This window comes from Azospirillum sp. (assembly GCF_035628975.1).
Classification (GTDB): Bacteria; Pseudomonadota; Alphaproteobacteria; order Azospirillales; family Azospirillaceae; genus Azospirillum.
Genome location: NZ_DASPIS010000035.1, coordinates 1 through 55,175, shown reverse-complemented (window position 1 = coordinate 55,175; position 55,175 = coordinate 1). Strand labels below are relative to the sequence as shown.

Below are 55,175 nucleotides of genomic sequence, written 5' to 3'. Positions count from 1 at the left end.
CGCGATGGGATCGTAGCGCCAGACCGCCGCGCGCGGTCCCCAGCGCTCGCGCACCCGTGCCATATGGCCGACTGCCGTCTCCCAATCGGGAACCGAACGCTCCAGCGCGGTCGGCAGGCCGGTGACGCTGTACTGCACGACGAAGGGAAAGCCCCGCTCCGCCACGCTGTCGAGCGCGCCGAGAAACGGCCCCAGATTCTTGGTCCAGAAGATGAAGCCATCGACCGCCGGCCGGGTCAGGTCGATGCGGTAGGTCTGGCCGCCATAGGGATTGACCATCCGGCAAAAGCCGGCATCCAGGCGGTTCAGGAACCAGCGCCCGTAAAAGGCGGGAATGTCGGTCTTGTAGCTGGCGGAGATGATCATGCAGCCAGCATGGGAACGCCGGCCCGCCGCATCAAGGGCGGGCCGGAATCATCCACAAGCCGGCCTTACTGAACGGCGCGGACTTCGACCACTTCGGGGATGTAGTGGCGCAGCATGTTCTCGATGCCGTGCTTCAGCGTGGCGGTGGAGCTGGGGCAGCCGGAGCAGGCCCCCTTCATCGCCAGATAGACCACGCCCTTCTCGAAGCCCTGGAAGGTGATGTCGCCGCCGTCCTGGGCGACCGACGGGCGGACGCGGGTGTCCAGCAACTCCTTGATCTGCTCGACGATCTCCTCGTCGTCGGCGTTCGACGCCGCGGCATGGCCGTCGCCGCCATCCTCCAGCAGGACCGGGCGGTCGGCGGTGAAATGCTCCATGATGACGCCGAGGATCGACGGCTTCAGCAGGAACCAGTCGCGCGCGTCGGTCTTGGTGATGGTGATGAAGTCGGCGCCCAGGAACACGCCGACGATGCCCTCGATCTCGAACAGGCGTTGGGCGAGCGGCGAACGGGCGGCATCCTCGCGGCTGGTGAAGTCGGCGGTGCCGCGTCCGAGCACGTCACGCCCCGGCAGGAACTTGAGAGTCGCCGGGTTGGGCGTCTGCTCGGTCTGAATGAACATGGTCTGGTCCTCCATCGGCGGCGGAATGGAACCGCCGGCGCGCCCGGGATTGGGCCGCGGCACGATTGGGGGAAATTTGGGCCGAAACGCCGGGCGGATCAAGGACCCGGACTGTGTGGGTATTGGGCATCCGGCATGCGCCCCTATCCTTACTTACATGCTCCTGCTTCACGTGCCCCGGTCAGGTGATCGCGTCCAGCGCCTCGTTGCTGAGGCCGCCGGGGACGATGGTCAGCGGGATGCGCAGGCGCCCGAGCCCGCGGCCGGTGTAGTAGGAGATCAGCGGGCCGGGGCCTTCCGGGTCGGTGCCCGCGGCCAGGACGAGGATGGAGATGCTGGGCTCCTCCGCGATCAGGGACAGCACCTCCTCCAGCCGGTTGCCCTCGCGGACATAGAGCGCCGGCAGGGTGCCGGTCAGCTGGTTGACCTCGCGCGCCAGCTTCTGCAGCTTCTGCTCCGCCTCGGCGCGCTGTTCCTCGCGGATCAGGTTCTCCACCGCCAGCCAGTGCTGCATCTCGCCCTGTTCCAGCACGGTCAGCAGCGCCACCTTGCCGCCCGACTTGCGGGCGCGCAGGCAGGCATAGCGCAAGGCCACCTTCAGTTCGGGACTGTCGTCGACCACCACCAGGAAGATGCGCACGGGCGTGGGAGTCTGCGTCGCGTCGGTCATCTCGATATCCCTCTCGGCTTAGACCCGGCGGAATGCGGCGCCGGCCGCCCAGCCGGCCGCGATGGCGCCGATGACGGCGGCCACCCCGTAGGTGACCGGGCGGTTGCGGGCGAAGTCCGACACTTCGGCGCTGAACCCGATCTTGGACACCACCAGCGGCGTGGTCTGGGCGCTGACCACGTCGCCGTCACGAATCAGCAGGGCTTCGACATTGTACAGCCCGGTCGGGACATTGGCCGGAAAATAGATGTTGGTGCGGAACAGCCGCTCGCCCAGGAAGGCGACCTGCCCCATGGAGATGGCGTACAGCCCCTGGCGCTGCTTGTTGCGGATCAGCGCGCTGCGGTAGGCGGCAAGCTGTTCCGGCGGCAGGGTGGCGTCCGCCGGCAGCTGCAGCTGCGGCAGGCCCAGCTGGTGGCGCTCCAGCACCGGGCGGCCGACCAGCTGGTCGAGCGGGCGGCTGACCGCCACCGTGTAGAAGCTGGGCACCTGGTCGAAGCGCAGGCTGTCGGTGTTCATCCACATGCCGGCCACGCGCTCCTTCCGGCGGACGGTGGCGGGCGCCCGCGGGCCGGTGACGACGATGGCGACGTCGCCCGCCCCGTCGGTGGTGCCGAACAGCACGACCTCCGTTCCGGTGAAGCCGGTGGTGATGGCGATCAGGTGGCTGGACAGGTCGGCGACCAGCTGCTGCGCCCACACCGTTGCCGCAACCGTGCCGCCCAGCAGCAGCCCGGCCAGCGCCGCCACCCCCTGCACCAGCCGACGTTTGGTTGGACGGAGTTTGGCAAGGAGACCCATCACCGCACCCCCATGGTCAGGGTGAACAGGTCGTCGGGGCGCGAGAACAGGTCGAAGGCCAGCTTCAGCGCCACCGCCACCACGATCGTCGCCAGCGCCAGCCGGGCGTTCTCGCCGCGCAGGCGGCTGCCGGCCTTGGTGCCGAACTGCGCGCCGACCACGCCGCCGATCAGCAGCAGAAGCGCCAGCATGGCGTCCACCGTCTGGTTGGTGGCGGCCTGCAGCAGGGTCGCCGCCGCGGTGGTGAAGATGATCTGGAACAGCGAGGTGCCGGCGACCAGACCGGCGGGCATGTTCAGCAGATAGATCATCGCCGGCACCAGGAGGAAGCCGCCGCCGATGCCCATGATCGCCACCAGCATGCCGCCGACCGCCCCGATCCCCGCCGGCAGCAGGGCGGAGATGTAGAGCTTGGAGCGCTGGAACCGCATCTTGAACGGCAGGCCGTGCAGCCAGATGTGGCGGTGCAGCTTGCCGCGCCTGGCCGTGGGCGCGCGGCGGCGCAGGATGGCGCGGCTGCTTTCCACCAGCATCATCCCGCCGATGGTGCCCAGGAAGAAGACGTAGGACAGGGTGATGGCGATGTCGATCTGGCCCAGCCGCTGCAGGATGCCGAAGATCCACACCCCCACCGCGGTGCCGACCACGCCGCCGCCCAGCATCACGACGCCCAGCTTCACATCGACATTGCCGCGCCGCCAGTGGGCGAGCACGCCCGACACGCTGGCGGCCACCAGCTGGTTGGCCTGGGTGCCGACGGCGATGGCGGGGGGAACGCCGATGAAGATCAGCAGCGGCGTCATCAGGAATCCGCCGCCCACCCCGAACATGCCCGACAGGAAGCCCACCAGCCAGCCCATGCCGAGCACCAGCAGCGCGTTGACCGACATCTCGGCAATCGGCAGGTAGACTTGCATGGGTGGACGTGTCTGTCGGCAGCGGCGGGAGCGGCAGCTTACCCGAGCCGGCGCGGTGGCGGAAGACCGCAGCGCCGGCCTTCGGGGCTAGACCTCAGGACACGACCTCAGGACACCGCGGCGTGGAAGAAGACCTGATAGCCCCCCTTGTGCGGGAAGACATGCTCCGCCTCGCGCCGGGCGGACTGCATGTCCAGCGCATGCACCACGATCCGGTTGCCATAGCGCCAGGCCGGGTTCACCGGCTTCCCGGCGGCGCGGGCGGCGGCCGCGACGGTGGTGTCGTACTGCACCTCCGCCCGGAAACCGCGCCGGTTGGCGGCGGGAGTGCCGAGGACATGCAGGAAAACCGGCGGCTCCTTGTCCAGCGTGTCGATCTGGCGCTGGAGATGGTTGACCCGCTGTTCGGCGGCGGACAGGCGGCCCTTCGCCTCCTCCAGCCGGCAGGTCAGGTCGGCCAGCGCCTCCGTCTCCGCGCGCTGGCGTTCCTTCAGCGGCAGGACCGAACGCCGCATCCGCTCCAGCCCGGCCGCCCGTTCCCAGCCGCGGCGGAAGCCGATCCAGCTCAGGTGGCACAGCACAGCCAGCGCCGCCACCAGCGGGACCACCGAGTCGAGGATCGTCCGCACCGCCTCCATCACCGCACCATCCCCTTGCCTTCATGCTTGCCCTTGGCACGTCCATTGCTGAACCGCCGACAAGCACGCAGCAAGGAGCGTGCCGGAGGGACGGATGGGCAAACGGTTGCGTGCGGACGGCACGACACGGGGGACGGGGCGATGACGTCGGACGCGCCGCTGCTTCTTGTCCTGGAGATGGTGATCCTGCTGGCCTGCCTCAGCTGGATCACCGTGTCGATCATCCGGATCGGCCACCGGATCGCCGCCGTCCAGCGCCGCAAGTCGCAGCTGCGCCAGGGACGGACCGAACTGACGCAGACCACCGAGGCGCTGCGCCGCGACATGCGCCGCAACGAGGCCGAACTGCGCCAGACAGAAGAGGCGATCGCCGTGCGCGCCGCCCAGGCGGCGGAACTGCAAAGCCGGCTGAACGACCTTCGCCGCCACGGCCCCAGGGAATACACGCTGCTGAACGAACGGTTCGGCGACAAGGACCGGCTGTGGCTGCTCACCGTCCCGCGGCCGGACCGTCCGGAACGCTGGGCGGTGGCCGCCCCCGACAGCGGGACGGCGATGGCGCTGCTGTGCGCCAGGATCACCGTGCCGGAACGGCCGGTGGTGGACGACCAACTGAATTAGCGCAAAAAACGGAACCGGCCGCAGTTGCAGAATGCAACGCGGCCGGCAACGTGGTCGCGAAATGACGCGCAATTCGCGCTTACAGGACGCCCTTGGAAGCGATGAGGTCGCGCAGGTTCACTTCCGGCCGGGCGCCGACATGGCTGATGATCTCCGCCGCGGCGATGGCGCCCAGACGGCCGCAGACCGCCGGCGACAGGCCGCGGGTGTAGCCGAACAGGAAGCCGGAGGCATAGAGGTCGCCGGCGCCGGTGGTGTCGACCACGCGCTCCACAGGCTCCGCCGCCACCTCGACCACCTCGCCGCCGGAGACGATGACGGCGCCCTTCTCGCTGCGGGTCAGCGCCGCGGTCTTGCCCAGCCGCTTCACCGCGGCCAGCGCATCCTCGAACCGGTCGGTGCCGTAGAGGGCGCCGATCTCATGCTCGTTGGCGAACAGAATGTCGACATGGCGCTCGACCAGATCGACGAACTCGGCATGGTGGCGGTGGACGCAGAAGCTGTCGGACAGCGACAGCGACACCTTGCGGCCGGCGGCATGGGCGATCTCGGCCGCCTTGCGGAAGGCCTCCTTGGCGCGGGGCGGGTCCCACAGATAGCCTTCCAGATAGGTCACCTGCGAGCCGGCGATCAGCGCCTCGTCGATGTCCTCCGGCCCCAGCTCCACGCAGGCGCCGAGATAAGTGTTCATGGAGCGCTGGGCGTCCGGCGTCACCAGGATCAGGCAGCGCGCGGTCGGCGCCCCGGCAACCAGCGGCGCGCTGTCGAAGGCGACGCCCGACGCGCGGATGTCGTGCCGGAACACGTCGCCCAGCTGGTCCTTGGCGACCTTGCCGATATAGGCGCCGCGGCCGCCGAGCATGGCGATGCCGGCCATGGTGTTGCCCGCCGAGCCGCCGGAGACCTCCACGCCCGGCCCCATGCGGCCGTACAGCTCCTCCGCACGAGCGGCGTCGATCAGCGTCATCGCCCCCTTCTCGATGGTGTTGGCGGCGAGAAAGGCGTCGTCGGCGTGGGCGATCACGTCCACGATGGCGTTGCCGATGCCGGTGACGTCGTAGGCAGACGCGGCCATGGGCTCTCCTGACAGGTCAAGCGGTGAAGGCGATGTTGCGGCGCGAGTATAACCGCGGGCGCTCACATCACAAGTGCGGCTCCTGGAAGCACTCCCGATGTTTCCCGGTTGCGCCCGTCCCGGCAGTAGCTTGCATGATGAAAGTGACTATGCCACTGTCGCCGCCATGCGACGCACCCGGCTGACCGATGTCCCCTGCCCCATCGCCCGTGGCCTCGACGAGGTCGGGGAATGGTGGTCTCTGCTGATCCTGCGCGACGCGATGCGCGGCCTGACACGCTTCGACGAGTTCCAGCGCAGCATCGGGCTTGCCACCAACATGCTGACCCGCCGCCTGCAGGCCCTGGTCGAGGCCGGGCTGCTGGAGAAGCGGCCCTACCAGGAACGTCCGCTGCGCCACGGCTATCATCTGACCGACAAGGGACGGGATTTCCTGCCGGTGCTGGTCGCCATGGCCGACTGGGGCAGCCGTTGGCTGCTGCCCGGCGGGGCATTCCGCCTGGTCGACAGCGAGACCGGGCAGCCCGTCGACCCGGTGCTGGTCGACCGGAACAGCGGCGAAGCGGTCCGGCCGGAGCGGCTGCGTCCGGAATTGACGATCCCTGCAAAGGACGAAACGCAATGAGACGAGTCGTGGTCACCGGTCTGGGGGCGGTCACACCGCTCGGTGCCGGCGTGATGCCGAGTTGGCGCGCCGTTCTGGACGGGCGGAGCGGCATACGGGCGATAACCGGGATCGATGTCGCCGACCTGCCCTGCCGCATCGCCGGCCAGGTGCCGGAAAGCGGCGATGCGGCCCCGGATGCCGTCTTCAATGCCGATGCGGTGGTGCCGCCGAAGGACCAGCGCAAGATGGACCGCTTCATCCTGCTGGCGCTCGCCGCCGCGGAAGAGGCGGTGTCCGATGCCGGCTGGCGCCCGGCAGGCGCGGAGGCGCAGGAGCGCACCGGCGTGCTGATCGGCTCCGGCATCGGCGGCCTGCCGGGGCTGGCCGAGACGGCGCTGACCCTGCACGAGAAGGGGCCGCGCCGCATCTCGCCCTTCTTCGTGCCGTCGATGCTGATCAACCTCGCATCTGGCCACGTGTCGATCCGCTACGGCTTCCGCGGGCCGAACCACGCGGTCGTGACCGCCTGCGCGACGGGGGCGCACGCCATCGGCGACGCGGCCCGGCTGATTGCCATGGACGACGCCGACGTCATGCTGGCCGGCGGCAGCGAGGCGGCGCTCTGCCGGCTCGGTCTGGCGGGCTTCTGCGCCGCCCGCGCCATGTCCACGGGCTTCAACGACGACCCGGCCCGCGCGTCCCGCCCCTGGGACCGCGACCGCGACGGCTTCGTGATGGGCGAAGGAGCCGGCGTGCTGGTGCTGGAGGAGCTGGAGCATGCCCGACGGCGCGGGGCCAGGATCTATGCCGAGGTCACCGGCTACGGCCTGTCGGGCGACGCCTACCACATCACCTCCCCGGCGGAGGACGGCAACGGCGCTTTCCGCGCCATGCGCGCCGCGCTGAAGCGGGCCGGGCTGGCGCCGGAGGAGGTCGATTACGTCAACGCCCACGCCACCTCCACCCCGGCCGGCGACCCGGTGGAGATCGCGGCGGTCAAGCGCCTGTTCGGTCCGGCGGCGGCCGGCCTTTCCATGTCCTCGACCAAATCGGCGACCGGCCATCTGCTGGGGGCGGCGGGTGCCGTGGAGGCGATCTTCGCCATCCTGGCCCTGCGCGACCAGGTGGCCCCGCCCACCATCAACCTGGACGCGCCGTCGGAGGGCTGCGACCTGGACCTCGTGCCGCTGCGGCCGAAGGAGCGGCGTATCCGTCATGTCCTGTCCAACAGCTTCGGCTTCGGCGGGACCAACGCAGCGCTGGTGTTCAGCCCCTTGGCGTGACGGGGATGATGGAAGGGGGACTGGAACCCGAGGCCCGGCCGCCGTAGATATGCGGGCGGCCGCGCGCCCTTCCCCCACCGCCTCACGGACCGCCGATGATCCGCGCCCTTCTGCTCGCCTTCTCCCAGCTGACCGATCCCCGCGTGCGCCGGGTGGTGTGGACCGGCATGTTCGTCTCGGCGCTCGCCTATGCGCTGCTGGCCGGCGGAACGTGGTGGGCACTGTCGGTGACGCCGCTCAGCGGCTATGTCTGGCTCGACACCATCATCGACCTGCTGGGCGGGCTGGGGGTTCTGGTGGTGGCGTGGCTGCTGTTCCCGGCCACCGTCGGCATGGTGTCGAGCTTCTTCCTGGACGAGGTGGTCGAACGGGTGGAGGCGCGCCACTATCCGGCCCTGCCCGCCCCGCGCCAGGCCGGCTGGCTGGAGGAGCTGGCGACGGCGTTGCGTTTCCTGATCCTGGTTCTGGCGATCAACCTGGTGGCGTTGCCGATCTACATCTTCGCGCCGGGCCTGAACCTGATCGTCTTCTACACCGTCAACGGCTATCTGATCGGGCGGGAGTATTTCGAGATGGTCGCCCACCGGCGGCTGGACCGGACGTCGGCGCGGATGCTGCGGCGGGCCCGGCCGCTGAAACCTTTTTTGGCCGGGGTCGCCATCGCCTTTCTTTCGACCATCCCCTTCGTCAATTTGCTGGTCCCGGTCGTCGCCAGCGCCTTCATGGTTCATGTCCTACAGTCCATGTCGGCTCCCCTTGCGGCGGGCCGGACGACCGTGATACGCCGCTAGGCGGCACGGCCGCACACCGTCGCCTGCCCGGCGGCGCCCTTCCGGCACCGGGCCTCCAGCCCTCCGGCCCATCCCGCCACCCGTAGTCCAGATTGGGGGAACCGCTCATGCTGTTCGGACGAAAGACTCCGCCCGCCGCTCCCAAGGCCGACAGCCCCGCCCCACCGCAGCCGGGTGCCCGTCCGTACGCACCGGGCGAGGCCGGCGCCGTCTCGTCGCCGCTCGCCTCGCTGAACAATCCGGTTCCCGGCCAAATCCCTGGGCACATGCCCGGACAGATGCAGGGCGGCGACCCGACGTCCGCCGTCGCGGCCGGCGCCGCCGCACCCAGCATGGCCCACGCGCTGGCCGATGCGCAGCACGCCGCACCGGCTTATCCCGATATGCCTTCCGCCTCGAAGGGACCCGACATGAACAGCATTCCCAAGCCCCCGACCGCGCCGTCCGTGCCCGGCGCCGGTTTCAAGACCGATGTGCCGCGCCGCGTCGTCGACATGCCGGGCTCGGCCCCGCGCCAGCCGTCGATGCCCGTCGGCACCCCGGCGGCCCCGGTCGCCGCCGCTCCGGTTCCGCCCGCCCCGGTCGCCCCGGCCATGCCGGAGCAGCGCCGCCTGACCGTCGGCCGCGACATCTCCCTGACCGGCGAGATCGGGTCCTGCGACGTGCTGGTGGTCGAGGGCACGGTGGAGGCCAAGCTGCGCGAGGGCCGTCTGGTCGAGATCGCGGAGTCGGGCCTGTTCAGGGGCTCGGTCGACATCGAGGAGGCAGACATCGCCGGCCGGTTCGAGGGTGACATTGCCGTCCGCGGCCGTCTGACCGTGCGCTCCACCGGCAAGATCACCGGGTCGATCCGCTTCGGCGAGCTGGCGGTTGATGCCGGCGGCCAGCTGATCGGCGACATCCAGATCTACGGCGCGGGCACCAAGCCGGCCGCCGCCCCGGTCACGGCCACGGCGCCGGTCGAGCAGGCCCCGACGGCCGAAGCGGTCTGAACCGCTCCAGACGCAAAAAAGCCCGGCTGGCTCCCGCCATGCCGGGCTTTTTCGTGCCTCGACTTCGTTTATGGGGCACGGGTCAGGCGATGACCTTGTCCTTGAAGGCGCAGAGGTCGGCCACGGGGCAGATCGGGCAATCGGGCTTGCGGGCCTTGCAGACATAGCGGCCGTGCAGGATCAGCCAATGGTGGGCATGGCGGCGGTAGAGCTTCGGCACCGCCTTCAGCAGCTTGGCCTCCACCGCGTCCGGCGTCTTGCCGGGTGCGAGCCCGGTGCGGTTGCCGACGCGGAAGATGTGGGTGTCGACGGCGATGGTCTCCTCGCCGAAGGCGACGTTCAGGACGACGTTGGCGGTCTTGCGACCGACGCCGGGAAGCTGTTCCAGCGCCTCGCGGTCGCGCGGCACCTCGCCGCCATGGCGTTCGATCAGCAATTCCGACAGGCGGATGACGTTCTTCGCCTTGGTGTTGAACAGGCCGATCGTCTTAATGTAGTTGCGCAGCCCTTCCTCGCCCAGCACCACCATCTGTTCGGGCGTGGTGACGATTTTGAACAGCGGGCCGGTGGCCTTGTTCACGCCGACATCGGTCGCCTGGGCCGACAGGACGACGGCGACCAGCAGCGTGTAAGGATTGACGTATTCCAGCTCGCTCCGGGGTTCCGGGTTGGCGGCGGACAGGCGGCGGAAGAATTCCTGGACGGCGGCGGGCTTCATGGCAGCCACCATAGCCGCAACGGCCGGGGTTGCGCCAGAGCCGGGGAAGCAGGTGCCGGGATGCGGCGAACCGATCCAAACTGCAGCGCTGCATCGCAGATTGCGACAGAAATGGAGAGAAATCACGCCAATCCAACAGAATTCGTCGCAGGAATGGCGCTTCTCCCCGGATCCGGCGGTGGCGTATGATTTGCTGATCGGCAAGACACCGGCCGAACGCCTGTGCTTGAACCATGGATCTTCCTGGTTGTATTGCGCGGTCCGGATAAGGGTATATGGATATGACCGCTTCTTATCTTGTGGAAGTCAGGGACTGGGGACTGCACGTCCGGTTGCAGGGCCCGCTGTCGATCGACCAGCGCGATGCCGTCGCCCGCCAGGTGGAGGTGCAGTGCGCCAACCTGGGCAGCCGCGGAACGCCATGGAGCAGCCTGATCGAGTTCGACCGTTTCGAAATCGACGACTTCCGGCCCGAGATCGTCGTCGCCCTGATGAAGCTGGCTCGGCGCTGCGGCCAGCTGCGCTGTGCGGTGGTGATGACCGACTGGCATTGGGCCTCGGTGATGGCCGATGCGATGATCGCCGCCGGCACCGACGATCAGGCACGGATCTTCGTTCAGGCGGCAGGCGACACCGCAGATGCGTTGGAGGAGGCTCCCGCCGACGGGATGCCGGCCGGCGATTTCGCCAAGATGGACAGCGCCATGGCCTGGGTGCTGCACGGCGGCGTGGTGCCGATGGTGTCGAAAGCGGCATAACCCCGCCGTTCCAACACTTAATCGGCACTTAATCGGCGGATCGCTTTTCAACGGGCGGTTTTCAGCAGCGCGCCGGTCGTCTAATATTGCCGCCATGCCCATCGACATCTCCGACTCCCGGCCCGGCGACCAGCCCCACGGCCGGCCGGACGGTCAGGCCGGCGACGCTCCCCAGGGGGATCACGCCGGCAGCGGTCCCGTGCGCGTGTTCTTCGACGCCATCCTCCACCCTCACCGCAGCCTGGGCCGCAACGGCTACCGGACGCTGATGGCGGTGGTGATCCTGCTGAATCTGGTCGTCGCCGGCATCTTCATCGCCAACGGCGCCTGGCCGGTGGTTCCCTTCTGCGGGCTGGACGTTCTGGCGCTGTGGCTGGCCTTCCGCGTCAGCTACCGCTCCGCCCGCCAGTACGAGCGGGTGCGGCTGACCGAAACTTCCCTGACGGTGCAGCGGGTTCACTGGAAGGCGCCGGAGCGGCGCTGGTCCTTCCATCCCTATTGGCTGCGGATCACCCACAACGAGCGCGCCGACCACGACAGCCGCGGTCCGGCCGGTCAGGTCACGCTGAGTTCGCACGGCCAATCGGTGGGCGTCGGCAGCTTCCTGTCGCCGGCCGAGCGGTCCAGCTTCGCCCGCGCGCTGGACGACGCACTGCGCAGCTGGCGCCGCCCGCCCTGCCCGCCGGCACCGGCGGAGTAAGGATGGCACCACGGCGAAGACGGCAATGAGAACGCCCGGCAGAGCCGGGCGCTTTCCTCTCCATACAGTCGGAGCCTTGCCCCTCACGACCCCTGGCTGAGCGCCTCCGCCAGCGCGCGGTCGTGCGGGTTCTGGCCGACGACCAGCTGCATCGACTGGGTCGGCATGGCGATGCCAAGCTCGTCGAACTTCTTCTTCAGCAGGCGGTTGAACTCGCGGCTCACCCCCCACTGGCGGGTCGGGCGGGTCTTGAACTGGGCCAGGATGTTGATGCCGGTGTCGGACAGCTTGTCGACGCCCAGCACCTCCAGCGGGTTCAGGATGTCGGCGGCGAACTGCGGCTGGGCCTGCACCTCGGCACCCGTCTCCTTCAGCACGGAGATGATGCGGTCGGGGTCCTCGCGGTTGGACACCGTGACGGTGAACAGCGTGACCGAGAAGTCCTTGCTCATGTTCTTCACGGTGGTCACGGCGCTGAAGGGCACGGAGTGGACGGCGCCGGCGCCATCGCGCAGGCGGATGGAGCGGATGGAGATCGCCTCCACCGTGCCGGAATGGCCGCCGCCGACATCGACCACGTCGCCGACCGACACCGTGTCCTCGAACAGGATGAACAGGCCGGTGATGATGTCCTTGACCAGCGTCTGCGATCCGAAACCGATGGCCAGACCGACGACACCGGCGCCGGCCAGCAGCGGCGCGATGTTCACACCCAGTTCCGACAGGGTGATCAGCGACACCATCGTCACCAGCAGGATCAGAAAGGCGTTGCGCAGCAGCGGCAGCAGCGTGCGCATGCGGGCGCTGCGTTCGATCCGGGTGCCGTTCTTGTCGGTGGCACGCAGCAGATGCTCGATCAGCGCGCTCACCACCTCCCAAGCGACGATGGCGCCGGCCAGCAGCAGGCCGATGGAGATGGTGCTGCCGACGATGCGGCGGCCGGCGGCGGATTCGACCAGCTTCAGCGTGTCGACGCCCCAGCCGTTCAGCGCAACGCCCAGCGCCACCAGCCAGATGATGATCTTGCCGATGCGCTGGACGATGGGGAGATAGTGGAAGGCGCGGGTGTGCAGCTGCGGCAGGTTGCCGGCCAGATCGCGGTTCATGGTCAGGCCGCGGCGCAGCGCCCGGTTCAGCCCGCCCACCAGCAGCCGGGCCACCACCACCGCCACCACCGTCACAACGGTGCCGCGGGCCAGATACTCGAAGCCGCCATAGACGTTTAGCACCCACACGCCCAGCGTCACCACGACATAGAGGATGGCAAGGACGTGCCAGATCTCGGCGAAGCGGCGGCGCGCGGTGCGCAGGACCGCCCCCTGCCCTTCCGCCTCGCGCCGGGCGGTGGCCAGCGGGTCGCCGTCCCCCGACAGCGGGTTGCCGCGCATCCAGTCGGCCACGGCGACGCGGTTCTGCAGGATCAGCAAGATCGTCATAGCGGCGAGCACCACGCCCAGCAGCTTCAGCAGCGCGCCGTAGGCACCCAGCGGCAGGCCGAGCACATAGGCGCCCTCCGCCAGGAAATAGCCATAGACGGCAACCGCGATCAGGCGGCGCGACCAGACGTAACAGCGGCGCGCCCCGACGTCGCTGGTCTGGACGATCCGCAGATTGGGGGCGTCGGGGGCGAAGGTCATCCGCACCAGGATCAGCAGCGCCTGGGTGATGACCGTGGCGTTCACCACCGCCAGCGCCACCAGCCGCACGCGCGGCGCCGGTTCGGTCACCGACAGGATGGCATAGGCGACGATAATGAAGCCGACGATCGGCGCCAGTTCCAGCACGGCGCGGCCGAGCAGCATGGGAATGCGCAGCAGGGCGGAACCGACATGGCGGGCGGCCAGCGCATTGCGCGGCCGGGCGAGCAGCCAGGCGATGCTGCGGGCGGCCACCGCGCCGAGTCCGAGGATCATCGCCAGTTGGAAGGCGATCTGCACCCAGCGCTCACGCGCCATGTCGTCCTGCACCTGCCGCTGCACCCAGGACAGGGCGCCCGGCAGGTCGGCGAAGACGTTGGCGACCTGCACCAGCTGGCGGCTGACCACGTCCATCCGCGCCGCCAGGAAGGCCAGCGCCCGGGCGCCGATGGTCTGCGGCAGCGCCGATTCGCCCTCCGCCTCCTTGGCCTGGGCCAGCCCGCGCTGGGCGGTGATCAGGTTGCGCAGCTGCGTGACCAGCTGGGACCGGGCGTCCTGGTTCTCCAGCGTGCCGACCAGCGCCTCCAACTGCTGCACGGTCGCCTCGTCCACCACCACCGGGGCCGCGGCGGCGGACGCGGCGGGTGCCGGAGCGGTGGGTGCAGCGCCGGGCACGGGGGAAGCCGCCAGCGCGGCCGTCCCCGCTCCGGAAAGCAGGGATGCAAGCAGCAGAACGGCGAGGCCACGTGACAGGAATAGACGCCAAGCGCGTGCGAAGGGAGATGCGGCGGGCGCTGCGAACCGGATCATCGGCAAATCACTCGGGTGGTCTCGGATATGGGCGGCAGAGAACGGCAGCGGGACACGGCCGGCCGGCACCCTGGCGTGGAACTGTGGCTCCAATATGCCGGGTTTCGGGAAGTTAGTTCTCCCGCTTCCGCTTGCCAACCCGACTGTCTGTTCCTTTTTTAAGCGGGACCCATGCCGGACAAACCGAACACGTGGAAGAGGACGAGCCATGAGCGATACACCCCCCAAACCGGACGTGAGCACCGGATTGGAACCGGGCCGGGAGGTCGAACAGGAGGGTGCCGTCCGCGACAAGCTGGTCGCCGTCAAGGAGCAATGGGCCCGCGACGGCCGTGCGCTGACCGGCCATGCCGCCGACCCGGCGCGCGACCGGCTGCCGCCCGGCCAGCGGCTGGTCACGGACTGGCCGGTGCTTGACCTCGGCATCACGCCCAAGGTGACCACGGCAAACTGGACGCTCGCGGTCGACGGGCTGGTGGAGAACCCGTTGTCCTGGACGTGGGAGGATTTCCAGGCCCAGCCGCAGGAGAGTTTCGTCTCCGACATCCACTGCGTCACCACCTGGTCGCGCTACGACAACCGGTGGGAGGGCGTCAGCGCCCGCCGCCTGCTGGAACTGGCACGGCCCAAGCCGGAGGCGCGCTTCGTCGTCTTCCATTCCTTCGACGGCTACACCACCAATGTCGCCCTGTCCGACTTCGACGACGACGGCGTGCTGCTCGCCACGACCTGGGAAGGACAGCCGATCAGCCGCGACCATGGCGGGCCGGTGCGCATCGTGCTGCCCAAGCTGTATTTCTGGAAGAGTGCGAAGTGGGTGAAGCGGATCGAGCTGCTGGCCGGCGACCGCAAGGGCTATTGGGAGGTCCGCGGCTACAACAACCACGCCGACCCGTGGCTGGAGGAACGCTATTCCGACTGACGCCGTGACGCGGCTCTTCCCCCAAAAGCCACTTTCACCTTGGCAACGAAACCGTTAAGGTGCGGCGCAAGTGGCCCCGTAGCTCATCAGGATAGAGCGCGAGTTTCCTAAACTTGAGGCAGCAGGTTCGAGTCCTGCCGGGGTCACCACCGCCATTCCGGTTTCAGTCACTCCGGATTCAGTGCGCGGCGATCAATGCGCGACGATGGCGCAGACCGTCGCCTTCGTCGCCTTCGCCAGATCGGCGGGGGCCAGCACGATCTGCAGGCCGCGCCGGCCGCCATTCACCACCATTTCCGGCAGCGCTTCGGCGCTCGCGTCGATGAAGGTCGGCAGCGCCTTCTTCTGGCCCAGCGGGCTGATGCCGCCGACCAGGAAGCCGGTGGTCTTTTCCGCCAGCGCCGGGTCGGCAAGATCGGCCTTCTTCGCCTTGGCCGCCGTGGCGATGGCCTTCAAATCCAGCTTGGCCGCCACCGGAATGACGGCGCAGGCCAGTGCCTTGGGCTCCAGCTGGACGATCAGGGTCTTGTAGACGATGGCGGGGTCGAGCCCGAGCGATTCGGCGGCGTGCAGGCCGATGGCGTCGGCCGACGGGTCGTACTCGTACTCCATCAGCCGGAAGGCGACACCCGCCGCCTTCGCCGCATTGACCGCCGGTGTCACCTTCGCCGCCATGCCCAACACCCCGTATACAGCACCGCTCACTGACAGATAGCGGCGGGAGCTTGGCAGGCGGCGTTATGGGTGTAAAGGCCTCTGGAACTCACTCCATCCCGCGCGAGGTCGGGTTGCCGATCATCGTCAGGAATTCGCGGCGGGTGGAGGGATCGGTGCGGAAGGCGCCCAGCATGCGGCTGGTCACCATGGTCACGCCGGTCTTGTGCACGCCGCGGGTCGTCATGCACTGGTGCTGCGCCTCGACCACCACGGCGACGCCCTCGGGCTGAAGGACCTCGTCGATGGTGTTGGCGATCTGGGCGGTCATCTTCTCCTGGATCTGCAGGCGCTTGCCATAGGCCTCGACCAGGCGGGCCAGCTTGGAGATGCCGACGACGCGGCGGCGCGGCAGATAGGCGACATGCGCCTTGCCGATGATCGGCACCATGTGGTGCTCGCAATAGGACTCCACCCGGATGTCGCGCAGCACGACCATCTCGTCGTAGCCGTCGGTCTCCTCGAAGGTGCGCGACAGGATTTCCACCGGATCGATGCCGTAGCCGGCGAAGAACTCCTCGTAGGAGCGGACGACGCGGTCGGGCGTGCCGACCAGACCCTCGCGCGCCGGATCGTCGCCGGCCCAGCGGATCAGGGTCCGCACGGCTTCCTCCGCTTCCGCGCGCGACGGACGGGCAACCGCCTCCGGCAGGGGACGGCCAGGGCCGCGAAGCACGTTGTCCACGCCCTGGGGCTTGGCGAGCGGGGTCTTGGAAGCCGTCACGGGAACATCCTTTCCGTTACTGGGTAGCGCACTTGCGCAGACCGGCGGCGACAGCCGGGGCCGGGATCGCGCAACGCGCCCATCATGTCTAGCTCGATACGGAACCTGAGCCTCGGCGGATCAACCGAATGGCTGACAGGACGAAAGGACCCATTCTGCGAACGGAGTGGCCGCACCTGCCCCGCTTCGGTCGCCTGTGCCCTTCGGAAGCCCCAAGATGGGACGGGTCCTATGGCCTTCAAGCAGGATGCAAGGTACGGGCAGCCATGCGGCTTGTCAAAGCCAAGTGTTGAAAGCCTCGAAATCCACACGCATTCTATTGTATTATTTGCCTGCTTTTGATTTCCGGGATCGGCCTTGCTCACTCAGCCCTGCCTAATCCCCCTTGCCCGGATCAGTTCAGCTGCATCGGCTGGTGCGGGCTGTCGAGCGAGAAGGCCGGGATCGTCACGTCGAAGGCGCGGCCGTCCGCTCCTTCCATGCCGTAGGTGCCGGCCATGATGCCGGACGGCGTGCCGAGCGGCGTGCCGCTGGTGTATTCGAAATGGTCGCCCGGCTCCAGGACCGGCTGCTCGCCGACCACACCGGGCCCCCGCACCTCCTGCACGCGGCCCATGGCGTCGGTGATGCGCCAGTGGCGGGTGCGCAGCTGCACCGTCTCGCTGCCCTCGTTCTCGATGCGGACATGATAGGCCCAGACGAAGCGGCCCTCGGCCGGGGCCGACTGGTCTTCCAGGAACACGGGCTGGACGGTGACGCGGATGTCGTTGGTGACGGCGGTGTACATGTCTGGCGATCCTGGCAGACGATCCGAAGACGGCGCCGGCCGAGAAAGGGCCGGCGGCTGGGGAGTCCGGGTGGCTGGGCGGCGGTTCAGCGCAGAATAAAGTCGCCCTTCCCCACTGTCCAGAACCCGGCCGGACAATCCTCCGACATCCCTGTCCCCGTCCCGCACCGTGCCCGCACTGTGATGGATACAGTCATGCATCATCGCCGGGTCTCCACGGTCTTGCGACAGGGGGGCGACGATGATATATGCGCAAGTCCCAGCAACGGCCGAAGAGCCTTGTCCATGTCTCGTTCGCACGCCCTTCGCATCCGACGACGGAGCCTCGCACCGCGCATAGCGGTTGCGGCCGTCCTTGGGTCGCGTGCGAACGCCAAAGGCACAACGGGGACCTGACACCCCCGGCCTTCCGGCGGCGGCGCGATCCGCCCTTCAGAAGCCTTCTGAGAAGACCTTCTTCCCGCCGGGAGCCCCACGCATGATCATCACCGTCGAAGAGCCGAAGCACGCCGCCGCCATCGAAGCCCTGCTGGACGCGTCGTTCGGCCCGGACCGCTTCACCAAGACCGCCTACCGGCTGCGCGACGGCGTCGACTCGATCCCCGCCCTGAACCTCGTCGCCATCGAGCATGACGAGCATGGGCGCGAGGTGGTGGTGGGCACGATCCGCTACTGGCCGATCCTGGTCGGCGGCGCCACCCCGTCCATCCTGCTCGGCCCCATCGCGGTCGCCGCCCATCTGCAGGGCAGCGGGCTGGGCAGCAAGCTGATCCGGATGAGCCTGAACAAGGCGGTGGCGCTGGACCACCAGTCGGTGATCCTGGTCGGCGACGCCCCCTATTACGAGCGGTTCGGCTTCTCCCGCGCTTTGACGCTTGGCATGGAGATGCCGGGTCCGGTCGACATGAACCGGCTGCTGGGACTGGAATTGGTCGAAGGGGCGCTGTCGGGTGCCGCCGGCATGATCGGCAAGCCGGAACCGGCCGATGCACAGGACTCCGCCATCGGCGCCACTCCGGTTCTGGTGCAGGCCCTCGACATGCCGGCCGGCATCCAGACGGGAGACACCCCCGTCCCTTTCAGCGCCCTGTTCAACCGGACGGCGGCGGAGCGAATCTGGACTGATCGCGTGCGGCGGACCGACTGGTTCTGGCGCGGCGGGCTGCAGGCCGGGGCGGCGTGAACATTCGGGCCCTTGGTTCGGATTGCGGAAACGCCCTGTTTGCAAATAGGGGTGGGGTGAAGCGGGATTGACTCGATTCGCCCCACACGCGATACCATCTTTTCAGGAGCGACGCCGGACGGACGGCGCGCCGCGCGCCACGCAGCATCGTGAGCGCGCTATTCGTTTTTGTTCTGAGCGGAAGGGTGCGGGTTGACCAAGAAGCTGTTCATCAAGACCTGGGGCTGCCAGATGAACGTGTACGACTCCGCCCGGATGGCGGATGTCCTGGCACCGCTGGGCTACCAACCGGTCGATGAGCCGGACGGCGCCGACATGGTGATCCTGAACACCTGCCACATCCGCGAGAAGGCGGCCGAGAAGGTCTTTTCCGAGCTTGGCCGCCTGCGCCAGATGAAGGACCGCAAGGCGGAGGCCGAGGACGGCCGGATGATCCTGGCGGTCGCCGGCTGCGTCGCCCAGGCCGAGGGCGAGGAGATCGTCGCCCGCGCCCCCTTCGTCGACATGGTCTTCGGCCCGCAGACCTACCACACCCTGCCGGAGATGGTGGCGAAGGCCAGCCGCGCCGCCGGCAGCGTGCTGAACACCGATTTCCCGGCCGAATCCAAGTTCGACTTCCTGCCGGAGGAAGCCGGCAGCCAAGGCGTCTCCGCCTTCCTGGCGGTGCAGGAGGGCTGCGACAAGTTCTGCACCTTCTGCGTGGTGCCCTACACCCGCGGCGCGGAGTTCTCCCGCCCCGCCGACCAGATCGTTGCGGAAGCGAAGCGGCTTGTCGCCGGCGGCACGCGCGAGATCAACCTGCTGGGCCAGAACGTCAACGCCTGGCACGGCGACGGGCCGGACGGCACCACCTGGGGCCTTGGCCGGCTGGTCCGCGAACTGGCGGAGATCGACGGGCTGGAGCGCATCCGCTACACCACCTCGCACCCGCGCGACATGGCCGACGACCTGATCCGCGCCCATGCCGAGATGCCTCAGCTGATGCCCTACCTGCATCTGCCGGTGCAGGCGGGGTCGGACCGCATCCTGGCGGCGATGAACCGCAAGCACACCGCCGACGACTACCGCCGTCTGGTGGACCGGCTGCGCACCGCCAAGCCCGATCTGGCGATGTCCGGCGACTTCATCGTCGGCTTCCCCGGCGAGAACGACGCCGATTTTGCCGCGACGCTGAAGCTGGTCACCGAGATCGGCTATGCCCAGGCCTATTCCTTCAAATACAGCCCGCGCCCCGGCACCCCGGCTTCGGTCGACGGGGCCCAGGTGCCGGAAGAGGTGAAGGAGGCCCGGCTGGCGGCGCTGCATCAGCTGTTGAACGCCCAGCAGGTCGCCTTCAACCACAGCTTCGTCGGGCGCAGCGTCCCGGTCCTGTTCGACCGGGTCGGACGGCGCGACGGCCAGCTGCTGGGCCGCAGCCCGTGGATGCAGTCGGTCCATGCCGAGGCGAACGAACGGCTGCTCGGCCGCATCGTCGAGGTGCGCGTGGATGCCGCCCTCGCCAACAGTCTGGCCGGCACCGTGGTCACGGGTGAATACATCACCGCCTCTCCCTTCCAGCCTGCCGTAACCTTGGAGGCAAGCGCTTGAACGGTCTGCCCGAACGGCGTATCGACGTTCAATTCGATGACAACCGGCTTCTGCCGATGCTGTACGGGGAGCATGATCGCCACCTCGCCCGCATCGAATCCCTTCTGGGCGTGTCGCTGATCTCCCGCGGCAACACCCTGACCATCTCCGGCCCGCCCGACGCGGCCGAGACGGCCCAGGCGGCGCTGAACAGCCTTTACCAGCGGCTGACCCGCGGCCAGACCATCGACAGCGGCGAGGTCGACGGCGCCGTCCGCATGGCGACCGCCGACCCCGGTTTTGCCGGCGTCGCCTCCGGAGAGGAGCCGCGTGCGCCCGGTCAGCAACAGGCGACCATCACCCGTGCCGAGATCGCGCTGCGTACCCGCCGGCGCGGTCCGATCACCCCGCGCTCCCCCACCCAGGCCGCCTATCTGCAGGCTCTCGCCGAGAGCGAGCTGGTCTTCGGGCTCGGTCCGGCCGGCACCGGCAAGACCTATCTGGCGGTCGCCCAAGCGGTGGCGCTGCTAACCACCGGTCAGGTCGACCGCATCGTGCTGTCGCGTCCGGCGGTCGAGGCGGGCGAGCGGCTGGGCTTCCTGCCCGGCGACCTGAAGGAGAAGGTCGATCCTTACCTGCGTCCGCTCTATGACGCGCTGCATGACATGCTGCCGGCGGAACAGGTGAAAAAGCGGCTGGAATCCGGCGAGATCGAGATCGCGCCGCTCGCCTTCATGCGCGGCCGGACTCTGGGCAACGCCTTCGTCATCCTGGACGAGGCGCAGAACACCACGCCCATGCAGATGAAGATGTTCCTGACCCGTCTCGGCGAAGGCGGGCGGATGGTCGTCACCGGCGACATCTCGCAGATCGACCTGCCGTCGGGCACCCGGTCCGGCCTGCGCGATGCCCTGGACATCCTTGGCGGGGTGGAGGGGGTGCGCTTCGTCCGCTTCACCGATGCCGACGTCGTCCGCCACCCGATGGTGGCCCGCATCATCCGCGCCTACGATCAGGCCGATGTCCGCGAGGCGGCGCGCAAGCAGGCCCGCCGTACCGGTTCCGCGCCCGAAACGATCGACCGCGAGGCCGGTATCGTTGGAGATCCGGAATGACCAGCGCGGTCGATATCACTGTTTCACGTGAAGCCGGCGACTGGGCCGAGGATGCCGAGTGGCTGGCCGAGCGCGCGGCGCTCGCCGCCCTGGGCGCCGCCTATGACGACGAGGAAGGACCGGCCGAGCTGTCGGTCGTCCTGGCCGACGACGCGCTGGTCCACAGGCTGAACCGTGAGTATCGCGGCAAGGACAAGCCGACCAACGTGCTGTCCTTCGCCCTGACCGAAGCGGAAGAGCCGGAAGCGCAAGACGGCATGCCCGTCATGCTGGGCGACGTCATCCTGGCTTATGAAACGGTCGCCCGCGAAGCAACCGAACAGCGGAAAAACTTCAAAGACCACATGACTCACCTTGTGATGCATGGTGTTCTGCATCTGCTGGGCTATGATCACGAGACGGACGACGAGGCCGAGGAGATGGAAGCGCTGGAAACCCGGTTGCTCGCCAGCTTCGGAATTGCCGACCCCTATGCCGCCAACCACCAACCGCCGGACCGATGAGCGAAATATCCGACAGTCGCACGCCCCGTGATGACCACGGGGCCGAAGACCATTCCCTGGGCCACCTGTTCAAGGGGTGGCTCCGCACCGTCTGGGGCGGCCGCGAGGATACATCCCTGCGCGGCACGATCGAGGAATTGATCGCAGGCCTGGACGATGCCGCCAGCGAGGACGGCGAGGATTCGCTGGGATCCGGCGAGCGTGCGCTGCTGACCAACATCCTGAAGCTGCGCGACCGCACCGTCGCCGACGTGATGGTGCCGCGCGCCGACATCATCGCGGTCGAGATCGACACGCCCTTCCCCACCCTGGTCCAGCGCGTCGCCGAGGAAGGCCATTCCCGCCTGCCGGTGTTCCGCGAGACATTGGACGACGTGGTCGGCATCATCCACATCAAGGATGTGCTGACCCTGCTGGCGAAACAGGCGATCTCGCCGGAGGGCCTGCGCCACAGGCCGGACCTGACCGGCATCATCCGCGAGGCGAAAATCGTCGCCCCTTCCATGCATGTGCTCGACCTGCTGGTGCAGATGCGCCAGACCCGCCAGCACATGGCACTTGTGGTGGACGAGTTCGGCGGCATCGACGGCCTCGTCACCATCGAGGATCTGGTGGAGGAGATCGTCGGCGAAATCGAGGACGAGCATGACGAGACCGCGGCGCCGCGGCTGGTCGAACGTCCCGACGGCAGCCTGATCGCCGACGCCCGCCTGCCCATCGAGGATTTCGAGCACCGCGTCGGCCCGGTCCTGTCCGAGGAGGAGCGCGAGGACATCGACACGCTCGGCGGTCTGGTCGTCTCCATCGCCGGCCGCGTGCCCGGCCTGGGCGAGCGGCTGGTCCACCCTTCGGGCCTGGAGTTCGAGATCGTCGATGCCGACTCCCGCCGCCTGAAGCGCCTGCGCGTCCACAACGTCCCCGCCAACAGTTCGGAACTGGCGGAGACGGCGTAACGTCTTCGGGGTTGCCCCCATCCTGATCCTCCCCCGCCCAGCGGGGGAGGATTGGTGGGGGTCTAACTTCCCCCCTTCCACAACCCAGCCCCGCCCACAAGCACCTTGGCGCCCCCGCCCGGCCGCATTACCTATGGCGCCGCTTGCCCTTGCCGCTGCCGGAGTTTCCGCCTTGACCGCCACCGACACCCTGCCCGTCCCGGCCCGGCTGGGCCGCGTCTCCGCGCGGCTGTCCGCGCTGACCGGATGGCGCCGGATGGCCGCCGCGATGATGCTGGGCGGGCTCGCCACGCTGGCTCTGCCGCCGGCCGATCTGCTGCCGGTGCTGCTGGTGGCGTTTCCCGGATTGGTCTGGTTGCTGGATGGGGTCGAGACGAAGAAGGGCGCCTTCGCGGTCGGCTGGTTCTTCGGCTTCGGCCATCACCTGCTTGGGCTCTATTGGGTCAGCGCCGCGCTGTTCACCGACATCGAGCGCTTCTGGTGGGCCTTGCCGCTGTCGGCGGTCGGCCTGCCGATCCTGCTGGCGATGTTCAGCGGCGGCGCCACCCTGTGCTTCCACCTGCTGCGCCGCCGCGGCTTCGGCACCGGGCTGGCGCGGCCGCTGCTGTTCGCCGCCTGCTGGTGCCTGTGGGAATGGCTGCGCGGCCATGTCTTCACCGGTTTCCCGTGGAACCTGATCGGCTATGGCTGGGTCGGGGTGCTGCCGGTGCTGCAGAGCGTCTCGCTCTTCGGCATCTATGGCCTGACGCTGGTGACGGTGCTGGTCGCCTCGCTGCCGGCCGCCCTGCCCGACCGCGACACCGCGCCGCGCCGCGCCTGGGCCGGCGTTGCCGCCGGGTTGGCGCTGCTGGCCGTGCTCGGCGGCTGGGGAACCTGGAGGCTGGCCGGTGCGGTCGACGAACCGGTTCCGGACTTGCGGCTGCGGCTGGTCCAGGCGGCCATCGACCAGCGGCTGAAATGGGCGCCCGGCGAACGGGTGCAGAATTTCCAGAGCCATCTCGCCCTGTCGGCCGCCCCGCCGGCCGATCCCGCCGCCCCGCCGCCCAACGTCGTCATCTGGCCGGAGACCGCCGTCCCCTTCTTCATCGAGGACGACGCGCGCGTGCGTCAGGCGATGGCATCCGTCACCCCGCCCGGCGGGCTGCTGATCACCGGAGCGCCGCGCACCACCGTCGGCGAAGACGGCGAGCGGCGCTACTACAACGGCATGGTGGCGGTGGACGGCAGCGGCGCGGCGGTCGCCAGCTACGACAAGTTCCACCTCGTCCCCTTCGGCGAGTACATGCCGTTGCGGCAGTGGCTGCCGGTCGGCGCCATCGCCGGGAACGGGGCGGAGTTCTCCGCCGGGCCGGGGCCGCGCACCTTGCATCTTGCGGGCAGTGCCGCCGGCCTGCCGCCCTTCAGCCCGCTGATCTGCTACGAGAGCATCTTCCCCGGTGCCGTGGTCGACGCCGCCGACCGGCCGCAATGGCTGCTGAACCTGACCAACGACGCCTGGTACGGCCGCACCGCCGGACCTCACCAGCATTTCGCCATCAACCAGGTCCGCGCGGTGGAGGAAGGGCTGCCGCTGATCCGGGTGGCGAATACGGGAATATCCGGGGTGGTGGACGCCTACGGACGTGTGCGACAATTGCTCGGTCTGGGTGAACGGGGCTTCATCGATACCACGTTGCCGAAAGCGCCATCCGGCGTCACAGCCTATGCCCGCATGGGCGACTGGATTTTCGGCATAGGGCTTCTGGGCTGTTTTCTGGCGGCCTTGGCCTCGCGATATCACCGGTGACACAGCATTACGGGCAATAGGCCCGTCACAGGCAGAACAATTTCGTGCAACCGGGTTGACCGGAGCGGACTTGACTGCATACGTGGATATGTCGTAACTAGGTTGCACAACCGTTACAGGGATAAACGAGATGCAGACTGAAACTGGGGCGCCGCGCGGGCGCCGTGCGGGTGCGGGCCGTCCGAAGACCGGAAAGCCGAATCCCATCGATGTCCATGTCGGATCCCGCGTCCGTCTCCGCCGTACGCTTCTCGGCATGAGCCAGGAAAAGCTGGGCGAGGCGATCGGCCTGACCTTCCAGCAGGTGCAGAAGTACGAACGCGGCGCCAACCGCATCGGCGCATCGCGTCTGTTCGATCTCAGCCGCGTGCTCGACGTGCCGGTCTCCTTCTTCTTCGACGACATGCCGGCCGATGCCGCCGCCGCCCGTGTCGAGGACGACGACGAGGCGGGCGCTTCGGACGAGCGGGCCGCCGCCGCCTACGAGCCCGATCCGATGGCCAAGCGCGAGACGCTGGAACTGGTCCGCGCCTATTACAAGATCAGCGACCCGTCGGTGCGCAAGCGCCTGTTCGAGTTGACGAAAGCGGTCGCCAGCGCAGCCGTGGCGGAAGCGGCGGAGTAACTCCTGCCGGTTGATGTACGGCATGTGATACCCACCGAAAGGGGATGGCGCGGCGCGCCCGCGCTCCCCCTTCGTGTGGCGTGTGCGCTGATTGGTCCGATCCCTTACCGCCGGTAGTCTTCTTGACCGCGGGTGAATTCCTTGTCAAAACCGGTTTTGGACCGGTGTCTGCGGCCGCTGTACCGGTCTGCCGTTTCGGCTCATGAAATAGCGTGCCGCCGAATGCCGAGGTTTCCCGTGGCAAAGCTCAACTACGTCTTCACCAGCGAGTCCGTGTCGGAAGGTCATCCCGACAAGGTCTGCGACCGCATTTCCGACGCCATCGTCGATCTTTATCTTTCGCACGACCCGCAGGCCCGCGTGGCCGTCGAGACGCTCGCGACTACCAACCAGGTCGTTCTGGCCGGCGAAGTCCGCGGCCCCGACAGCATCAAGGCCGACCAGCTGGTCGAGGTCGCCCGCGCCGCGGTGAAGGACATCGGATACGAGCAGGACGGCTTCCATTGGGAGAAGATGGACGTCAAGTGCTTCGTCCACTCCCAGTCCGCCGACATCGCGGTCGGCGTCGACGCCGCCGGCAACAAGGACGAGGGTGCCGGCGACCAGGGCATCATGTTCGGCTATGCCTGCCGCGAGACCCCGGCCCTGATGCCGGCGCCGATCTATTACAGCCACGCCATCCTGAAGTCGCTGGCAGAGGCGCGCCATTCCGGCGCCGCCCCGCAGCTGGGCCCGGACGCCAAGAGCCAGGTCACCCTGCAGTACATCGATGGCCGCCCGACCCGCGCCACCGCCATCGTGCTGTCGACCCAGCATGCCGAGGGGCTGGACCAGGACGCCGTGCGCGAGATCGTCATGCCGCACATCGTCAACTGCCTGCCGGAAGGCTGGATGTGCGACGACAAGAACCTGTACGTCAACCCGACCGGCCGTTTCGTCATCGGCGGCCCGGACGGTGACGCCGGCCTGACCGGCCGCAAGATCATCGTCGATACCTACGGCGGCGCGGCCCCGCATGGCGGCGGCGCTTTCTCCGGCAAGGACCCGACGAAGGTCGACCGTTCGGCCGCCTATGCCGCCCGCTATCTCGCCAAGAACGTCGTCGCGGCGGAACTGGCGGAGAAGTGCACGATCCAGGTCTCCTACGCCATCGGCGTGTCGAAGCCGCTGTCGGTCTATGTCGACACCCACGGCACCGGCAACGTCGACGAGGACCGTCTGTCCGACATCCTGCAGCAGCTGGTGGACCTGTCCCCGCGCGGCATCCGCACGCATCTGGGCCTGAACAAGCCGATCTACGCCCGCACCGCCGCCTACGGCCATTTCGGCCGCGAGCCGGAGGTCGACGGCGGCTTCTCGTGGGAGAAGACCGATCTGGTCGGCGACCTGCGGAACGCCTTCCTCTAAGGCGCCTTCGCGGCATAGTATCCGCAGCCGATGCGGAAAAGACGGCAGGGGCTGGAAACGGCCCCTGCTTTCTTTTGCGCTTTCCTCATTTCCATGCAGCGTTCCGACATGACCGACGACAGCACCTCCGGTTCCCTTTCCGAAAGCTCCAACCGCCTGTTCGGGCGCCGCAAGGGCCGGCCGTTGCGCAAACGCCGGACGGAGCTGATCGACACACTGCTGCCGCAGCTTCAGATCGCGCTGCCGAAGCCCGGCGACAGCCTGGATCCCGCCGGGCTGTTCGACACGCCCAAGCGGGAGGTCTGGCTGGAGGTCGGGTTCGGCATGGGCCATCACCTCGCCTGGCAGGCCGAGCACAATCCGGATGTCGGCTTCATCGGCGCCGAACCCTTCATCAACGGCATCGCCGGCCTGCTGGGCATGGTGGAGGACGGCGGGTTGAGCAATGTGCGCATCCAGCCCGACGACGCCCGGCCGCTGCTGGACGCCCTGCCCGACGCCTCCATCGGCCGCGCCTTCGTGCTGTTCGCCGATCCCTGGCCCAAGAAGCGTCACGCCGACCGCCGCTTCATCGGACCGGAGAACCTGCCGCGGCTGGCCCGCGTGCTGAAGGACGGCGCGGAGCTGCGCCTGGCCAGCGACGACATGGGTCTGGTGCGCTGGATGCTTGAACACACGGTGAAGCATCCCGATTTCGAATGGACGGCGCGCCGCCCGTCGGACTGGCGCGTCCGGCCGGACGACTGGCCGGCGACCCGGTACGAGGAAAAGGCCATCGCCGCCGGCCGCAAGCCGGTCTTCATGCGGTTCGTCCGTCGCCCGCGACGCTGACGCATACCCGTTCCGCTTGAGAATCCGACCGGCAAAGCCGATCAGGCCCGAAAAGGCTTGCGGCATCGGGCGGAATGACTATATTCACCCTCTGAGAACCCATACGGATCGGCGGCCCGGGCAACCGGGCCGGCGAGACGCTTTGCGGGTGGGCTTTTGCCCACTTATTTTTTTATCAGCGTGTGGAAACGCGCGCTTTTTGAACCTTCTGTTGTGGAAACCTCGTCCGGTTCGATCCCGGCCGCAGGCTTTGGGTTAGGTGGAATGGACGCTACAGGTCGCATCGAACAGATCATCACGCCGTCGGTCGAAGCCATGGGCTATGAGGTCGTGCGCGTTCAGATCTCAGGCGGCCAGCGGTCGATTCTCCAGATCATGGCTGAGCGCGCCGACGGCGCGCCCATGACTGTCGAGGATTGCGCCGACATCAGCCGCTCCGTCTCGGCCCTGCTGGACGTGGAAGACCCGATTCGCGAAGCCTACACGCTGGAGGTCAGCTCGCCCGGCATCGACCGGCCGCTGACCCGCCTCAAGGATTTCGAGCGCTTCGCCGGCTTCGAAGCCCGGCTGGAGAGCCGCATGGCCATCGACGGCCGCAAGCGTTTCAAGGGCATGCTGAAGGGCGTCGAGGACGGCCTCGTGTGCGTCGACACCGAACAGGGACCGGCCCGGCTGGAGTTCGACAACATCCTGCGCGCCAAGCTGGTGCTGACGGACGAGTTGATCCGCGCCAGCCAGGAGCAGGAGGGCCCGCAAAACTGACGGCCCGGGTCCGCCAAGGACACGCCGACAGGATGCCCGCCCCCGAAAGCCGAACCGATATCCCGCCGAACCGACCGGACATCACGCAAGACCGGCATCACACAAGACCGAGCCAGGAAGTGTAACGGATGGAATTGCTGCAAGTCGCTGACGCGGTCGCCCGCGAAAAGAACATCGACCGGGACGAAGTCCTGGAGGCGATGGAGCAGGCGATTCAGAAGGCCGGCCGCTCCAAGTACGGCCACGAGCACGACATCCGCGCCCGGATCGACCGCAAGACCGGCGACATCCATCTGACCCGCCATCTGGAGGTGGTCGAGACGGTGGAGAACGAGGCGACGCAGGTCACCCTGCCCTACGCCCAGCGCCGCAAGGCCGGCGCCAAGATCGGCGATTTCCTGGTCGACCCGCTGCCGCCGATCGATTTCGGCCGCATCGCCGCCCAGACCGCCAAGCAGGTGATCGTGCAGAAGGTGCGCGACGCCGAGCGCAAGCGCCAGTTCAACGAGTACAAGGACCGCAACGGCGAGATCGTCAACGGTCTGGTCAAGCGCGTCGAATACGGCAACGTCACCGTCGACCTGGGCCGCGCCGAAGCGATCCTGCGCCGCGACGAGCTGCTGCCGCGCGAGCATTTCAAGAACGGCGACCGCGTGCGCGCCTATATCTACGACGTCCGCGAGGAACCGCGCGGGCCCCAAATCTTCCTGTCGCGCACGCATCCCATGTTCATGGCGAAGCTGTTCGCCCAGGAAGTGCCGGAAATCTACGACGGCATCATCGAGATCCGGGCGGTCGCCCGTGATCCGGGAAGCCGTGCGAAGATCGCCGTCCACAGCAACGACAGCTCCATCGACCCGGTCGGCGCCTGCGTCGGCATGCGCGGCAGCCGCGTCCAGGCGGTCGTCGGCGAGCTGCAGGGCGAGAAGATCGACATCATCCCGTGGTCGGGCGAGGCGGCGACCTTCGTCGTCAACGCGCTCGCCCCGGCCGAGGTCGCCAAGGTCGTGCTCGACGACGACAACCGCCGCATCGAGGTGGTGGTGCCCGACGACCAGCTGTCGCTGGCCATCGGCCGCCGCGGCCAGAATGTGCGCCTCGCCTCGATGCTGACCGGCTGGGACATCGACATCCTGACCGAACAGGAAGAGTCGGAGCGCCGGTCGGAGGAGATCCACAACCGCTCCGCCCTGTTCATGCAGGCCCTGGACGTCGACGACGTGATCGCCCACCTGCTGGTCGCCGAAGGCTTCACCTCGGTCGAGGAGATCGCCTTCGTCGAGACCGAGGAACTGGCCGAGATCGAAGGCTTCGACGAGTCGGTCGCCGACGAGCTGAAGCAGCGCGCCCTCGCCTTCCTGGAAGTGCAGGACGAGCAGGCGAACGAGCGTCGCCTGGAACTGGGCGTCGAGGACATCGTCGCCGAGCTGACCGGCTTCACCGCCACGCAGCTGGTGAAGCTGGGCGAGAACGGCGTGAAGACGCTGGACGATCTGGCCGATCTGGCCGGCGACGAGCTGGTGGAGATCCTGAGCAAGGACGGCGCCAAGGACGCTCCCACCGAAGAGGAAGCGAACGCGATCATCATGGCCGCGCGCGCCCACTGGTTCGAGGGTGAGGAACAGGACGGCGCCGCCGCGGCCCCTGCGGCAGATGGCAGCGCCGGCGGCCAGGGCGCGCAGGCCTGACCGGCAGCAATGCCGGTTGGAACTGCGCCCGACAGGAACCATTATTCGGGACCGCGCGAGCGGATGACGATCGGATGACCGAACGGAACGACGAACGGACACCGACCGCCGCCGCGGATGCGGTGCCGGATCAGGAATTGGCACAGGACGAAGGTGCCGGGACGGACCGCCTGCCGGCCGACGACGAGAAGGGGCCTCTGCGCCGCTGCATCGCGTCGGGTACGGTCGGGCCGAAAGAGGGCATGATCCGCTTCGTGATCGGCCCCGACGGCGAGGTGGTGCCGGACCTGGAGGAACGTCTGCCCGGTCGCGGCCTTTGGGTCACGGCCGACAGGGATGCCCTGGCGAAAGCCATGGGGAAATCCGTTTTTGCCAAGGCGGCCCGCCGGGCGGTGAAAGTACCGCCCGATCTGGCCGAAAGGCTGGAACGGCTGCTGGAACGGCGTTGTCTGCACGCGTTGGGCCTTGCCCGCCGTGCCGGCCACGTCCTGGCAGGATACGAAAAGGTGCGCGAGGCGTTGAGGGCCAACCAGGTCGGCCGTGCGGGTCCCCCGCCGGCCCTGCTGGTCGAAGCCGCGGACGGCTCGCTGGACCAGCGCGGCAAGGTGACGGCGCTCGCGCCGTCGCTGCCGGTGATCGATCTGTTCGAGTCCTCGGCCTTGGCCGCGGCGCTGGGACGCGATCACGCGGTGCATGCCGTGGTGGCGCGAGGCAGGCTGGCCGCTGGGCTGGTCCGCGAAGCGGCACGCTTGAGGGGGCTGAAAGGTCCCCGGGGGCACCTGGACCTGAAAGGTCCCCAAGGGGATCGGGATGCGCACCAGGATTCTGATAAGGGCTTGGGAGTCGGCGATACGGCCGGCCGGCCTGCGATGTAACGTCTGACCATTCGGGAACCGATGACCGACAGCAACGACCAGGACCAGAAGAAAGTCTTGCACCTAACCGGCGCCAGCAAAGGAAAGCTGGAGTCGAAGAAGCCGGTCGAGACCCAGGTCCGGCAGAGCTTCTCCCATGGCCGGTCAAAAGCGGTGACCGTAGAGGTCAAGCGCAAGCGTCATGTTGAAAAGGGCGCCGTGCCCGGCGTCGCAGACGGCGGCGCCGCCGCGCGTCAAGCTGCCCAGGGCCTGCCCATGCGCGGTGCGCAGGGCCAACGACCCCGCGGTGGCGGTGCCCCTGCCGGGCGCCAGCTGACCCGCGAGGAGCTGGAATCGCGCCTGCGTGCCCTTCGCGGCGCCGCGGCGTTCGAAGAGCAGCGCCGGATCGAGGCCGAGGAAGAAGCGGTGCGCGCCGAAGCCCGCGCTGCCGAGGCCGCGGCCCGCGCCGCCGAAGAGCCCGAAGCCACTCCGGCCGCCCCCTCCGAAGCCGCCGCTCCGGCCGCCGCTGAAGCTCCGGCCCAGACCGCGCCGGAAATGCCGCCGATCATTCTGGACGCCGAGACCTTGCGCCAGCGCGAGCTGGACGAGATGCGCGCCATTCAGGAAGCAGATCGCAAGGTCGCCGAAGAGGCCGAACGCCGTCGCAAGGAGGAAGAGGCCAAGCGCAAGGAAGCCGAGGAGGCCAAGCGCCGCGACGCCGAACCGCCGGCCCGCCGTGATGGTGGCCGCGATGGCGCAGCCCGCGACGGTGCCCGTCCCGCCGGTGCCCGTCCTGCCGGCGACCAGCGCCCCGGTGGTGCTTCCGCCCGTCCTGCCGGCGACGCCGCTCCCGGCCGTACCCCGCCGGGTGCCGGCGCCCCGCCGGCCCGCGCCGTCGAGGAGGAGGAGGACAACCGTCGCAAGGGTGGCCGTGGCGGCGCCCCGGCCAAGGCCGCTCCGGCCCGTCCGGCCGCCAAGGCTCCCGCCGGCGCCGACCGCCGCAAGGGCACCAAGCTGACCGTCTCGCAGGCGCTCAGCGACGACGGCGGCGACCGCACCCGGTCGCTGGCTGCCGTCCGCCGTGCCCGCGAGCGTGAACGCCTGCGCCAGATGAGCCGTCAGGAGACCGCGAAGGTCACCCGCGACGTCGTCCTGCCGGAGGTCATCACCGTCCAGGAGCTGGCCAACCGCATGGCCGAGCGTGGCGCCGACGTCATCAAGGCGCTGATGCGCATGGGCGTCATGGCGACCATCAACCAGACCATCGACGCCGATACCGCCGAACTGGTCATCACCGAGTTCGGCCACCGCGTCCGCCGCGTGTCGGAGTCCGACGTCGAGATCGGCCTGCGTGCCACCGAGGAAGAGGGTGCCGTCCTGGTGCCGCGTCCGCCGGTCGTCACCATCATGGGCCACGTCGACCACGGCAAGACCTCGCTGCTCGACGCGCTGCGCCAGACCGACGTGGTGTCGGGCGAGGCCGGCGGCATCACCCAGCACATCGGCGCCTATCAGGTGCAGCTGGAGTCGGGTGCGAAGATCACCTTCATCGACACGCCGGGTCACGCCGCCTTCACCGAGATGCGTGCCCGCGGCGCCAACGTCACCGACGTGGTCGTGCTGGTGGTCGCCGCCAACGACGGCGTCATGCCGCAGACGATCGAAGCCATCCGCCACGCCAAGGCGGCCAAGGTTCCGATCATCGTCGCCATCAACAAGTGCGACCTGCCCGATGCCAAGCCGGAGCGCGTCCGTCAGGAACTGCTCCAGCACGAGCTGGTGGTCGAGGAGATGGGCGGCGACGTTCTCGACGTCGAAGTGTCGGCCAAGGCCAAGCGCAACCTGAACAAGCTGGAAGAGGCGATCCTCCTCCAGGCCGAAATCCTGGAGCTGCGGGCCAACCCCGAGCGCGCCGCCGAAGGCGTCGTCATCGAGGCGAAGCTGGAGCGTGGCCGTGGTTCGGTCGCCACCGTGCTGGTCCAGCGCGGCACGCTGAAGGTCGGTGACGTGTTCGTGACCGGTGCCGAATGGGGCCGCGTCCGTGCGCTGATCAACGACCGCGGCCAGAACGTCAACGAGGCGGCCCCGGCCGTCCCCGTCGAGGTCCTGGGCCTGAACGGCACGCCGATGGCCGGCGACGACTTCACCGTCGTCGAGTCCGAAGCCCGTGCCCGCGAGATCGCCGAGTTCCGCCAGCGCAAGAAGCGCGAAGCGGTGGTTGCGGCCTCCGCCCGCGGTTCGCTGCAGGACATGTTCAGCCGCATCCAGGCCGGCGAGGCCAAGGAACTGCCGGTCGTCATCAAGGGCGACGTGCAGGGCTCGATCGAAGCCATCGCCAGTTCGCTGGAGAAGCTCACGGCCGAGAACACCGAGGTCAAGGTCCGCGTCCTGCACAACTCGGTCGGTGCGATCAACGAGTCCGACATCACGCTGGCGAATGCGTCCAACGCGATGATCATCGGCTTCAACGTCCGCGCCAACCCGCAGGCCCGCGACCTCGCCAAGCGCGACGGCGTCGAAATCCGCTACTACTCGATCATCTACAACGTGATCGACGACGTGAAGGCGGCGCTGACCGGTCTGCTGTCTCCGACGCTGCGGGAACGCTTCATCGGCTACGCGACCATCCGCGAGGTGTTCAACATCACGAAGGTCGGCAAGGTCGCCGGTTGTATGGTCACGCAGGGTGTCGTCAAGCGCGGCGCCGGCGTCCGCCTGCTGCGCGACAACGTCGTCATTCACGAAGGCACGCTCAAGACGCTCAAGCGCTTCAAGGACGAAGTCAAGGAAGTGCGCGAGGGCTACGAGTGCGGCATGGCCTTCGAGAACTACGACAACATCCAGGCCGGCGATCAGATCGAAGCTTTCGAGATCGAGGAAATCGCTCGCGAGCTGTGACCTGTTCGGTTCGCCCGATCCCTTCCGGTTTCCCGCCGGGAAGGATCGGGTGGCCTTTTTGGTTTTGCGGGGCGCGGGATCAGTCCTGCGCCCTGTTCCTATATTGGGGTGATCGCCACCGCCTTAAGCCTGCCCGGCGGGCGGCGGTTGGGGTGGAAGACCGACAGCTCCCATATGTGTGTGATCGGCCGGTGAGCTGAAGCAGCCCGGCAAGAGACATCGACGAAAGACACGTACCATGGCCAGCAAGAAGCGCGGCGCGTTCATCGCCGGCAAGCCCCCGTCCCAACGGCAACTGCGCGTCGGCGAGGAGGTGCGCCACGCGCTTGCCGACCTGTTCCGCCGCGGTGACTTCCACGATCCGGAGCTGGCCTCGCTGAACGTCACGGTCACCGAGGTGCGGATCAGCCCCGACCTGTCCAACGCCACCGTCTTCTATTCGACGCTGGGCGGCGAGCGGATGGAGGAGGCGCAGGTCGCCCTGAAGCGGGCCGCCGCCTTCCTGCGCGGACAGGTCGCGCGCATGGTCAACCTGCGCCACGCCCCGACGCTGAGCTTCGAAGGCGACACCTCCTTCGACTACGCCCACCGCATCGACAGCATCCTGCACAGCCCGGAGGTCGCCCGCGACCTGAGCGGCCACCCGCTGGGCCGGGTCAACGGCGACGACGACCATGACGAGGATGAGGACGATTCCTGGGACGAGGAGGACGATCTCGGTCCCGACGAGGCGGACCCCGATGAGTCTGACGAGGACGACGACCTCGAGGATGACGACCGCGCCATGCTCGATGACGAGGATAAGGGCGAGGACAAGGGCGAAAACGACGACGAGAGCCGGGGCGGGCGTCGTGGCTCGTAAGCGCAAGGGCACGCCGATCCATGGCTGGATCGTGCTGGACAAGCCCGAGGGCATGACCTCCACCCAGGCGCTGTCGAAGGTACGCCGCCTGCTGAACGCCGAGAAGGCCGGGCATGGCGGCACGCTGGACCCGCTGGCGACCGGCATCCTGCCGATCGCGCTGGGCGAGGCAACCAAGACGGTCTCCTACGCCATGGATGGCGCCAAGACCTACCGCTTCTCCATCCGTTGGGGCGAGCGGACGACCACCGACGACCGGGAAGGCGCGGTGATCGACCGCTCCGACCACCGGCCGACCACCGAGGCGATCCGCGCCGCCCTGCCCGCCTTCCTGGGCGAGATCCAGCAGGTGCCGCCGCAGTTCTGCGCCATCAAGATCGACGGCGAGCGTGCCTACGACATCGCGCGCGAAGGCGACGCGGTCGATCTCGCCGCCCGCACCGTGCGCATCGACCGCTTCGAACTGGTCGAGGAACCCGACGCCGACCATGCGGTGTTCGAGGTGGATTGCGGCAAGGGCACCTATGTCCGCTCGCTGGCCCGCGACCTGTCGGAGGCGCTGGGCACGGTCGGCCATGTCGGGCTTCTGCGCCGTCTGCGCGTCGGGTCCTTCAGGCTGGACCGCGCGATTTCCCTGGACGAACTGGCCGCCATGGAGCAAGGTGCGGCCGTCGAACGACTTCTGTTGCCGATCGAGACCGCGCTGGACGACATCCCGGCGCTGGCCCTGACGGAAGCGGAAGCGCACCGACTGAGGCACGGCCAGACGGTGGCTCTCCTCACCCGGCAGGATCGTGAACGGCTGATGGCGGTTCAGGGTGCTGACGGTGGGGATGGCACCGTCATTGCGCTTTTCGGTGGAACGCCGGTGGCGTTGGCCCGTGTCGAGGGGGCGGAGGTCCGTCCGGTGCGCGTGCTCAACCTCACGTGATTTAGGAGACCCCGATGTCGATTACGCCCGAGCGCAAGCAAGAGCTGATCAAGGAATTTTCCCGCGGCACCAACGACACCGGTTCGCCCGAGGTCCAGGTGTCGATCCTGACGGAGCGCATCAGCAACCTGACGGAGCACCTGAAGGGCCACAAGAAGGACTTCCACTCCCGCCGTGGTCTGCTGGTGATGGTCGGTCAGCGCCGCCGTCTGCTCGACTACCTGAAGAAGAAGGATCAGTCGCGCTACGCCGCTCTGATCGAGCGTCTGGGCCTGCGCCGCTAACGGCAGCGCCGTCCCGCTGACGGGTTCGGGTTCCCCTGGCCGGCCACCGGCCGGGGGTTTCCCCAAATCAGCGGGCCATGAAGTCGAATACCGTATTCGTCGTCCACCTGTATCGTTCCGGAACACCTCATTGGTTATTGGCAATAGAAACTCGATCTTGAGCGTTTCGTAACGGACAGGCCGGCCCGATCATTCGGGGACCGGCCTTTTTTGCATCCGCAACGCCTCTATCTTGATTCGTTCAGTGCTGTTGTCGAACACCATATCTCCAGTTTTCTCGCGGGGTCCTACGACCGATGGCCCCGGCCTTGGGCGGCAATCCGGCCGTTGCAGGGTGTCGGATGGAAGGAAAGAATCCATGTTCACTGTTCATCGCAAGGAAATCGAGTGGGGCGGCCGCAAGCTGGTCCTGGAAACGGGCAAGATCGCCCGTCAGGCCAACGGCGCGGTTCTGGTCACCTATGGTGACACCACCGTCCTGTGCACCGCCGTCGCCGCCAAGGCGCCGAAGCCGGGCGTCGATTTCTTCCCGCTGACCGTCAATTACCAGGAAAAGGCCTTCGCGGCCGGCAAGATCCCCGGCGGCTTCTTCAAGCGCGAAGGCCGTCCGACCGAGAAGGAAACGCTGGTCAGCCGCCTGATCGACCGTCCGATCCGTCCGCTGTTCGCCGATGGCTTCCGCAACGAGACGCAGGTCGTCTGCACCGTGCTGAGCCATGATCTGGAGAACGATCCGGACATCGTGGCGATGGTCGGCGCCTCGGCCGCCCTGACGATTTCCGGCATCCCGTTCCTGGGCCCGATCGGCGCCGCCCGCGTCGGCTACAAGAACGGCCAGTATGTGCTGAACCCGACCATGGACGAGGTCGAGGACAGCGACCTGGATCTGGTCGTCGCCGGCACCGTCGAAGGCGTGCTGATGGTCGAATCGGAAGCCAAGGAACTGACCGAAGAGGTCATGCTGGGCGCCGTCATGTTCGGCCACACCAACTTCCAGCCGGTGATCAACATGATCATCGACCTGGCCGAAGAAGCCGCCAAGGAGCCGTGGGACCTGCCGGAGCCGGCCTACGACCGCAAGGCCCTGAAGGCCCGCCTGCGCGAGACCGTCGGGTCGGACGTGGAAGCCGCCTACACCGAGACGGTGAAGCAGAGCCGCTATGAGAAGGTCGGCGCCGCCAAGGCGAAGGCGCTCGAGACGCTGGCCGAGGAATTCGACGCCCAGTCGATCGGTTTCGAGTTCAAGGAGCTGGAGGCCGACATCCTGCGCGGCGCCGTTCTGAAGACCGGCCGCCGCATCGACGGCCGCGACACCAAGACCGTGCGCCCGATCGTGTCGGAAGTCGGCGTGCTGCCGCGCGCCCACGGTTCGGCCCTGTTCACCCGCGGCGAGACCCAGGCGCTGGTCGTCACCACGCTGGGCACCAGCCAGGACGAGCAGATCATCGACGCGCTCGAGGGCGAGTACCGCGAGCACTTCATGCTGCACTACAACTTCCCTCCGTATTCGGTGGGTGAAGCCGGCCGCATGGGCAGCCCGGGCCGCCGCGAGATCGGCCACGGCAAGCTGGCGTGGCGCGCGATCCACCCGCTGCTGCCGAAGAAGGAAGACTTCCCCTACACGCTGCGCGTCGTGTCGGAAGTCACGGAGTCCAACGGCTCCTCATCGATGGCCACCGTCTGCGGCACCTCGCTGTCGCTGATGGACGCCGGCGCGCCGCTGGCGCGTCCGGTCGCCGGCATCGCCATGGGCCTGATCAAGGAAGACCACGGCTTCGCCGTCCTGTCGGACATCCTGGGTGACGAAGACCACCTGGGCGACATGGACTTCAAAGTGGCCGGCACGGAAGTCGGCGTCACCGCGCTGCAGATGGACATCAAGATCACCTCGATCACCGAGGAGATCATGAAGATCGCGCTGGGCCAGGCCAAGGACGGCCGCCTGCACATCCTGGGCGAGATGTCCAAGGCGCTGACCGGCGCCCGCGAAGGCGTCAACGAGAACGCCCCGCGCATCACCGTGATCAACATTCCGAAGGAGAAGATCCGCGACGTGATCGGCTCCGGCGGCAAGGTGATCCGCGAGATCGTCGAGCAGACCGGCGCCAAGATCGACATCGACGACGACGGCACCGTCAAGGTTTCGGCGGTCGACCAGAAGAAGTCGGACGCCGCCATCGAGTGGATCAAGGGCATCGTCGCCGAGCCGGAGATGAACGTCGTCTACACCGGCAAGGTCGTGAAGGTCGTCGATTTCGGCGCCTTCGTGAACTTCCTGGGCTCGCGCGACGGCCTCGTCCACATCTCCGAACTGGCGCAGCAGCGCGTCGGCAAGGTGTCGGACGTCGTGTCGCAGGGTGACTCGGTGAAGGTCAAGGTCATCGGCTTCGACGACCGCGGCAAGGTCAAGCTGTCGATGAAGCAGGTCGACCAGGCCACCGGCGAGGACCTGACCAAGAAGGCGGAGTGATCCGTCTCTCCCGGTTCGGGTAACGAAAAAGCCCCGGCTCGCAAGAGCCGGGGCTTTTTTCTTTCTGCGGCGCCGTCAGCGTCCGCCCGATACGTCAAGGATCGCCCCGGTCGTGTAGGATGCGGCATCGCTCAACAGCCAGATGGCGGCCTCGGCCACCTCCTCCGCTCGCCCGGCCCGCCCGAGCGGAGCGTTGACGCCCAGGCGCTGTGCGCGGCCGGGCTGGCCTCCGCTGGCGTGGATCTCCGTGTCGATCAAACCGGGGCGGATCGCGTTGACGCGGACACCCTGCGGTCCCAGCTCTTTCGACAGCCCGACCGTCAACGTGTCCAGCGCCGCCTTCGATCCGGCATAGTCCACATACTCGAAGGGCGAACCGAGCCGGGCCGCCGCGGAGGACATCAGAACGATCGACCCCGCCCCCCGCGGTGCCAGACGGCGCGCACTCTCGCGCGCACACAGATAGGCCCCGAAGACGTTCACCTCGAACACCCGGCGCATCCGCTCGGCGCTCATTTCGGTCAAGGGGCAGGATGGTGCGACGATGCCGGCGTTCACCACCACGCCGTCGAGCGGCCCGAGCTGCTGTTCCGCCGCCTCGAACATGGCGACGACATCCGCCTCGACCGCCACGTCTCCGCGCAGCGTCACGGCCCGTCCGCCGCCCGCCCGCACAGCGTCGGCCGTTTCACGGGCGGTGGTTTCGTTGCCGACATAGTTGATGCCGACCGACCAGCCGCGGCTGCCGGCCAGCAGGGCAATGGCCTTTCCGATCCCGCGCCCGCCGCCGGTGATAAGAATGGTCTTCATCAGTTCCTCTGGATTGAGCCTCAACCACCGCGACAGTATGCTTGGCCGAACCGGGTGAACACCCCCGAACAAGCGGTGCTTTCCACCGCGCCTCTCGTCCCTTTCCCTCCGGTACCATGTCGCGCGCCGAACGTCTCCTCGATCTGATGCAGGTTCTGCGGCGGCATCGCCAGCCGGTCAGCGGCAAGTCGCTTGCCGGCGAGTTGGGGGTCAGCCTGCGCACGCTCTATCGCGACATCGCCACCCTGCAGGCACAGGGCGCGATGATCGAGGGGGAGCCGGGGGTCGGCTATCTGCTGCGCGCCGGCTTCCTGCTGCCGCCGCTGATGTTCACCGAGGAGGAGGTCGAGGCGCTGGTGCTGGGGTCGCGCTGGGTGGTCGACCGCGGCGACAGCCGGCTGGGCGGGGCGGCGCGCAACGCGCTCGCGAAGATCGCCGCGGTGCTGCCGCAGGACAAGCGGGAGGGGCTGGACGGCTCCGCCCTGCTCGTTGGGCCGGGTGAGCCGATCGCCGCAGGAGATGCCGAGTTGGCGACCATCCGTACCGCCATCCGCGGCGAACGCAAGCTGGAGATCGCCTATCGCGACCGCGACGGGTCGGAGAGCCGGCGCATGGTCTGGCCCTTCGCGCTTGGCTTCTTCGACCGGGTGCGGGTGATGGTGGCGTGGTGCGAACTGCGCCAGTCCTTCCGCCATTTCCGCACCGACCGCATCCTGGCGCTGACCGCCAGCGACACCCGCTATCCCCGCCGCCGGCAGGCGATGCTGAAGGAATGGCGCGCGGCGGAGGGCATTCCGCAATGAGGATGGGAGGGGGCTGACACCATGCTGACGGAAACTGTCAGCATGTCGGCCTAGTCTTGGCTTTGCCGGTGGGGCGGCGAACGGAACGAACCGGCCGCCCCACCCCATCCCTTCAAGACCGGAGCCAGCCATGACCGCCACCGCAACCACCGCCACTGCCAAGCCCACCACTGCCAAGCCCGCCGCCAAGCTCGCGCTCGATTTCGTCCTGCTCCATGTCGACAGCCCGGCCGCCAGCGCCGCCTTCTATGCCGACCTGCTGGGCCGGCCGCCGGTGGAGGCCTCCCCCACCTTCGCCATGTTCAAGGCGGGCGACGGGCTGATGCTGGGCCTGTGGTCTCGCCATACGGTGGAGCCGGCCGCGACCCTGCCGGGAGGCAGCGAGATCGCCTTCACCGTCGCCGACGAGGCCGCGGTGCGCGACCTCCACGCCGACTGGAGCGCCCGCGGCCTGACCATCCTGCAGCCGCCGACCGCGATGGATTTCGGTCATACCTTCGTTGCACGCGACCCCGACGGCCACCGGCTCCGCGTGTTCGCCCCCCATAGGGAAGAGAACCAGTCCGAGCAGGTGCGGTCGTGAGCGGCGGCACGCGCACCGGCAGCACACGCACCGGCAGCTGGATCGCGGTGGCCAGCGCCGAGCATGTGCGGCGCGGCCGGGCCGGCGGCTTCATGCAGGTCTGCCACGGCAAGGCGGCGCCGCTGCGGCGGATCCGGCCGGGCGACCGGGTCGCCTACTACTCCCCCACCGACCGGTTCGGCGTGGCGGACGGGCTGAAGTCCTTCACCGCCATCGGCACCGTCCTGGCGGGAGAGCCCTACCAGTTCGACATGGGCGGCGGCTTCATCCCCTTCCGGCGCGACGTGTCCTGGTGGCTGGCGGAGGAGGCACCGATCCAGCCGCTGCTGGACCGGCTGGAGCTGACCGCCGGGGTGCGGAACTGGGGCTATCCCTTCCGCTTCGGCCTGCTGCCGGTCAGCCCCCGCGATTTCGACCTGATCGCCGGGGCGATGCGGGCGGCCTTGGGCGAGGGATTGCGGGAGGAACTGGCCGCCTGACCGAAAAAAGATCCGCCGGCGGGAAGGGATGAAAATCCCCTCCCCCGGCGTCCATACAGCCAATGAACCGAGTGCCTCCAGGGGCTTGGGACCTCTCATACCTTGGTGTCAGAGTACGAACGAATGGCGGTTCTTCCTGACCGAGATCAAGGCGAAACCCCTCGCAGTCCGCCATACATGCGCTTATATCGTCCGCAAGCCTGACCAAGGTCACTTGTACCGGGGCCATCGTTCTATGCATCGCTTCGCCAATCCCGCCCGTTTCCTGCGCCTGTCGGCCGTGCTTCTGCCGTGGTGCGCCGGGGCGACCGTGATCCTGACGATCCTCGGGCTGTGGCTCAGCCTGTTCGGCTCGCCGCCCGACTATCAGCAGGGCGAGACGGTGCGGATCATGTACATCCATGTTCCCGCCGCCTGGATGAGCCTGTTCGTCTACACCAACATGGCCGTCGCCGCGGCGGTTGGTCTGGTGTGGAAGCACCCGCTGGCCGACCTGTTCGCCAAGGCCGCCGCCCCCATCGGCGCCGGCTTCACCTTCGTGTGCCTGGTGACCGGGTCGCTGTGGGGAGCGCCGATGTGGGGCACCTGGTGGGTGTGGGACGCGCGGCTGACCAGCGTGCTGATCCTGTTCTTCCTGTATCTGGGCTACATGGCCCTGGTGAACGCCTTCGACGATCCGCAGCGCGGCACGAAGGCCGGCAACGTCCTGCTGCTGGTCGGCATCGTCAACGTGCCGATCATCAAGTTCTCGGTCGACTGGTGGAACACGCTGCACCAGCCCGCCAGCGTCGTGCGCATGGGCGGCCCCAGCATCGACCCCACCATGCTGACGCCGCTTCTGGTGATGGCCGGTGCCTTCACCGCCTATTTCCTGTCGGTGGTCCTGCTGCGCGTGCGCACGGAGATCGCCCAGCGCAAGATACAGACGCTGCGGCTGTCGGTTGCCGGCGACGGCGCGGTGACGGACGGAATGCAGGGCTGAGGACGCAGGAACAAGACGATGAACGAATTCCTCCACATGGGCGGGTACGCCGCCTACGTCTGGCCGGCCTACGGCATCGCCACCCTTGTCCTGCTGGGCCTGCTGGTCGCCACCTGGAAGGGGCTGCGCAACGCCGAGGCGACGCTGAAGGCGCTGGAAAGCGCCCGCCCGGCCCGCCGCCGCACCCGCAACGCCGGCCGGAAGACGGCCGATCAGAACGCCGGAACGCCGGCGGAAGCGAGCGAAGGATGACCCGCAAGAAACGCCGCCTCTACATGCTGGGCCTCGCCCTTCTGGGGCTGGGCTCGGCGACCGCCCTGGCGCTGACCGCCTTCCAGGACAACATCGTCTTCTTCTACAGCCCGACCCAGCTGCAGACGCAGCAGGTTGGCGACCGCAATTTCCGCCTGGGCGGGCTGGTCGAGGAAGGCAGCGTGCAGAAGACGCCGGACGGCCTCACCACCTCCTTCCGGGTCACCGACACCGCCCACACCATCGACGTCCGCTATCGCGGCCAGCTGCCCGACCTGTTCCGCGAGGGCCAGGGCGTGGTGGCCGAGGGCAAGCTGACCGGCGGCGTCTTCGTCGCGCGCGAGGTCCTGGCCAAGCATGACGAGAACTACATGCCGCCCGAGGTGTCGGAGGCGCTGAAGCAGGCCGGCGTCTACAAGAACCCGGCGGAGTCCGAGACGAAGACCGCGAAGAAGGAGTAGCGGGACCGTGATCCCCGAACTCGGCCATTACGCGCTGGTGCTGGCGCTTTTCGTCGCGCTGGTGCAGTCGGTGCCGCCGCTGGTCGGCGCCGCCACCCGCAACGGTGCCTGGATGAACGTCGCGGTGCCCGCGGCCATCGCCCAGATGCTGCTGGTGCTGGTCGCCTATGCCGCCCTGACCTGGGCGCATGTGGTGTCCGACTTCAGCGTGCTGAACGTGGTGCAGAACAGCCACTCGGCCAAGCCGATGCTCTACAAGGTGTCGGGCGTTTGGGGCAACCACGAGGGCTCGATGATGCTGTGGATCGTCATGCTGACGATCTTCGGCGCCGCCGTGGCCATGTTCGGGCGCAACCTGCCGCCGACGCTGAAGGCGCGCGTGCTGGCGGTCCAGGGGCTGATCGGGGTCGGCTTCCTGCTGTTCATCCTGGCGACGTCCAACCCCTTCATCCGCGTGATCCCGGCGCCGCTCGACGGCAACGACCTGAACCCGCTGCTGCAGGACCCCGGCCTCGCCTTCCATCCGCCCTTCCTCTATGCCGGCTATGTCGGCTTCTCCATGGCCTTCTCCTTCGCCGTCGCCGCGTTGATCGAGGGGCGGGTCGATCCCGCCTGGGCGCGCTGGGTGCGGCCCTGGACGCTGGCGGCGTGGTCGACCCTGACCATGGGCATCGCCATGGGCTCCTGGTGGGCCTATTACGAGCTGGGCTGGGGCGGCTGGTGGTACTGGGACCCGGTGGAGAACGCGTCCTTCATGCCATGGCTGGCCGGCACCGCGCTGCTGCACTCCGCCATCGTGGTGGAGAAGCGCGACGCGCTGAAGAGCTGGACCATCCTGCTGTCCATCGTCACCTTCTCGCTGTCGCTGATGGGCACCTTCCTGGTGCGCTCCGGCATCCTGACTTCGGTCCATGCCTTTGCGGTCGATCCCAAGCGCGGCGTCTTCATCCTGGTGCTGCTGGCGATCGCCACCGGCGGCTCGCTGTTGCTCTACAGCCTGCGCGCGCCGTCGCTGAAGGCCGGCGGTCTGTTCGCGCCGATCAGCCGCGAGGGCGCGCTGGTGATGAACAACCTGCTGCTGTCCACCGCGACGGCGACGGTGTTCATCGGCACGCTCTATCCGCTGTTCCTCGACATCCTGAACCTGGGCAAGGTGTCGGTCGGCGCCCCCTTCTTCAATGCCACCTTCATACCCGTCGCCATCCCGATGATCGTCGCCATGGTGGTCGGCCCCTTCCTGTCCTGGAAGCGGGCGGATCTGTGGGCGGCGCTGAGCCGGCTGTGGATCGCCGGGGTCGCCGTGGTAATCGCCGTCGCCATCACCGCCTACGTCAAGGCCGGCGGCGGGCCGCTGCTGGCGCTGGTGGGCATCGCGCTCGCCGCCTGGGCCTTCGTCGGCTCGCTGGTGGAGTTCGCCGACCGCATCGCCCTGTTCCGCACCTCCTTCCGCAACAGCTGGCACCGCGCCGTGCATCTGCCGCGCAGCGCCTGGGGCATGACCATCGCGCACGCCTGCGTCGGCCTGTCGATCCTCGGCATGACCGGCACCTCGGCCTGGCAGACGGAATCGATCACGGCGATGAAGCCGGGCGACCAAGCCAGCGTTGCAGGCTACGAGTTCCGTTTCGACAGCATCGGGCTGGTCGACGGCCCGAACTTCAAGGCCGAACGCGGCGTCTTCACCGTCACCCGGGACGGCCAGCCCATCGCCACCCTGACGCCGGAACGCCGCAGCTACAGCACCACCCGGATGACGACCACGGAATCGGCCATCCACACCACGGTCTTCTCCGACCTGTATGTGGCGCTGGGCGACCCGACGCAGAACGGCACCGCCTGGATCGTCCGCATCTACCACCACCCGCTGGTGCCGTGGATCTGGATCGGCGGCGCGGGGATGATGCTGGGCGGACTGGTGAGCCTGACCGACCGCCGGTTCCGCATCGGCGCGCCGGAACGCCGCCGCACGGCCGGCAAGTCGGCTCCGCTTCCGGCCGAATGAGGACCAAGACACGATGCGCCGCCTTCTGTACCTGCTGCCCTTCCTGCTGTTCATCGGGGTGGGCATCGCCTTCTACCTGGGGTTCCAGCGCGACCCGCGCGACATCCCGTCGGCCCTGATCGACAAGCCGGCGCCGACCTTCGAGCTGCCGGCCATTTCGGGACAGCCCGCCACCGGCGGCCTGTCCTCGGCCAGGCTGAAGGGCGACGTGACGCTGGTGAACGTCTTCGCCTCCTGGTGCATTCCCTGCAAGGCGGAGCATCCCGTCATCACCCGCCTGTCGCGGGAGCAGGGGGTGACGGTCTTCGGCATCAACTACAAGGACAAGCCGGAGGACGCGCTGACCTGGCTGGCGCGCAACGGCAACCCCTACGCCGCCATCGGCGCCGACCAGGACGGCCGGGTGTCGATCGATTGGGGCGTGTACGGCGTGCCGGAAAGCTACCTGATCGACCGCCAGGGCCGAATCCGCTTCAAGCATGTCGGCCCGCTGACCCCGCAGGTGGTGGAGGAGCAGCTTCTCCCCATGGTCAAGCATCTGAGGCAGGGCTGATGAAACGCGCCCTTCTTGCCGCCCTGCTGGCGCTGTCGGTCACCCTGCCGGCGCTGACCCCCGCCCTTGCCGTCCAGCCGGAGGAGGTCCTGCCGGACCCGGCGCTGGAATCCCGCGCGCGCGCCATCAGCCAGGAACTGCGCTGCCTGGTCTGCCAGAACCAGTCGATCGACGACAGCAACGCGCCGCTCGCTCGCGACCTGCGGGTTCTGGTGCGCGACCGGCTGCAGGCCGGCGACAGCGACGCGAAGGTGATGGAGTACGTCACCGACCGCTACGGCGACTATGTGCTACTGCGCCCGCCCTTCAAGGCCACCACGCTGGTGCTGTGGATCGGCCCCTTCGCCGTGCTGCTGCTGGGGGCGATCGGCACCTTCCTGTTCCTGCGCGGGCGGCGGGGTGTGGCCGCCGGCGCCGACACCGCTCCCCTGAGCGCGGATGAGCGGCGGCGGCTGGATGCCCTGCTGCGGAAAGACGACTGATGCTGTTCTGGATTCTCGCCGCCGTCCTGACCGCGGCCGTGCTGCTGCTGATCGTGCCGCCGCTGCTGCGGTCCGGTGCCGCCGCTCCCGATCGCGACGCCTTCGACCGCGAGGTCTATCGCGACCAGCTGGACGAGCTGGAGCGCGACCGCGCACGCGGCCTGATCAACGACGCCCAGGCCGAGGCCGCCAAGGCGGAAATCGCGCGGCGCATGCTGGCGACCGCGGAGAAAAGCGGTTCCGCCGCAACCCCCGCGACCCCGCGTAGCGCGCGTGTGCTGGCGGTGCTGCTGGCGCTGGTGCTGCCGCTCGGCGCGCTCAGCGTCTATGGCCTGTATGGCCGCCCGGATCTGCCGGCGCAGCCGCTGGCGTCGCGCAACCTGGAACAGGAACGCGGCGGCCCGCCAAAGACCGTGCTGGCGGCGATGGATAAGCTGAAGGCGCAGCTGGCGGAGAATCCGAACGACCTGCAGGGCTGGCTGATCCTGGGTCAGGCCTATGCCAAGATGGGCCGCAACGCCGACGCGGCGGATGCCCTGCGCCGCGCCGTCGCCTTGAACGGGGACGATGTCGAGCTGCAGGGCCTGTTCGGCGAGACGCTGGTGTCCGCCAACGACGGGATGGTCGGGGAAGAGGCGGTGAAGGCCTTCGACGCCGTTCTGGCGAAGGAGCCGAAGGACCCGCGCGCCCGCTTCTTTGCGGCGCTCGCCCGCTATCAGGCCGGCGACCGCAAGGACGCTCTCGACCGCTGGGCCTCGCTGATGGCGGAATCGCCGGCCGACGCGCCGTGGGTCCCGGTCTTGCGTGACCAGATCCGCGAGGCCGCGATTGCCCTGGACCTCGATCCCACCAAGGTGACGCCGCAGCCGCTGCCGGCCGAGCAGAAGCCCGCCGGTCCGATGGCCCAGGGCCAGCCCGGCCAGAACGGACAGGCGTCCGAGGGCCAGAGCCAGGACGAGATGATCCGCGGCATGGTCGCCAGCCTCGCCGCCAAGCTGGACGCCGACCCGTCGGACGTCGAGGGGTGGCTGAAGCTCGCCCGCTCCTATGGTGTGCTGGGTGAACCGGACAAGGCGCTGGAGGCCGCCCGCAAGGCGCGCGAACGGGCGCCGGACCGCGCCGACGTGCAGGTGGTCTACGCCAACGCCGTGCTGCAGACCCAGCCGCGCAACGAGACGCCAAAGCCCCTGCCCGAGGAAGCGACCTCCGCCCTGCGCCTGGCGCTGAAGGCGGAGCCGGAGAACAAGGATGCGCTGTGGCTGCTCGGCCTCGACGCCATGATGTCGGGCCGCCGGGACGAGGCCGCCGCCCATTGGGGCAAGCTGATCGCCCAGTTCAAGCCGAGCGATCCGGAATACACCCTGTTGAAGGGGCGTTTGGACGCGTTGAAGGCGGGCGGCTGAGGCGTTCCGCCGGCGCCCTTCCATTTCTCCCGGCGCCTTTTCTTTCGCGTCGCGGCAACACACATTGACAGGGGCGCGTCGGCGGGCTTTATCCCACGGCGCAGCCCCTTTTTCCTTTCCGCAGAAGGTTCCGCGCCGATGACCCGCAGACGACTGCCCACGCCCGACGAGCGGCGCTTGTGGCGGCTCGCCATGCGCGACGCCGAACCGATGCCGGGCCGGCAGATCGAGGCCGAGCCGGAGCCCGTGGCGACCATGGCGGAGCTGGTGGAGGAACCGGTGGCGACCAGCCTCGCCCCGCCGCCGACTGCCAAGCAATTCCCTGGCCCGGCCCGCCCCTCCCGGACGGTCCATCCGCCGCTGACGCCCGGATCCACCGCCAACATCGACCGCCGCACCGGCGACCGCTTCCGCCGCGGCGAGCTGGAGATCGATGGCCGGATCGACCTGCACGGCATGACCCAGGCGCAGGCGCATACCGCGCTCGCCTCCTTCGTCCACCGCGCCTGGAACGAGGGGCGGCGCTGTATCCTGGTCATCACCGGCAAGGGCAGCTTCGGCGGGCTGGGCGTCCTGCGTCAGGCGACGCCACGCTGGCTGGCGGATCCGGCCCTGCGCCCGATGGTGCTGGCGATCCAGCCGGCCCGGCCGAAGGATGGCGGCGACGGCGCGCTGTATGTCTTGATCAAACGGCGGCGCGACCGTAAGGACTGAGTCCCAAACAATCAGGGACTACCCATGACCCCGTTCGGCGAACGGGTCCGGTCGCTGCGCGACGCCAAGGGCGTGACGCTGAAGCAGATGGCGACGGACCTCTCCATCTCGTCCGCCTATCTTTCTGCCCTGGAACACGGCAAGCGCGGCCAGCCCTCCCCCCAGCTGGTCCGGCAGATCTGCGCCTATTTCGGCATCATCTGGGACGATGCGGAGGAGTTGGAACGGCTTGCGGATCTGTCCCATCCCCGCGTGACCGTCGACACCGCGGGCTTGAGCGCGAAAGCGACGGAGCTGGCCAACCGGCTGTCGGAACGCATCGGCGACCTGGACGAGGAGCGGATCGACGCGATCCTGGCGATCCTGGACGCGGTGCCGCCGAAGAAGGGCGCACGGCGCCGGGCGGGGGTGCGGCGGCGGTGATGGAGTTGGGTGGGTGTCGGCTACCGGATGCCTCCTCCCCGACCCTCCCCCACCTTCGGTGGGAGAGGGAGTTAAGCGCGAGAGCGGCGGAGTTCCCTCTCCCGCGGTCGGACCGGCCTTTGGCCGGCCGAGAGCGGGGGAGGGTTAGGGAGGGGGCAAAACGCTGGACGCCAAATGCGTCCTCAAGCCTTCCCGATCATCCGCCCCAGGTCGCGCCCGGCGAACAGGTGGATGTGCAGGTGGGGCACTTCCTGGTGCGCGGCCTCGCCGCAGTTGGACAGGATGCGATAGCCGGGACCGTCGGCACCCACCATGCGGGCGACCTCGCCCACCGCGCGGAACAGGCCGGCGATCTCGGCGTCCGACGCCTTGGCGGTGAAGTCGCCCATGTCGATGTAGGCGCCCTTGGGGATCACCAGCACATGGGTGGGCGTCTGCGGGTCGATGTCGTGGAAAGCGAGCGCGTGCTCGGACTCAAACACCGTCTTGCACGGGATTTCGCCGCGCAGGATGCGGGCGAACACGTTGCTGTCGTCATAGCTCTTGGCCATCGCGTGCGTCCTCTTGGTGGGGAATCCCGCTCAGGCTTTGCGGGACTTCTTCTCGTCGATGCCGCTGGTGCCCTCGCGCTGGGCGAGCTTGGTCCAGACCTCCGCCGGATCCAGCCCCAGGTCGGCCCACAGCACCAGCAGGTGATAGAGCAGGTCGGCGGATTCCGCGGCCAGCGCCGCCTTGTCGCCGCGCACCGCCTCCAGGATCGCCTCCACCGCCTCCTCGCCCACCTTCTGGGCGATCTTGGCGGTGCCGCGGCTGTAGAGCTTCGCGGTGTAGGAGGTCTCCGGATCGGCGCCCTTGCGGCCCTGGACGGTGACGAACAGCCGGTCGAGCACCTCGGCGCCCAGCGGGGCCGGCGCCTTGTCGGCAGACTTCTTGTCACCCATGTGCCGTCTCCACCGCCGCATTCGTCGCCCGGGCCGGACGCACCGGAATGCCGGCGGCGCTCAGCGCCGCCTTGGCCTGACCGATGGTGTAGGTGCCGAAATGGAAGATCGAGGCGGCGAGCACCGCGGTGGCGTGGCCCTCGCGGATGCCCTCCACCAGATGGTCGAGCGTGCCGACGCCGCCGGACGCGATCACCGGGATGCGGATGGAATCCGCCACCGTGCGCGTCAGCTCCAGGTCGAAGCCGCTCTTGGTGCCGTCACGGTCCATCGAGGTCAGCAGGATTTCACCCGCCCCCAGCGATTCCATCCGCTTGGCCCATTCCACCGCGTCGATGCCGGTGGCGTTGCGGCCGCCATGGGTGAAGACCTCCCATTTGCCGGGAGCGACCTTCTTGGCATCGATGGCGACGACGATGCACTGGGCGCCGAACTTCTCCGCACCCTCGCGCACGAACTCCGGACGATGGATCGCCGCGGTGTTGATCGACACCTTGTCGGCGCCCGCCAGCAGCAGCTTGCGGATGTCGTCCACCGTGCGCACGCCGCCGCCGACGGTCAGCGGCATGAAGACCTGCTCCGCCGTCCGCCGCACCACGTCGAAGATGGTGTCGCGGTTCTCGTGGCTCGCTGTGATGTCGAGAAAAGTCAGCTCGTCGGCGCCCTCGCGGTCGTAGACGCGGGCCTGTTCGACCGGATCGCCGGCATCGACCAGATCGACGAAGTTGACCCCCTTCACCACCCGGCCGTCCTTGACGTCCAGGCAGGGGATGACGCGCATCTTCAGCATCAGTCGGCGTCCTCGACGGCAGTGGCGGAGAGCAGGGCCAGCGCCTCCTTAGGGTCGATCCGGCCATCGTACAGCGCACGGCCGCAGATCACCCCCTCGATCCCGGTGTCCTCCTCCAGCTTCAGCGCCTTCAGGTCCTCGATGGAGGAGACGCCGCCCGACGCGATGACCGGCGTGGTCAGGTGGAAGGCGAGGTCGGAGGTCGACTCCACATTGACGCCGCCCATGGCGCCGTCGCGGTTGATGTCGGTGTAGATGATGGCGGCGACGCCGCAATCCTCGAACTTCAGCGCCAGATCCAGCGCCTTGATGTCGGAGGTCTCGGCCCAGCCAGCCACGGCGACATAGCCTTCGCGCGCGTCGATGCCCACCGCGATCCTGCCCGGGAACTCACGGCAGGCGGCCTTGACCAGTTCCGGGTCGCGCAGCGCCACCGTGCCCAGGATGACGCGGCTGACACCCTTCTCCAGCCACATGCCGATGGTGGTCAGGTCGCGGATGCCACCGCCGAGCTGCACCGGGATGGTGACGGATTTCAGGATGCTTTCGACCGCGGCGCCGTTCACCGGCTTGCCTTCGAAGGCGCCGTTGAGGTCGACCAGATGCAGCCATTCGAAACCCTGGCTCTGGAACAGGCGGGCCTGTTCGCCGGGATCGGTGTTGAAGACCGTGGCCTGGCTCATCTCGCCGCGCAGCAGGCGGACGCAGGCACCGTCCTTAAGGTCGATGGCGGGGTAGATGATCATCGCTGGCGTCTTCCTATGGCTTGCTGGCGGTTATTGGGCAGGCGGCTGGTGGGCGGGCTGGAGGTCTTTGCAGTAGAAATGGCCGGCGAGCGGCTTGCCCTGCACCAGCGCATAGAAGGGATGGGTTCCCCAGCGCCTGAAGCCGAGCGATTCATAGAGCGCGATGGCCGCCTCCTGCGTCACGCGGACATCCAGGTTCAGCACCTGGAAACCGGCGGCGCAGGCCTCGTCCACCACCGCCATGGTCAGGCGGCGGGCAAGGCCGTGGCCGCGCGCCCAGGGGGCGACGAAGCTGGTGGTCAACTGGGCGGCGTGGGCCTGCGCCTCGTTGTTGCGCGGCGGCTTGACCAGTTGGGCGGATCCGGCGACCACCCCGTCCAGGCGGGCGACGAACAACACCCGTTCCGGCACCACCAGCACGCCTTTCCAGAACCGCTCCATCACGTCGCGAGGCGGCGGCTCGACCCAGCCGAAGCCGCCGCCGGCCCGGATGGCGTCGTCGGCCGCGTCGCACAGGTCGTGCAGGTCGGCGGTCTTCAGCGCATCGACCTTGTCGATGGCGATCTCGGCCATCGCGTCAGACCTTCCAGCGCAGGAAGTTGGCGATCAGCGCCAGACCGGTCGCCTGGCTCTTTTCCGGATGGAACTGGGTGCCGACCAGATTGTCGCGCCCGACCACCGCGGCGAAGGGGCCGCCGTAATCGGCCGACGCGATCAGCGTGTCGGGATCGGCCAGCTTGAACTGGTAGGAATGGACGAAATAGGCGTGGCTGCCCTCCGGCAGACCGGCCAGGACCGGGTGCGGATGGCGGATGTTCAGCTCGTTCCAGCCCATATGCGGGATTTTCAGGGCCGGATCCGCCGGCTCCAGCTTCACCACCTCGCCCGGGACCCAGCCCAGCCCCTCGGTCACGCCATATTCGCGGCCGCGTTCCGCCATCAGTTGCATGCCGACGCAGATGCCCAGGAAAGGCCGGCCGCGGCGGTGCACCACCTCCTCCAGCGCCTCGAGCATGCCGGGAACCTCCGACAGGCCGCGCTTGCAATCGGCAAAGGCGCCGACGCCCGGCAGAACCACGCGGTCGGCGTGGCGGACCGCATCGGCGTCGGAGGTGACGAGAACTGTGTAGGAGGCCTCGGCCTCGCCGGCCGCGCGCTCGATCGCCTTGGCGGCGGAGCGCAGGTTGCCGGAGCCGTAATCGATCAGCGCGACCGTTTCCATGGACGTGACAAACCTTCAGATAGGACGGCGGAGGAGGTTGGTTGGACCGGGGTCCCCGCCGTCAGAGCGATCCGCCGAGCGTACCCTTGGTGGAGGGCACCGCATCGCGCTTGCGGGGGTCGATCTCCACCCCGGCGCGTAGCGCGCGGGCAAGCGCCTTGTAGCAGCTTTCCACGATATGGTGGTTGTTCTCGCCATACAGGTTTTCGACGTGCAGCGTCACGCCGGCGGACATGGCGAAGGCCTGGAACCACTCGCGGAACAGCTCGGTGTCGAAATCGCCGATCTTGTCGCGGGTGAAGTTCACCTTCCAGATCAGGTAGGGCCGGTTGGAGAAGTCCAGGGCCACCCGGGTCAGCGTCTCGTCCATCGGGACATAGGAATGGCCGTAGCGCTGGATGCCCTTGCGGTCGCCCAGCGCCTTCGCCACCGCCATGCCGATGGCGATGCCGGTGTCCTCGGTCGTGTGGTGGTAATCGATGTGCAGGTCGCCGTCGGCCAGGACCGTCAGGTCCATCAGGCTGTGGCGCGACAGCTGCTCCAGCATGTGGTCGAGGAAGCCGACCCCCGTCTTGACGTCGTAGACGCCGGTGCCGTCAAGGTTCAGCGCGACCCGGATCCGGGTCTCCGTGGTGTTCCGCTCGATCGAGGCGCGGCGGCCGCCGTTGATGGGGGTCTGGTCCATGGCGGTTTTGTAGCAGGAAGCATCCCTGCGCGCCAGCATCCGGCACGATTGATGCGCGGCATGTCCATTCCGACGATTGTCCTACGACGGTGTGCGGGTTACAGTTCTTTACACTTCCTGCGTGCATATCCGCTTATGATGCCCCACCCGCGCCCATTCGCCGCAGTCCTGATGCTCCTTCTCGGCCTGCTGCCGGCCGGCTGCGGCGGTACCTCCCCGCCTCCGCAGGCGGGCAGGACGGCACCGCCGGTCGCCGCAGGAACCACCGCACCCTTCCGCTTCGGCGAATTGGCGATCGGGTCGATGCGGCGCGGGATGCAGATCGGCCGCCATGTTTGGGGCATCGACTGCGCCCCGCCCTATGAGGACGTCTATTGGACCAGCGGCGTCAACATGCGCCGCGGCTCCACCTTCGAGGAGCGGTTTGCCGAGGTGATGACCGCCGCCGGCTTCGACGTTGTCGGGCGGCCCGGCGGTCCCGACAGCCCCGACGGCAACCGCAGCCGAGCCCGTTTCACGGTGCAGGGCGACCTTCGCGACGTGCAGCTGGAGCTGTGCAACCGCGTCAACTGGCTGACCGGCAGCAGCAAGGGCAGTTCCGGCACCGGTAGCGTCAAGGTGGAATGGACGGTCTACGACACGCGCGGTGGCGGGCTGGTACACCGCCTCGTCACCACCGGCGTGACGACCCAGGAGCGCGGCGTGCCTCAGGGCGATACCATGTTGATGGAGGAGGCGTTCGCCGCCGCGGTGGAGGCGCTCGCCGCCGATGCGGGGTTCCGCGCCCTGCTGTCGGGCGGCACCCTGCCCGTTCCGGCGGCGACGGCGGCAGCGATGGTTTCCACGGCAACGCCGGCCGGTTCCGGGCCGATCCCGCTGACGCCGGCGGTTGCTGCTCCGGGTCCGGCATCCGTTTACCCATCGGCGGGCCGGCTTCTGCTGCGAACCGGGGGCGGATCCGGCCGGGTCGCGTCGGCACGGGTGGCTGTCGCTGGATCGTCGGGCGTTTCCCATGGGTTCGTTATCGGAGAGACCGATATGGCGGGCGAGGTGCAGGCCGTGCTGCTGGCGCCCCTCCCCGGATCCGACCCCACCGTCACCGTTCGGCCGGCGCGCGGGGTGGAATTGACCGGATGGGTGGTTGGGCGCGATGCGGCGAGCGGCTTTGCCCTGGTGAGGGTGCCTGCACGGCTGACCGCCCTTCCCATCCGCACCCGGACCTTGCGCGTCAGCGAGCCGGTGCGGGCGATCCCCGGCGGACGGAGCAAGGAGGTCGAGGGGATTGTCGGCGGTCTGCAATCCGGAGAGAGCCGCGGTGCCACGCTGATCCAGGCGGATCTGGGCTCCGCCGCCCTGTTCACGGCGGTGACGGAGACCGGCGATCCGCTGCTGGATGGCGACGGCATGCTGGTCGGCGTGGCGCCGTCCGCCGGCCGCTCGGTCGCCACGCCGGCCGGGCTGGTCGATTTCCTGGCGATCGGTCCACTGCTCGACCGGCTGGGGGCGGATCCGGCAGGCCCGGATACAGTTGGTGTGGATCCGGCCGCGCCAAGCGCATCTTCTCCACCATCCAAGCAGAATCGAATGGGCCGCAACACCGCTTGGAAGGCGGAACAGAACCGGCAGGGCCGCGGCATTCCGTCCGGCGATTTGGCCGATCCCTGGGCGGAGGACGGGGAGCTTGACGGCGATGTTCTTGACGGGGACCGCGCCCCTCCCACATAGACCGGATGCCCTGCCGCCGCGGCTCCAGGGACTTGCGCCCTGTAACGGTGCGCCTTTCCAGGGCGGCGGGCGGCTCCCCTTTTCCTGCATGGTTTGCGCATGACCTACCCAGCGTCCAATCCACACGATCCCATCCAATGGCACGGCACCACCATCCTGTCCGTGCGCAAGAACGGTCAGGTGGTGATCGCCGGCGACGGGCAGGTCTCGGTCGGCCAGACGGTGATGAAGGCCAATGCGCGCAAGGTCCGCTGGCTGGCCGGCGGAACGGTGATGGCGGGCTTCGCCGGCGCCACTGCCGACGCGCTGACCCTATTCGAGCGGCTGGAAGGCAAGCTGGAGCAGTATCCCGGCCAGCTGACCCGCGCCTGCGTGGAGATGGCTAAGGATTGGCGCACTGACCGCTACCTGCGTCGCCTGGAGGCGATGATGGCGGTGGCCGACAAGACCGTCAGCCTCGTGCTGACCGGCAACGGCGACGTGCTGGAGCCGGAGGACGGGCTGATCGGTATCGGCTCCGGCGGGTCCTACGCCCTATCGGCGGCGCGCGCGCTGATCGACATCGACGGGATGGACGCGGAGGCGGTGGCGCGCAAGGCGATGAAGATCGCCGCCGGCATCTGCGTCTACACCAACGAAAACGTCACCCTGGAAAAGCTGTGAGCGCCATGACGATTCAGACCGCTTCCGTGTCCGCCGACACCGCCGCCTTCAGCCCGCGCGAGATCGTCTCCGAGCTCGACCGCTACATCGTCGGCCAGAGCGACGCGAAGCGCGCGGTGGCCGTGGCGCTCAGGAACCGCTGGCGGCGGCAGCAGCTGCCGGATGACCTGCGCGCCGAGGTAACGCCCAAGAACATCCTGATGATCGGGCCCACCGGCGTCGGCAAGACCGAGATCGCCCGGCGGCTGGCGAAGCTGGCCGGCTCGCCGTTCCTGAAGGTCGAGGCGACCAAGTTCACCGAGGTCGGCTACGTCGGCCGCGACGTCGACCAGATCATGCGCGACCTCGTCGAGGCGGCGCTGGTGATGGTGCGCGACAAGCGCCGGGCGGGCGTGAGGGCGCGGGCCGAGGGTCAGGCCGAGGAGCGCATCCTCGACGCCCTGGTCGGCCCCGGCTCGCAGCCGGCCACGCGCGAGGCCTTCCGCAAGCGGCTGCGAGCCGGCGAGCTTGACGACAAGGAGATCGAGATCCAGCTGGCCGACACCGCCTCGCCGATCCAAGGGCTGGACCTGCCCGGCGGCGGC

General features: G+C 68.4%; 59 protein-coding genes, 1 tRNA gene and 1 pseudogene (1 of these 61 running past the window's edge). 41 read left to right on the top strand and 20 right to left on the bottom strand.

Going from position 1 to position 55,175, the window contains the following annotated elements; all coding sequences use genetic code 11:
• The 6 genes from VD964_RS07910 to VD964_RS07885 all read right to left on the bottom strand — a co-directional run.
• A protein-coding gene (locus tag VD964_RS07910; RefSeq protein ID WP_324867303.1) for a DUF1848 domain-containing protein crosses the window boundary here: on the bottom strand, positions 1-366 show its beginning. Its footprint begins 552 nt before the window's first position; only the first 366 of its 918 coding nucleotides appear in the window; it begins with the start codon at positions 364-366; its stop codon lies beyond the left edge, outside the window.
• A gap of 65 nt (positions 367-431) precedes the next feature.
• The gene (locus tag VD964_RS07905; protein WP_149223685.1) at positions 432-989 is read right to left on the bottom strand and encodes a NifU family protein; all 558 of its coding nucleotides are present in this window, start codon (positions 987-989) and stop codon (positions 432-434) included.
• A 181-nt stretch (positions 990-1,170) separates the two neighbouring features.
• Positions 1,171-1,659: a universal stress protein gene (locus VD964_RS07900; RefSeq protein WP_063635690.1), complete on the bottom strand. Its 489-nt coding sequence runs from the start codon at positions 1,657-1,659 to the stop codon at positions 1,171-1,173.
• A gap of 18 nt (positions 1,660-1,677) precedes the next feature.
• Complete coding sequence (locus VD964_RS07895; RefSeq protein ID WP_324867300.1) at positions 1,678-2,460, bottom strand: TIGR02186 family protein; 783 nt, start codon at positions 2,458-2,460, stop codon at positions 1,678-1,680.
• A complete protein-coding gene (locus VD964_RS07890; protein WP_324867298.1) occupies positions 2,460-3,377 on the bottom strand; it encodes a sulfite exporter TauE/SafE family protein in 918 nt (305 codons plus the stop codon). Before VD964_RS07890 ends, VD964_RS07895 begins: the two co-directional genes overlap by 1 nt.
• Before the next feature lie 107 nt (positions 3,378-3,484).
• The gene (locus VD964_RS07885) at positions 3,485-4,015 is read right to left on the bottom strand and encodes a hypothetical protein (RefSeq protein WP_324867296.1); all 531 of its coding nucleotides are present in this window, start codon (positions 4,013-4,015) and stop codon (positions 3,485-3,487) included.
• A gap of 141 nt (positions 4,016-4,156) precedes the next feature.
• On the opposite strand from VD964_RS07885, the gene VD964_RS07880 reads away from it, so the two are divergent.
• Positions 4,157-4,636, top strand: coding sequence for a hypothetical protein (locus tag VD964_RS07880; protein ID WP_324867294.1), 480 nt, complete (start codon positions 4,157-4,159; stop codon positions 4,634-4,636).
• Positions 4,637-4,715: 79 nt separating this feature from the next.
• On the opposite strand, the gene VD964_RS07875 is transcribed toward VD964_RS07880, so the two are convergent.
• Positions 4,716-5,711 carry an adenosine kinase gene (locus VD964_RS07875; protein WP_324867292.1) on the bottom strand — a complete coding sequence of 332 codons (996 nt, stop codon included), beginning with the start codon at positions 5,709-5,711 and terminating at the stop codon, positions 4,716-4,718.
• Positions 5,712-5,877: 166 nt separating this feature from the next.
• Here VD964_RS07875 and VD964_RS07870 point away from each other — a divergent pair, with 166 nt between their 5' ends.
• From VD964_RS07870 to VD964_RS07855, 4 genes are all read left to right on the top strand, one after another.
• A complete protein-coding gene (locus VD964_RS07870) occupies positions 5,878-6,336 on the top strand; it encodes a helix-turn-helix domain-containing protein (protein WP_324867290.1) in 459 nt (152 codons plus the stop codon).
• Positions 6,333-7,601, top strand: coding sequence for a beta-ketoacyl-ACP synthase II (gene fabF / locus VD964_RS07865; protein ID WP_324867288.1), 1,269 nt, complete (start codon positions 6,333-6,335; stop codon positions 7,599-7,601). The genes VD964_RS07870 and fabF overlap by 4 nt, the downstream gene beginning before the upstream one ends.
• A 95-nt stretch (positions 7,602-7,696) precedes the next feature.
• Positions 7,697-8,392: an EI24 domain-containing protein gene (locus VD964_RS07860; RefSeq protein ID WP_324867286.1), complete on the top strand. Its 696-nt coding sequence runs from the start codon at positions 7,697-7,699 to the stop codon at positions 8,390-8,392.
• 107 nt (positions 8,393-8,499) lie between these two features.
• Positions 8,500-9,384 (top strand): polymer-forming cytoskeletal protein, encoded by an 885-nt coding sequence (locus VD964_RS07855; RefSeq protein WP_324867285.1) that lies wholly within the window; start codon positions 8,500-8,502, stop codon positions 9,382-9,384.
• 82 nt (positions 9,385-9,466) lie between these two features.
• On the opposite strand, the gene nth is transcribed toward VD964_RS07855, so the two are convergent.
• On the bottom strand, positions 9,467-10,102 hold the full coding sequence (gene nth, locus VD964_RS07850) for an endonuclease III (RefSeq protein ID WP_324867283.1): 636 nt from the start codon (positions 10,100-10,102) through the stop codon (positions 9,467-9,469).
• A gap of 281 nt (positions 10,103-10,383) precedes the next feature.
• Between nth and VD964_RS07845 the strand changes: the two genes are divergently transcribed.
• Together VD964_RS07845 and VD964_RS07840 are read left to right on the top strand one after the other, a co-directional pair.
• A complete protein-coding gene (locus VD964_RS07845) occupies positions 10,384-10,860 on the top strand; it encodes a hypothetical protein (protein WP_324867281.1) in 477 nt (158 codons plus the stop codon).
• 94 nt (positions 10,861-10,954) lie between these two features.
• A complete protein-coding gene (locus VD964_RS07840; protein ID WP_324867279.1) occupies positions 10,955-11,560 on the top strand; it encodes a DUF2244 domain-containing protein in 606 nt (201 codons plus the stop codon).
• An 83-nt stretch (positions 11,561-11,643) separates the two neighbouring features.
• Here VD964_RS07840 and VD964_RS07835 read toward each other — a convergent pair whose 3' ends face one another.
• The gene (locus VD964_RS07835; protein ID WP_324867277.1) at positions 11,644-13,872 is read right to left on the bottom strand and encodes a mechanosensitive ion channel domain-containing protein; all 2,229 of its coding nucleotides are present in this window, start codon (positions 13,870-13,872) and stop codon (positions 11,644-11,646) included.
• Positions 13,873-14,215: 343 nt separating this feature from the next.
• Between VD964_RS07835 and VD964_RS07830 the strand changes: the two genes are divergently transcribed.
• Positions 14,216-14,929, top strand: coding sequence for a sulfite oxidase-like oxidoreductase (locus tag VD964_RS07830; RefSeq protein WP_324867275.1), 714 nt, complete (start codon positions 14,216-14,218; stop codon positions 14,927-14,929).
• 72 nt (positions 14,930-15,001) lie between these two features.
• Positions 15,002-15,078 (top strand) — tRNA-Arg (locus VD964_RS07825).
• A 43-nt stretch (positions 15,079-15,121) separates the two neighbouring features.
• Here the strand turns inward: VD964_RS07825 and ybaK are convergent.
• The 3 genes from ybaK to apaG all read right to left on the bottom strand — a co-directional run bounded on the left by ybaK (position 15,122) and on the right by apaG (position 17,154).
• Positions 15,122-15,604 carry a Cys-tRNA(Pro) deacylase gene (gene ybaK, locus VD964_RS07820; RefSeq protein WP_324867273.1) on the bottom strand — a complete coding sequence of 161 codons (483 nt, stop codon included), beginning with the start codon at positions 15,602-15,604 and terminating at the stop codon, positions 15,122-15,124.
• A gap of 88 nt (positions 15,605-15,692) precedes the next feature.
• Positions 15,693-16,319, bottom strand: coding sequence for a GTP cyclohydrolase I FolE (folE, locus tag VD964_RS07815; RefSeq protein ID WP_414637109.1), 627 nt, complete (start codon positions 16,317-16,319; stop codon positions 15,693-15,695).
• Between the two features lie 442 nt (positions 16,320-16,761).
• On the bottom strand, positions 16,762-17,154 hold the full coding sequence (apaG, locus tag VD964_RS07810) for a Co2+/Mg2+ efflux protein ApaG (protein WP_149223700.1): 393 nt from the start codon (positions 17,152-17,154) through the stop codon (positions 16,762-16,764).
• Positions 17,155-17,632: 478 nt separating this feature from the next.
• Here apaG and VD964_RS07805 point away from each other — a divergent pair, with 478 nt between their 5' ends.
• The 17 genes and pseudogenes from VD964_RS07805 to pnp all read left to right on the top strand — a co-directional run bounded on the left by VD964_RS07805 (position 17,633) and on the right by pnp (position 37,872).
• Positions 17,633-18,337 carry an N-acetyltransferase gene (locus tag VD964_RS07805; protein ID WP_324867270.1) on the top strand — a complete coding sequence of 235 codons (705 nt, stop codon included), beginning with the start codon at positions 17,633-17,635 and terminating at the stop codon, positions 18,335-18,337.
• A 192-nt stretch (positions 18,338-18,529) separates the two neighbouring features.
• Complete coding sequence (gene miaB, locus VD964_RS07800; RefSeq protein WP_324867268.1) at positions 18,530-19,924, top strand: tRNA (N6-isopentenyl adenosine(37)-C2)-methylthiotransferase MiaB; 1,395 nt, start codon at positions 18,530-18,532, stop codon at positions 19,922-19,924.
• A 56-nt stretch (positions 19,925-19,980) separates the two neighbouring features.
• The gene (locus VD964_RS07795; protein WP_414637108.1) at positions 19,981-21,018 is read left to right on the top strand and encodes a PhoH family protein; all 1,038 of its coding nucleotides are present in this window, start codon (positions 19,981-19,983) and stop codon (positions 21,016-21,018) included.
• Positions 21,015-21,521, top strand: coding sequence for an rRNA maturation RNase YbeY (gene ybeY, locus VD964_RS07790; protein WP_324867264.1), 507 nt, complete (start codon positions 21,015-21,017; stop codon positions 21,519-21,521). Before VD964_RS07795 ends, ybeY begins: the two co-directional genes overlap by 4 nt.
• Entirely contained in the window at positions 21,518-22,474 is a 957-nt protein-coding gene (locus tag VD964_RS07785; RefSeq protein WP_194913336.1) for a hemolysin family protein, read from the top strand. The genes ybeY and VD964_RS07785 overlap by 4 nt, the downstream gene beginning before the upstream one ends.
• 172 nt (positions 22,475-22,646) lie before the next feature.
• A complete protein-coding gene (lnt, locus tag VD964_RS07780; RefSeq protein ID WP_324867261.1) occupies positions 22,647-24,260 on the top strand; it encodes an apolipoprotein N-acyltransferase in 1,614 nt (537 codons plus the stop codon).
• A 130-nt stretch (positions 24,261-24,390) separates the two neighbouring features.
• Complete coding sequence (locus VD964_RS07775; protein WP_324867259.1) at positions 24,391-24,885, top strand: helix-turn-helix transcriptional regulator; 495 nt, start codon at positions 24,391-24,393, stop codon at positions 24,883-24,885.
• A gap of 237 nt (positions 24,886-25,122) precedes the next feature.
• Positions 25,123-26,292, top strand: coding sequence for a methionine adenosyltransferase (gene metK / locus VD964_RS07770; protein ID WP_324867257.1), 1,170 nt, complete (start codon positions 25,123-25,125; stop codon positions 26,290-26,292).
• A 108-nt stretch (positions 26,293-26,400) separates the two neighbouring features.
• Positions 26,401-27,123: a tRNA (guanine(46)-N(7))-methyltransferase TrmB gene (trmB, locus tag VD964_RS07765; protein ID WP_324867255.1), complete on the top strand. Its 723-nt coding sequence runs from the start codon at positions 26,401-26,403 to the stop codon at positions 27,121-27,123.
• A gap of 264 nt (positions 27,124-27,387) precedes the next feature.
• A complete protein-coding gene (rimP, locus tag VD964_RS07760) occupies positions 27,388-27,885 on the top strand; it encodes a ribosome maturation factor RimP (RefSeq protein WP_324867253.1) in 498 nt (165 codons plus the stop codon).
• Positions 27,886-28,013: 128 nt separating this feature from the next.
• Entirely contained in the window at positions 28,014-29,573 is a 1,560-nt protein-coding gene (gene nusA, locus VD964_RS07755; RefSeq protein WP_324867251.1) for a transcription termination factor NusA, read from the top strand.
• A gap of 74 nt (positions 29,574-29,647) precedes the next feature.
• On the top strand, positions 29,648-30,448 hold the full coding sequence (locus tag VD964_RS07750) for an RNA-binding protein (RefSeq protein WP_324867249.1): 801 nt from the start codon (positions 29,648-29,650) through the stop codon (positions 30,446-30,448).
• A gap of 21 nt (positions 30,449-30,469) precedes the next feature.
• A complete protein-coding gene (infB, locus tag VD964_RS07745; RefSeq protein ID WP_324867247.1) occupies positions 30,470-33,325 on the top strand; it encodes a translation initiation factor IF-2 in 2,856 nt (951 codons plus the stop codon).
• 238 nt (positions 33,326-33,563) lie between these two features.
• Positions 33,564-34,079: pseudogene (gene rbfA / locus VD964_RS07740) on the top strand (30S ribosome-binding factor RbfA); the annotation flags it as partial.
• Positions 34,080-34,176: 97 nt separating this feature from the next.
• The gene (gene truB, locus VD964_RS07735) at positions 34,177-35,118 is read left to right on the top strand and encodes a tRNA pseudouridine(55) synthase TruB (protein WP_324867245.1); all 942 of its coding nucleotides are present in this window, start codon (positions 34,177-34,179) and stop codon (positions 35,116-35,118) included.
• Positions 35,119-35,132: 14 nt separating this feature from the next.
• Positions 35,133-35,402: a 30S ribosomal protein S15 gene (rpsO, locus tag VD964_RS07730; protein WP_014249210.1), complete on the top strand. Its 270-nt coding sequence runs from the start codon at positions 35,133-35,135 to the stop codon at positions 35,400-35,402.
• Positions 35,403-35,760: 358 nt separating this feature from the next.
• Positions 35,761-37,872, top strand: a complete 2,112-nt coding sequence (pnp, locus tag VD964_RS07725) for a polyribonucleotide nucleotidyltransferase (RefSeq protein WP_063635661.1) — start codon at positions 35,761-35,763, stop codon at positions 37,870-37,872.
• Positions 37,873-37,947: 75 nt separating this feature from the next.
• Here pnp and VD964_RS07720 read toward each other — a convergent pair whose 3' ends face one another.
• Entirely contained in the window at positions 37,948-38,682 is a 735-nt protein-coding gene (locus VD964_RS07720; RefSeq protein ID WP_324867240.1) for an SDR family oxidoreductase, read from the bottom strand.
• Between the two features lie 116 nt (positions 38,683-38,798).
• Between VD964_RS07720 and VD964_RS07715 the strand changes: the two genes are divergently transcribed.
• The 12 genes from VD964_RS07715 (at position 38,799) to VD964_RS07660 (ending at position 47,819) form a co-directional block, all read left to right on the top strand.
• Positions 38,799-39,485 carry a YafY family protein gene (locus VD964_RS07715; RefSeq protein WP_324867238.1) on the top strand — a complete coding sequence of 229 codons (687 nt, stop codon included), beginning with the start codon at positions 38,799-38,801 and terminating at the stop codon, positions 39,483-39,485.
• A gap of 130 nt (positions 39,486-39,615) precedes the next feature.
• Positions 39,616-40,068 (top strand): VOC family protein, encoded by a 453-nt coding sequence (locus VD964_RS07710; RefSeq protein WP_324867236.1) that lies wholly within the window; start codon positions 39,616-39,618, stop codon positions 40,066-40,068.
• Complete coding sequence (locus VD964_RS07705) at positions 40,065-40,547, top strand: EVE domain-containing protein (RefSeq protein ID WP_324867234.1); 483 nt, start codon at positions 40,065-40,067, stop codon at positions 40,545-40,547. Before VD964_RS07710 ends, VD964_RS07705 begins: the two co-directional genes overlap by 4 nt.
• Before the next feature lie 235 nt (positions 40,548-40,782).
• The gene (locus tag VD964_RS07700) at positions 40,783-41,529 is read left to right on the top strand and encodes a heme ABC transporter permease (RefSeq protein ID WP_324867232.1); all 747 of its coding nucleotides are present in this window, start codon (positions 40,783-40,785) and stop codon (positions 41,527-41,529) included.
• 18 nt (positions 41,530-41,547) lie between these two features.
• On the top strand, positions 41,548-41,781 hold the full coding sequence (gene ccmD, locus VD964_RS07695) for a heme exporter protein CcmD (RefSeq protein ID WP_324867230.1): 234 nt from the start codon (positions 41,548-41,550) through the stop codon (positions 41,779-41,781).
• Positions 41,778-42,242, top strand: a complete 465-nt coding sequence (ccmE, locus tag VD964_RS07690) for a cytochrome c maturation protein CcmE (protein WP_149223723.1) — start codon at positions 41,778-41,780, stop codon at positions 42,240-42,242. The genes ccmD and ccmE overlap by 4 nt, the downstream gene beginning before the upstream one ends.
• Before the next feature lie 7 nt (positions 42,243-42,249).
• A complete protein-coding gene (locus VD964_RS07685) occupies positions 42,250-44,244 on the top strand; it encodes a heme lyase CcmF/NrfE family subunit (RefSeq protein WP_324867225.1) in 1,995 nt (664 codons plus the stop codon).
• A gap of 13 nt (positions 44,245-44,257) precedes the next feature.
• A complete protein-coding gene (locus VD964_RS07680) occupies positions 44,258-44,797 on the top strand; it encodes a DsbE family thiol:disulfide interchange protein (RefSeq protein ID WP_324867223.1) in 540 nt (179 codons plus the stop codon).
• Positions 44,797-45,279 (top strand): cytochrome c-type biogenesis protein, encoded by a 483-nt coding sequence (locus VD964_RS07675; protein ID WP_324867221.1) that lies wholly within the window; start codon positions 44,797-44,799, stop codon positions 45,277-45,279. Before VD964_RS07680 ends, VD964_RS07675 begins: the two co-directional genes overlap by 1 nt.
• Positions 45,279-46,682 (top strand): c-type cytochrome biogenesis protein CcmI, encoded by a 1,404-nt coding sequence (ccmI, locus tag VD964_RS07670; RefSeq protein WP_324867219.1) that lies wholly within the window; start codon positions 45,279-45,281, stop codon positions 46,680-46,682. Before VD964_RS07675 ends, ccmI begins: the two co-directional genes overlap by 1 nt.
• A gap of 138 nt (positions 46,683-46,820) precedes the next feature.
• Positions 46,821-47,396: a Smr/MutS family protein gene (locus VD964_RS07665; RefSeq protein WP_324867217.1), complete on the top strand. Its 576-nt coding sequence runs from the start codon at positions 46,821-46,823 to the stop codon at positions 47,394-47,396.
• A 24-nt stretch (positions 47,397-47,420) separates the two neighbouring features.
• Positions 47,421-47,819, top strand: a complete 399-nt coding sequence (locus tag VD964_RS07660; protein ID WP_324867215.1) for a helix-turn-helix transcriptional regulator — start codon at positions 47,421-47,423, stop codon at positions 47,817-47,819.
• Between the two features lie 182 nt (positions 47,820-48,001).
• Here the strand turns inward: VD964_RS07660 and VD964_RS07655 are convergent, their stop codons facing one another.
• The 7 genes from VD964_RS07655 to hisB all read right to left on the bottom strand — a co-directional run bounded on the left by VD964_RS07655 (position 48,002) and on the right by hisB (position 52,203).
• Positions 48,002-48,370, bottom strand: coding sequence for a histidine triad nucleotide-binding protein (locus tag VD964_RS07655; protein ID WP_324867213.1), 369 nt, complete (start codon positions 48,368-48,370; stop codon positions 48,002-48,004).
• A 30-nt stretch (positions 48,371-48,400) separates the two neighbouring features.
• A complete protein-coding gene (locus VD964_RS07650; protein ID WP_324867211.1) occupies positions 48,401-48,760 on the bottom strand; it encodes a phosphoribosyl-ATP diphosphatase in 360 nt (119 codons plus the stop codon).
• A complete protein-coding gene (gene hisF / locus VD964_RS07645) occupies positions 48,753-49,550 on the bottom strand; it encodes an imidazole glycerol phosphate synthase subunit HisF (RefSeq protein ID WP_324867208.1) in 798 nt (265 codons plus the stop codon). Before hisF ends, VD964_RS07650 begins: the two co-directional genes overlap by 8 nt.
• Positions 49,550-50,296, bottom strand: coding sequence for a 1-(5-phosphoribosyl)-5-[(5-phosphoribosylamino)methylideneamino]imidazole-4-carboxamide isomerase (hisA, locus tag VD964_RS07640; protein WP_324867206.1), 747 nt, complete (start codon positions 50,294-50,296; stop codon positions 49,550-49,552). The genes hisF and hisA overlap by 1 nt, the downstream gene beginning before the upstream one ends.
• 30 nt (positions 50,297-50,326) lie before the next feature.
• The gene (locus tag VD964_RS07635; RefSeq protein ID WP_324867204.1) at positions 50,327-50,869 is read right to left on the bottom strand and encodes a GNAT family N-acetyltransferase; all 543 of its coding nucleotides are present in this window, start codon (positions 50,867-50,869) and stop codon (positions 50,327-50,329) included.
• Positions 50,870-50,873: 4 nt separating this feature from the next.
• Positions 50,874-51,518 carry an imidazole glycerol phosphate synthase subunit HisH gene (gene hisH, locus VD964_RS07630; RefSeq protein ID WP_324867202.1) on the bottom strand — a complete coding sequence of 215 codons (645 nt, stop codon included), beginning with the start codon at positions 51,516-51,518 and terminating at the stop codon, positions 50,874-50,876.
• Between the two features lie 61 nt (positions 51,519-51,579).
• Positions 51,580-52,203 carry an imidazoleglycerol-phosphate dehydratase HisB gene (hisB, locus tag VD964_RS07625; protein WP_324867200.1) on the bottom strand — a complete coding sequence of 208 codons (624 nt, stop codon included), beginning with the start codon at positions 52,201-52,203 and terminating at the stop codon, positions 51,580-51,582.
• Positions 52,204-52,374: 171 nt separating this feature from the next.
• On the opposite strand from hisB, the gene VD964_RS07620 reads away from it, so the two are divergent.
• The 3 genes from VD964_RS07620 to VD964_RS07610 all read left to right on the top strand — a co-directional run.
• Positions 52,375-53,928: a serine protease gene (locus VD964_RS07620; protein WP_324867198.1), complete on the top strand. Its 1,554-nt coding sequence runs from the start codon at positions 52,375-52,377 to the stop codon at positions 53,926-53,928.
• A gap of 99 nt (positions 53,929-54,027) precedes the next feature.
• Positions 54,028-54,591, top strand: coding sequence for an ATP-dependent protease subunit HslV (gene hslV, locus VD964_RS07615; protein ID WP_324867196.1), 564 nt, complete (start codon positions 54,028-54,030; stop codon positions 54,589-54,591).
• A gap of 5 nt (positions 54,592-54,596) precedes the next feature.
• Positions 54,597-55,175, top strand: a 579-nt coding sequence (locus VD964_RS07610; RefSeq protein ID WP_324867194.1) for an AAA family ATPase, incomplete at its 3' end; no start/stop codon positions are given.

Coding starts and splice junctions, on each gene's coding strand:
- VD964_RS07905 (WP_149223685.1), bottom strand. CDS start 989: ATGTTCATTCAGACCGAGCAGACGCCCAACCCGGCGACTCTCAAGTTC.
- VD964_RS07900 (WP_063635690.1), bottom strand. CDS start 1,659: ATGACCGACGCGACGCAGACTCCCACGCCCGTGCGCATCTTCCTGGTG.
- VD964_RS07895 (WP_324867300.1), bottom strand. CDS start 2,460: ATGGGTCTCCTTGCCAAACTCCGTCCAACCAAACGTCGGCTGGTGCAG.
- VD964_RS07890 (WP_324867298.1), bottom strand. CDS start 3,377: ATGCAAGTCTACCTGCCGATTGCCGAGATGTCGGTCAACGCGCTGCTG.
- VD964_RS07885 (WP_324867296.1), bottom strand. CDS start 4,015: ATGGAGGCGGTGCGGACGATCCTCGACTCGGTGGTCCCGCTGGTGGCG.
- VD964_RS07880 (WP_324867294.1), top strand. CDS start 4,157: ATGACGTCGGACGCGCCGCTGCTTCTTGTCCTGGAGATGGTGATCCTG.
- VD964_RS07875 (WP_324867292.1), bottom strand. CDS start 5,711: ATGGCCGCGTCTGCCTACGACGTCACCGGCATCGGCAACGCCATCGTG.
- VD964_RS07870 (WP_324867290.1), top strand. CDS start 5,878: ATGCGACGCACCCGGCTGACCGATGTCCCCTGCCCCATCGCCCGTGGC.
- fabF (WP_324867288.1), top strand. CDS start 6,333: ATGAGACGAGTCGTGGTCACCGGTCTGGGGGCGGTCACACCGCTCGGT.
- VD964_RS07860 (WP_324867286.1), top strand. CDS start 7,697: ATGATCCGCGCCCTTCTGCTCGCCTTCTCCCAGCTGACCGATCCCCGC.
- VD964_RS07855 (WP_324867285.1), top strand. CDS start 8,500: ATGCTGTTCGGACGAAAGACTCCGCCCGCCGCTCCCAAGGCCGACAGC.
- nth (WP_324867283.1), bottom strand. CDS start 10,102: ATGAAGCCCGCCGCCGTCCAGGAATTCTTCCGCCGCCTGTCCGCCGCC.
- VD964_RS07845 (WP_324867281.1), top strand. CDS start 10,384: ATGACCGCTTCTTATCTTGTGGAAGTCAGGGACTGGGGACTGCACGTC.
- VD964_RS07840 (WP_324867279.1), top strand. CDS start 10,955: ATGCCCATCGACATCTCCGACTCCCGGCCCGGCGACCAGCCCCACGGC.
- VD964_RS07830 (WP_324867275.1), top strand. CDS start 14,216: ATGAGCGATACACCCCCCAAACCGGACGTGAGCACCGGATTGGAACCG.
- ybaK (WP_324867273.1), bottom strand. CDS start 15,604: ATGGCGGCGAAGGTGACACCGGCGGTCAATGCGGCGAAGGCGGCGGGT.
- apaG (WP_149223700.1), bottom strand. CDS start 17,154: ATGTACACCGCCGTCACCAACGACATCCGCGTCACCGTCCAGCCCGTG.
- VD964_RS07805 (WP_324867270.1), top strand. CDS start 17,633: ATGATCATCACCGTCGAAGAGCCGAAGCACGCCGCCGCCATCGAAGCC.
- VD964_RS07795 (WP_414637108.1), top strand. CDS start 19,981: ATGCTGTACGGGGAGCATGATCGCCACCTCGCCCGCATCGAATCCCTT.
- ybeY (WP_324867264.1), top strand. CDS start 21,015: ATGACCAGCGCGGTCGATATCACTGTTTCACGTGAAGCCGGCGACTGG.
- VD964_RS07785 (WP_194913336.1), top strand. CDS start 21,518: ATGAGCGAAATATCCGACAGTCGCACGCCCCGTGATGACCACGGGGCC.
- VD964_RS07775 (WP_324867259.1), top strand. CDS start 24,391: ATGCAGACTGAAACTGGGGCGCCGCGCGGGCGCCGTGCGGGTGCGGGC.
- trmB (WP_324867255.1), top strand. CDS start 26,401: ATGACCGACGACAGCACCTCCGGTTCCCTTTCCGAAAGCTCCAACCGC.
- rimP (WP_324867253.1), top strand. CDS start 27,388: ATGGACGCTACAGGTCGCATCGAACAGATCATCACGCCGTCGGTCGAA.
- nusA (WP_324867251.1), top strand. CDS start 28,014: ATGGAATTGCTGCAAGTCGCTGACGCGGTCGCCCGCGAAAAGAACATC.
- VD964_RS07750 (WP_324867249.1), top strand. CDS start 29,648: ATGACCGAACGGAACGACGAACGGACACCGACCGCCGCCGCGGATGCG.
- infB (WP_324867247.1), top strand. CDS start 30,470: ATGACCGACAGCAACGACCAGGACCAGAAGAAAGTCTTGCACCTAACC.
- rpsO (WP_014249210.1), top strand. CDS start 35,133: ATGTCGATTACGCCCGAGCGCAAGCAAGAGCTGATCAAGGAATTTTCC.
- pnp (WP_063635661.1), top strand. CDS start 35,761: ATGTTCACTGTTCATCGCAAGGAAATCGAGTGGGGCGGCCGCAAGCTG.
- VD964_RS07720 (WP_324867240.1), bottom strand. CDS start 38,682: ATGAAGACCATTCTTATCACCGGCGGCGGGCGCGGGATCGGAAAGGCC.
- VD964_RS07715 (WP_324867238.1), top strand. CDS start 38,799: ATGTCGCGCGCCGAACGTCTCCTCGATCTGATGCAGGTTCTGCGGCGG.
- VD964_RS07710 (WP_324867236.1), top strand. CDS start 39,616: ATGACCGCCACCGCAACCACCGCCACTGCCAAGCCCACCACTGCCAAG.
- VD964_RS07700 (WP_324867232.1), top strand. CDS start 40,783: ATGCATCGCTTCGCCAATCCCGCCCGTTTCCTGCGCCTGTCGGCCGTG.
- ccmD (WP_324867230.1), top strand. CDS start 41,548: ATGAACGAATTCCTCCACATGGGCGGGTACGCCGCCTACGTCTGGCCG.
- ccmE (WP_149223723.1), top strand. CDS start 41,778: ATGACCCGCAAGAAACGCCGCCTCTACATGCTGGGCCTCGCCCTTCTG.
- VD964_RS07680 (WP_324867223.1), top strand. CDS start 44,258: ATGCGCCGCCTTCTGTACCTGCTGCCCTTCCTGCTGTTCATCGGGGTG.
- VD964_RS07675 (WP_324867221.1), top strand. CDS start 44,797: ATGAAACGCGCCCTTCTTGCCGCCCTGCTGGCGCTGTCGGTCACCCTG.
- ccmI (WP_324867219.1), top strand. CDS start 45,279: ATGCTGTTCTGGATTCTCGCCGCCGTCCTGACCGCGGCCGTGCTGCTG.
- VD964_RS07665 (WP_324867217.1), top strand. CDS start 46,821: ATGACCCGCAGACGACTGCCCACGCCCGACGAGCGGCGCTTGTGGCGG.
- VD964_RS07660 (WP_324867215.1), top strand. CDS start 47,421: ATGACCCCGTTCGGCGAACGGGTCCGGTCGCTGCGCGACGCCAAGGGC.
- VD964_RS07655 (WP_324867213.1), bottom strand. CDS start 48,370: ATGGCCAAGAGCTATGACGACAGCAACGTGTTCGCCCGCATCCTGCGC.
- VD964_RS07650 (WP_324867211.1), bottom strand. CDS start 48,760: ATGGGTGACAAGAAGTCTGCCGACAAGGCGCCGGCCCCGCTGGGCGCC.
- hisF (WP_324867208.1), bottom strand. CDS start 49,550: ATGCTGAAGATGCGCGTCATCCCCTGCCTGGACGTCAAGGACGGCCGG.
- hisA (WP_324867206.1), bottom strand. CDS start 50,296: ATGATCATCTACCCCGCCATCGACCTTAAGGACGGTGCCTGCGTCCGC.
- VD964_RS07635 (WP_324867204.1), bottom strand. CDS start 50,869: ATGGCCGAGATCGCCATCGACAAGGTCGATGCGCTGAAGACCGCCGAC.
- hisH (WP_324867202.1), bottom strand. CDS start 51,518: ATGGAAACGGTCGCGCTGATCGATTACGGCTCCGGCAACCTGCGCTCC.
- hisB (WP_324867200.1), bottom strand. CDS start 52,203: ATGGACCAGACCCCCATCAACGGCGGCCGCCGCGCCTCGATCGAGCGG.
- VD964_RS07620 (WP_324867198.1), top strand. CDS start 52,375: ATGCTCCTTCTCGGCCTGCTGCCGGCCGGCTGCGGCGGTACCTCCCCG.
- hslV (WP_324867196.1), top strand. CDS start 54,028: ATGACCTACCCAGCGTCCAATCCACACGATCCCATCCAATGGCACGGC.